The following is a 56,249-nucleotide window of genomic DNA, read 5'->3' on the forward strand; positions in this document are numbered from 1 at the left end:
TCGCCGACCTGGCGCGTCGAGCAGGGTGGCACGTGGCGGTGGTGGACGATTCTGCGTGGCGACGGGTGGACGGCGCAGTGGGCGGCACCGCGGCCCGTGGTCGGCTATGTGAGGGTGACCGGCAGTCTGCACCACGATCCTTACCGGATCGGTCTTCCCAACATATCTCCGACGAGGGGCCGGGTATGCCGTATCCAGCTGGCAGGTGACGACCTAGAGGTCGATGTCGGAGCTGTGCGACTGCCATTCCCGTCCGGGAGGGCCAAGGGCCGCTATGTCGGCGTTCGGTCAGTACGGTTCACACTGGATCTCGACGAGGCAACATCGCCGGAGCCGTGGAAGGCGACACCTACTTGGTTCGAAGGATTCGCTGTCAGCCTAGGCGGCTCCGCGAATCAGTCCGAGAAGTCGGGGAAGTCGGGGAAGTCGGGGATGTCAGCGACCCTCTGGCGTGTTGATGAGTCGCTTCCCCTGGTCTGGAAGACTGACCTGCACAGTGGAGAGTCGGAGACAGTGACTCTCCCGGTGAAGATCAGCGAATTCAAGCAGTATACGCGGGTGATTCTGGGTCCACAGGGAAACGGGTGTGTGGTGGCGCTCAAAGGTCACCGCAGACTTCTGCTCGAGGGCGGCGACGACGGTAGCGGTATTTCTGTGAGCGAGGTGCCGGTTCCGCCGGTCCTGATGGATGACATGGACCAGGTTGTCGATGCGCCGGAGGCATGGGGCGGTTGGATTGTCGGCAGATATGAGGAGGCTGATCTGCAGGCGTCGCGTACGGAAGACCGGACGTGGCACGGCCCAGAGCAACGGGGCGCCCTGCATCTCGGACACGTCAGCGATGAAGGGTATCTGAGCTGGCTGAACAAGGACGACGCCAACGGACCGACCACGTGTGCCCGGATACTTGCCACGGACGAGGTGGTCATGATCTGGAAGAACAACGAGCTGCAATACCTCGACTCTGGTCTGCAGGCCGTCGGCGAGTCGCGACTGCCCGACGACGTCTCGTCCGAGTACATGGAGGTCGACACCGCGGGTCCCTGGGTGACCGTGAGGTCGGTCGTCATCGGAGGGGCTGGCAGGGGGTCGGGGTCATCGGGGCTGAGGATCTCTCTGGTCGACCCCGGGACCCTGGACGTCGTGTTCAGTGAACCCTGTGGTCCGCGCGCCCAGGTGCAGGCGGACGGCCGGGACACCGTGTGGCTGGCCGACGGCGATCTCCAGCGCGCCACCCGCGCCGCTGACAACGACTGGACGACCCGCACGCTGTGGCGCGAGCAGGAGTCCACGGAATAACGAAACCCCCGCCGCCGTGAGGTCACGGCGGTGGGGGAGGAGGGGACGCCCGGGGCGTACAGCACGCCCGGGGTACCCGGTGCGTCCGGGGCGTCCTACTTGTGGCGCTCCACGGCCTCGGCGAGGATGCGCTCGGCCTCGGCTTTGTCGCCCCAGCCGGACCCGTTGACCTCCTTGCCGGGCTCCAGGTCCTTGTAGTGGACGAAGAAGTGCTCGATCTCGTCCTTGACGTCCTGCGCGACGTCGTCGATGTCCTGGAACTTCTCGAAGCGCACGTCGTCGACGACGCAGAGCAGCTTGTCGTCACCGCCGGCCTCGTCGGTCATCTTGAACACGCCGACCGGGCGGGCCTCGACGATGACGCCCGGGAAGACGGACTCCGGCAGGATCACCAGGGCGTCCAACGGGTCGCCGTCCTCACCGAGGGTCTCGTCGATGAAGCCGTAGTCGGCCGGGTAGGCCATCGGGGTGAAGAGGTAGCGGTCCAGGTAGACCTTGCCGGTCTTGTGGTCGACCTCGTACTTGTTGCGGGAACCCTTGGGGATTTCGATGGTGACTTCGATGCTCATGGGAGGTCAGTTTACCCTGCCCGCTCCGCGCTCGACGCGATTGCCGCCAGGGTCTGTTCGATCCCCTCCCGCAGCTCCCCCTCGAAGGTGTCGTTGCCGCCGAGCGCCGTGGCGACGAGAACCCGCGAGAGCAGGGACGTGTCACCGTCGACGATGCGCGACTCGGTCAGTTCGGTGGTGCCGTCACCGTTGTCGGTGAGTTCGAAACGCCAGTGCGAACCGTTGATCGGGATCCGCCACTCCAGGGTCTCGGTGGGACTCCACCGGGTGATCTTCGACCACGTCGGCCAGAACAGCACGCCCCGGCGGTTCAGATTCAGCGTGGTGGTGCCGACCCCGGGCGTGCCGCCGAGGATGAACATCTTGCGGCACTGGGGGCTGCGCTCACCGATGGCGTCGAGGTCGGTGACCGCGGCCCAGACGGCGTCGGGGGAGGCCTGGACGGTGCGGGAGGCGGTGATCAGTTCGGTGGTCATGGGGCAGACACTACGGTCCGGCACACCTCCGCCGCAGTGTTTCGGCGAGGAAACCGCCACTCTGCCGCGACTCTGTTGCGACTCTGGCGCCGCCGGGCGCGTGCCAGCCTGGGAGACCCCGGAGCCGTCCGATACTCTGGTGGGGATTCAGTACCGCTCCGATCCGCCCAGACCCGACCCGCCCACGCAGGAAGGCACCGATGCCCCGATGAGCAAGTCCGCCTCGCGCCGTTGGCTCTACGGCATCCTCGCCTTCGTCATCGTCGTGGCCGTCGTGGTGGCTGCCGCCCTGGTCATCCACCAGCGCAACGCCTACACCGTGGCGGACGCCCCGGAGCTCCCGGAGCCCACGCCGGTCCTCGCCGCGGCAGAGACCGAGGGCGCGGCACCGGACGTCAGCGACGAACTCGCCGCCCCGGCATCCGACCCGGCGTTGGGGACCCTGTCCGGCCACGTCACGGACATCGCCACCGGCGAGGAGCTCTGGTCGCAGAACCCGGACAACATGCTCGTCCCGGCGTCCGCCACGAAGCTGGCCACCGCCACGGCCGCGTTGCTGACCCTGGGCGACGACGACCGCGTCGCGACCCGCGTCTACCGCGGCACGAAGCCCGGGCAGATCGTGCTCAAGGGTGACGGCGACATCACCCTGGAGCGCTCCGAGGGGTCCGGCTTCTTCACCGACCCGGCCAACATCGACGACCTCGCCGCACAGGTCAGCGAGGCGCTCGGGGAGGACCAGGTCACCGAGGTGGTCGTGGACAATTCCGTGCGCGCCGGGTCGCTGTTCAACCAGACCTGGTCGCGCGACGACATCGGCATGGGCAACGTCGCCCCGCTGTCGGCGGTGATGATCGACGCCGGGCGCCTGGACCCGACCGACTCCTACTCGCCGCGCTCCACCACCCCGGGGGCGGACGTGGGCGACGCACTGGCCTCCGCGCTCGGGGCCGACGGTGCCACGGTCACCACCTCCGACAGCGAGGTCGCCGTCGGGGAGAACGCAGCAGACACGGCAGATGCAGCAGACGCGCCACTGGGCACGGTCAACTCCGCCCCGCTGACCACGCGGGTGCGCGACATGCTGCTGCACAGCGACAACCTGCTGGCCGAGGCCGTCGCCCGCGAGGTCGCCGTCGCCGGTGGCGAGGAACCCACGTTCGAGGGCGCGGCCAAGGCCACGCTCGCCGCGCTGACCGAGGAGGGCCTCGACGTGGACGACGCGGTGCTGCGCGACAACTCCGGGATGAGTGAGGCGAACCGTCTCAACGCCCGCATCCTCGACGGTCTGATCACCGCCGCCGGCACGGACGACGACCTGCGCGTCCTGCTGGACGCCCTGCCGGTCGCCGCGGGCGACGGCACGCTGGTCGACCGCTACGGTACGGACTCCGGTGCCTCGCAGGCGGCCGGCTGGCTACGTGCGAAGACGGGCACGTTGGACGGGGTGAACACGCTGGCCGGCACCGTGACCACCGAGTCCGGCCGGGCGCTGAGCTTCGCCTTCCTGTCCAACGGTTCGGACATGGACGCAGGACGCGCCGCCCTGGACCGGTTGGCGGCGTCGCTGCGCGCGGCGGCGTGACGGTCCCCCCCCGGGCTGCAGCCGTGATCGACACACCCCACACCCTCGCCGTGCGGCGCAGTCTGCGCCGGTTCCTCGACGAGTACGCCGGACGTCTCGGCGGACGCACCGGCGCCGAGGTCGTCTGCGGCGTCTCCGGCGGCGGCGACTCGGTGGCGCTCGCCGCCGCCTGCGTCCACGCCGGCCTGCAGGTCACCACCGTCACCGTGGACCACGGCCTGCAGGACGCCTCGGCGCAGGTCGCCGAGGACGCCGCCCGGGCCTGCGCCGGGGTGGGGGCGAGGGCGGCCACGGTGCGGGTGCAGGTCACCGGTACCGGCGAGGCCGGCGCGCGGGTGGCCCGTTACCGGGCGCTGGGCGAGTACGCGGACGGGCGTCCCGTGTTCGTCGCGCACACCGCCGACGACGACGCCGAGGGTCTGCTGCTGTCGCTGGCCCGCGGGTCGGGCACCGGTAGTCTCGCCGGGCTGCGCGAGCTCGCCGAGGAGCACCCGGTGGTGGACGCCGGTGCGGCGTGGCTGGGACGTCCGGTGCTCGGGGTCTCGCGTGCCGACACCCTCGGCAGCTGTGCCGAGCTGGGCCTGCCGGTGTGGCACGACCCGCACAACGAGAGTCCGGAGATCCTGCGTTCGCGGGTGCGCAACGAGCTGCTGCCGTTGGCGCGCGAGATCCTCGGTGACCGGGTGGGCGAGGCGCTGGCCCGCTCGGCGCGGATGCTGCGGCAGGACGCCGACCTGCTCGACGCCCTGGCCGCCGAGGTGCTGCAGGACGTACCGGGGGACGCCGGGGACTCGGCGCTGCCGGTGGACGCGGTGGCGGGGCGCGCCGCGCCGCTACGCCGGCGCGTCCTGCGGCGGTGGCTCGGCGGGGCTGCAGGTCCGCTGACGTCGCGGCACCTGGACGCGCTGGACGCGCTGGTCGCCGACTGGCACGGGCAGGGGGGCGTGGCGGTACCGTACCCGACCTCTACAATGGGGGACACCCGTCGTCTGGTGGTGCGTCGCCGCCGGACGGACACCGGCAGCAAGCTAGTACTAGAGCAAGAGGACAGGACCCCGTGATGATCGCCAAGAACGCCGACGTGCCGGACAACTGCTACCACGACGACGTCGAGGGGGTGCTCGTCGACGAGACCACGCTGCACGCCCGGATCGCCGAGATGGCCAAGGCCGCCAGCGACCGCTACCGCGGTGAGGACGAGGACACGATCCTGCTGTGCGTGCTCAAGGGGGCGACCTACTTTATCGCTGACTTCGCCCGGGCGATGGACATCCCCACGCAGATGGAGTTCATGGCGCTGTCGACCTACGGACAGTCGGCGGAGTCCTCGGGCACGGTGGAGATCCGCATGGACCTCACCCGTGACATCGAGGGGCGCAACGTGATCATCCTCGAGGACATCATCGAGTCCGGAATCACCCTGCACTGGCTCGTCGACCACCTCAGGGGTCGCGGGCCGAAGAGCCTGGAGGTGGTGACGCTGCTGCGTAAGCCGGAGGCGGTGCAGCGCCACGTGGAGACCACCGACATCGGCTTCGACATCCCCAGCGACTTCGTGGTCGGCTACGGGCTGGACTACGCCGAGCGTTACCGTGACCTGCCGTGGGTCGGCACGTTGCGGCCCAGCGTGTACAGCTAGGTGTACGGCTAGGAACGGCACGCCGCGTCCTGCGATACGCTAGTGGGACTATGAACAAGAAGAGGGTTCTGAGGATCGCCGCCATCGTCGCCGCGGTTCTCGTCGTCATCTACGCCTTCGGTGTGCTCACCGACTCCACGCGTGGTTACGACGACGTCGACACGTCCGTGGCAATGAAGCAGTTCGACGACAACAACGTCGCCGAGGTGCAGATCAACGACCGTGAGCAGCAGTTGCAGATGACGCTGCGCAACGAGATCAGCGTGGACGGCAAGGACGGCATCGACCAGGTCACCGCGCAGTACCCTGCGCGTGCGGCGGACACGGTCTTCGACCGCGTCGAGGCGTCGGACGCCGACAGCTACTCCACCAACGTCACCCAGGACAGTCTGCTGGGCTCGATGCTGGTGATGCTGCTGCCGATCCTTCTGATCGGTGGTCTGCTGCTGTTCTTCCTCACCCGGATGCAGGGTGGTCCCGGCGGTGCCTTCAACATCGGCAAGTCGAAGGCCAAGGAACTCAACGTCGACAACCCGGACACCACCTTCGACAACGTCGCCGGTGCGGACGAGGCGGTCGAGGAGCTCGACGAGATCCGTGACTTCCTGCAGAACCCGGAGCGCTACGAGCACCTGGGCGCGAAGATCCCGCGTGGTGTGCTGCTCTACGGTCCTCCCGGCACGGGTAAGACGTTGCTGGCCCGGGCGGTCGCCGGTGAGGCCGGTGTGCCGTTCTACACGATCTCCGGCTCGGACTTCGTGGAGATGTTCGTCGGCGTGGGTGCCTCGCGTGTGCGCGACCTGTTCAAGACCGCCAAGGAGAACAGCCCCTGCATCATCTTCGTCGACGAGATCGACGCGGTCGGCCGCCAGCGTGGTGCCGGCATGGGTGGTGGCCACGACGAGCGTGAGCAGACCCTCAACCAGCTGCTGGTGGAGATGGACGGCTTCAGCGACCGGGAGAACGTGATCCTGATGGCCGCGACGAACCGTCCGGACATCCTGGACCCGGCGCTGCTGCGTCCGGGCCGCTTCGACCGTCAGATCCCGGTGAGCAACCCGGACATCGCCGGGCGCGAGCAGATCCTGCGCGTGCACTCCGAGGGCAAGCCCCTGGCACCGGACGTGGACCTGAGGTCGCTGGCCAAGCGCACGGTCGGCATGTCCGGCGCGGACCTGGCCAACGTGCTCAACGAGGCGGCGCTGCTGACCGCCCGGGTGGACGGCAACGTGATCACCGGCGACGCGCTGGAGGAGGCGACCGACCGGGTGATCGGCGGTCCGCGCCGCAGCACGAAGATCATCTCGGAGCACGAGAAGAAGGTCACCGCCTACCACGAGGGCGGCCACACGCTGGCGGCGTGGGGCATCAAGGACATCGAGCGGGTGTACAAGGTCACGATCCTCGCGCGCGGGCGTACCGGCGGTCACGCCATGGCCGTGCCGGAGGACGACAAGGGCATGTACAACCGTTCGGAGCTCTTCGCCCGGCTGGTGTTCGCCATGGGCGGGCGCTCGGCGGAGGAGCTGGTCTTCGGCTCGCCGACGACCGGCGCCTCGTCCGACATCGAGCAGGCCACGAAGATCGCCCGTTCGATGGTCACCGAGTACGGCATGAGCCCGGAGCTCGGGGCCGTGAAGTACGGCGAGGAGCAGGGCGACCCGTTCGTGGGCCGTGGCGGTCAGGGTTCGCTGGAGTACTCCCCGGCGGTGGCCGCCACCATCGACGACCAGGTGCGCATGCTCATCGAGAAGGCGCACGGGGTGGCCTACGGCATCCTGCGCGACAACCGCGACTACCTCGACCGCCTGGCGGAGAAGCTGCTGGAGAAGGAGACCTTGCGTCGTCCCGACCTGGAGGCCATCTTCGACGACATGGAGCCGGTGGAGGTCAGCGACGTCTTCCCGAACCAGGACGCCGGCCACCCGAAGGATTTCCGCGAGCCGGTGAAGACCCCCACCGAGCTGGCCCGCGAGCGTGGCGAGGAGCTGCCCGCCCGCAACGACTTCTTCTCCGAGGCGCGTAAGGCGCGCATCGAGCGTCGGCGTCGTCAGCAGGCCGGCGAACTCGAGGAGCAACGCGACGGGAGCGAGCAGGACGGCCCCGCCGCACCGTCACAGTCGTCGCAGTCGGCTCCGGGCCGCTGGAGCGGTGCCTCGCACCCGGACCACCTGTGGGGTGGTCAGGACCGCGTCGACCCCGAGGCGGCCCCGGACGCGGGCGGACGTCACCCCGGTGAGAGCAGCTACGGTGCGGGACCGTCCGGCCCCGCCTCCGGCCCGGCGGAGCAGGAGCTCCGTGGTTTCCAGTTGCCGGAGAGCGAGCGACCGGACAACCCGTGGACGAGTGACGATGCGCCGACGCGTAACCTGAGGGCCCAGAATGGCGGGACCCAGGATGACGGCGGTCGCCATCACCGCCGCGACGACACTGACGAGAAAGACTGAACCGACACCGTGACTGACACTGAACACGACCCGGAGAACGGCGCAGCGAACGGCGCAGCGAACGCACCGGTCTCGCTGAGTACCGGACGTCCCTTCGACCAGGCCCGTGCCGAGGCGGCCGTGCGTGAACTACTGCTCGCCGTGGGTGAGGACCCCGACCGCGAGGGGCTTCAGGAGACCCCGGCGAGGGTGGCGCGTGCCTACCGCGAGTCTTTCGGTGGGCTGTACGACGATCCGCGGGAGGTGCTCGCCAAGACCTTCAACGAGGACCACCGCGAGCTCGTCCTGGTCAAGGACATCCCGGTGTACTCCACCTGCGAGCACCACCTCGTGCCGTTCTACGGGCACGCCCACATCGGCTACATCCCCGGCGACTCCGGCACCGTCACCGGGCTGTCCAAGCTGGCGCGCCTGGCCGACGGCTTCGCCAAACGACCCCAGGTGCAGGAGCGTCTGACCAGCCAGATCGCCGACGCCGTGTCGGAGAAGCTGGAGGCGCACGCGGTGATCGTGGTCATCGAGGCCGAGCACCTGTGCATGGCGATGCGCGGTATCCGCAAGCCCGGTGCGACCACGGTGACCTCCGCGGTGCGCGGTGGTTTCCGTGAGGACGCCCGCTCCCGTGCCGAGGCCCTCAGCCTCATCCGCGGGCACTGAGCACGGCAGGCACCATGAGCGGAACGCCAGCATTCCCGACCGCGGTGATGGGGATCCTCAACGTCACCGACGACTCCTTCTCCGACGGCGGCATGTGGTCGACGACCGACCGCGCCCTGGCGCACGCCCGGGAGATGGTCGCCGCGGGCGCGCACATCATCGACGTCGGCGGGGAGTCCACCCGCCCCGGTGCCACCCGTGTGCCGGCGGACGTCGAGGCGTCCCGGGTGGTGCCGGTGATCCGTGAACTCCACGCCGAAGGCATCATGACCAGTGTGGACACCATGCGCTCCAGTACGGCGGCCGCCGCGATGGAGGCCGGGGCGGAGATCGTCAACGATGTCTCCGGCGGGCTCGCCGACGCCGAGATGTACGCCACCGTCGGTGACTTCGGGGCCGACTACTGCCTGATGCACTGGCGCGCGCAGCGTTTCGAGTCCGCGGAAGGACGCGCCGACCACGGCGGGGACGTCGTCGCCGACGTCTGCCGGGTGCTGGCGGAACTCTCCGAGAAGGCACAGGACGGGGGAATCGACCACGACCGCATCATCGTCGACCCCGGCCTGGGGTTCGCCAAGGACGCCGACGACAACTGGGCGCTGCTCTCGGGCATGCGTTCCTACCTGGAGTTGGGCCACCGGGTGCTCATCGGCGCGAGCCGCAAGAGGTTCCTCACCGCCCTGCGTCCCGGCGACGACGGTGCGCCGGGGACCCCGGAGTCCGCCGACGACGCCACCGCCGCGGTCAGCGCCCTGGCCGCGGCGTCCGGCGCCTGGGCCGTGCGCGTCCACGACGTGGCACCCAACCGCGCGGCCGTCGACGTCGCACACGCCGTGGCCACCGGCCACGGACCCGCACTACCTGGAGGATGGAGGGCCCGTCGTGGCTGACCGCATCGAACTGGCCGGCCTGGAGGTCTACGGCTACCACGGGGTCTACGACTTCGAGAAGGAGCAGGGCCAGAAGTTCATCGTCGACCTGGTGGTCTGGACGGACTTCACCGACGCCGTCGCCGACGACGACATCACCCGTACCATCTCCTACGTCGACCTCGCCGACATCGCCGTGGACATCGTCTCGGGGCCGAGCATGGACCTCATCGAGACCGTCTCGGCGACCATCGCCGACCGCATCAACGAGGTGGCCGGCGTGGTCGCCGTGGAGGTGACCGTCCACAAGCCGGACGCGCCGATCCACCACCCGTTCTCCGACGTGCGGGTCGTGGCGCGCCGGTCGCGCAAGAGCCCCGGGACGCGCACATGAGCGCCGATGGAGCCGTGCCTGTGGAGCCTGCGGTGCCGGCCGTCCTCGCCTTCGGCTCGAACCTGCCCGGCACGCTGTCCGCCCCGGAGGACCAGATCCGCCGTGCCGCGCACGCCCTGGCGGGGACAGACGGTGTCGACGGGGTCAGGCCGCTGGCCGCCAGCGCGATGTACGCCACCGCGCCGTGGGGGGTGACCGACCAGGAGGAGTTCCGCAACTGCGTGCTCGTCGTGGAGACCACCCTGTCCCCGCTGACACTGCTGCACCACTGCCAGGATCTTGAGCAGGCCGCGCGCCGCGTGCGCTCGCGGCACTGGGGGCCGCGCACCCTCGACATCGACATCATCGACTACGCCGGTGTGCGCAGTGAGGGGCAATGGGGCGAGGAGCTCGTGCTGCCGCACCCGTGGGCGCACCAGCGCGCCTTCGTCCTGGCGCCGTGGCTGGACGCCGACCCGCAGGCCGTGCTCGACGGACGGCCCATGCGTCAGCTGCTCGCCGACCTCGACGGTGGGGACGCTGACGCGCTCGCCGGAATCCGGGCGTTGCCCGACGTACGATGGGCCCCATGAACCAGACCAGTGTGGGGCTGCTCGCCACCTCGGCGGTCGCCGCCGGGGTCGTGTCCTTCGCCGCGGTGTGGGTGTTCTACGGCAGCTACCCGCCGATCCGGGTCAGCGGTTCGCTGGCGTTGTGGGTCTTCGCCGCCGTCGCCGGTGTGCTGGCCGTGATGGTGCGCCGCCGCATCGCCGACGGTGAGGTCGGGCAGGACCGGTCGCAGATGTCGCCGGTGTTCATCTCCCGCTGCGCGCTGTTCGGCACTGCCGCAGGCTGGATCGGTGCCCTGGCGGTCGGTTTCTACGGTGGGGTGGCGGTGTACGTGCTGCTGCGTCACGGCCAGCTGCTCGCCGCGCAGCAGGACGCCCCGGGGGTGGTGGTGTCGTTGCTGGCGGCGGTGGCGATGACGGTGGCCGGTGTGCTGCTGGAACGAAGTTGTCTGGTCCCTCCCGGCGATGCCGACGGTGAGGACGGGCGCGGCGATGTATTCTTGACGCCATGAGTTCCGCGTATTCGCCCGACGATTCGCACCGGCTACCCGATCCGTCGAGCCGGAGCGGTTCCTCCACGCCGGGAAATGGTCTGAAGCTGCTGATGTACCTGGTGTTCGTCCTCGCCCTCGCGGCGACGATCATCATGTTCTTCGTCGACTCGGAGAGATGGCTGAACATCGCCGTGATCACCTCCCTGTGGGCGGCGTTCTTCGGCGCGATCCTCGTGTCGCGCTACTCCGGCATCATCGGTGAGGAGCGCAGCCGGCGTCAGGAGCAGGAGCGCCGCCACAAGGCGGAGCTGGACCGCGAACGCTCGGAGTCACAGCGCCGCGAGGTGCAGTTGGAGAACGACTACCGCAACCGTCTCGGCAGCGAGCACGACAAGACCCTCGACGCCATCCGCAAGGAGCTCGAGGCGATGCGCGAACAGCTCTCCGACCTGTCCGGTGGGGCGTGGGACGGCGAGCAGGTGTCGCTGAAGGCCCGTGCCGAGCGCATCATCGAACTGGAGCGCAACGTCTCGCGTGCCGGGGAGACGGGCGGTCACCCCGGGGCGCACGAGCGCGCCGAGTCGGCTGCACCGGCCCAGTCGGCCCAGGCTGGGGCTCCCGCCCAGAAGAATGCCGAGAAGGGTGCCCAGAAGAATGCCCCGCAGGGCGGGCAGAACCGCTCCGGTGGACGCCGCGGCGGTTTCTCCACGGGCACCTTCGCCGCCGTGCGCTGGTCGGGTGCGGACAGCGAGGACACCACCCAGATCCCGATGGTCGTCGACACCCGCTCGATGGAGCCCACCGGTGGCACGTCGGAGACCGAGGCGGAGCAGGGGCAGAAGTCTTCTGAGGCGACCCCGGCAGCCGAGTCCCGCCCCCGCTGGTCGGAGCAGCAGGACACGCCGGCCCCGTCCGCCGAGTCCGCCGCTGAGCCCGCCGCCGAGCCGGCACAGCCCGCACAGCCGGAGCAGCGCGCCGAGGCGACGCCGGTGGCGGAAGAGCCGGCCGCTGCCCCGTCCCAGGGCCAGTCACAGGGCCGCCGCCGTCGTGCCGAGGAGGCCGAGGTCCACGGCCGTCGTCGTGCCGACGAGTCCGACCAGGGCGTCACCGTCGCCGAGCTGATGGCACAGATGAAGAAGAACGCCCGGTAGACTCGTCCCCCGTGAACGACACCGCACCCACCGACCGACAGGAACCACGCCTGTCGGTCGGAGTCATTTCCGCCGGGGCCGTGGGCACCGCCGTCGCCGAGGCCCTGCTGCGCGCAGGCCACCACGTGCACGGTGTGGTCGCCCGCTCCGCAGCGTCGCGTGAGAACGCCCGTGCACGACTGCCCGGGGTGGCCGTCCACGGCGACTCCGCCTCCGACATCGCCGAGGTCGCCCAGGCCGCACTGGTGGTGCTGGCCGTACCGGACCCGCAGCTGCCCGGGGTGATCGACCAGGTGGCCCGCACCGTGCGGGCCGGCCAGATCGTGGTGCACACCGCCGGTGCCCTGGGCTGCGAGGTACTCCAACCGGTCACCGACACCGGTGCACTGCCTCTGGCGTTGCACCCGGCGATGACCTTCCGTGGACGCCCCGAGGACACCGACAACCTCGCCGGCTGCGCCTGGGGTGTGACCACCGACTCCGAGACCGGCACGGCCGTCGCCGAGCTGCTCGTGGCCTCGATGTGCGGGATCGCCGTGCCGGTGGCCGAGGAGCAGCGCACCGTGTACCACGCGGCGATGGCGCACGGCGCGAACCATCTGGTCACCCAGGTCGTCGAGGCGATGCGCATGCTCGACCACGCGCTGAGCAACGACGCGACTGTGGCGGCGGAGGACCCGCGGGCGGCGTTGCTGCTGCGCCGGATCCTGCCCGCCGCGCTCACCGGGGCGTTGGAGAGCCGGACGGCCGCGCTGACCGGGCCGACGGCCCGGGACGACGCGGCCACCGTCCTGCGCCACGTCGCCGCGCTCGAGGAAGTCGGCGGGGGACACGGTGGGCTCGCGGCGTCCTACCGGCAGGACGCGCTCCGCACCGCGCGGGCGGTCGGGTCGTTGAACGTGGAACGCGCGCTCGACCAGCCCTGACTGGGGTGGGCGGTGCCGGGGCGACTAGGGTGTTCTAGCGTTCCGCGAATTTTCGTACCGTCACCCCGCAAGGAGAGTCACCGGTGAGTTTCACCCCGGGTCAGGCCACCGTCTACACCGACATCGACAGCATCGGTGAGCTCACCCGTGCCATGCGCAAGGCCGGACGCCCCGTCGTCCTGGTGCCCACGATGGGTGCGCTGCACGAAGGCCACCTCGCGCTCGTGCGCGCCGCCCAGGCGCTGCCGCGCGCACTGGTGGTGGTGTCCGTGTTCGTCAACCCGCTGCAGTTCGGTGAAGGCGAGGACCTCGACGCCTACCCGCGCACCCTCGACTCCGACGTGGAGAAGCTCACCGCCGCCGGCGTCGACGCCGTCTTCGCACCCAGCCCGCGGGAGATGTACCCCAACGGCCCTCGCACCACCGTCCTGCCGGGCGACACCGGCGCGACCCTGGAGGGTGCGCAGCGTCCCACGCACTTCGCCGGGGTGCTGACCGTGGTCTCGAAGCTCTTCCGCATCACCCACTGCAGCGACGCCTTCTTCGGGGAGAAGGACTACCAGCAGCTCGTGCTGATCCAGCAGATGGTCACCGACCTCAACCTCGGGGTGAAGGTCCACGGCGTACCCGTGGTGCGTGAGGCAGACGGACTGGCGAAGTCCTCGCGCAACGTCTACCTCTCCGGGGAGGAGCGCAACGCGGCGATGTCACTGTCCGCCGCCCTGCTCGCCGGAGCACACGTCGCCGAGGACGGGGCGGACGCCGTGCTCGACACCGCCCGCCAGGTGCTCGCCACCTCGCCGGGGATCGAGGTCGACTACCTCGAGCTGCGTGGTCTCGACCTCGGCGAGGCCCCCGAGAAGGGTGACGCCCGGCTGCTCGTCGCCGCCCGGGTCGGCGCCACCCGCCTGATCGACAACGTGGGCGTGCCGCTGGGCATCGGGTTCCGCAACATCGGTGACGAGCCGTGCGATGAGCAGGGCGAAGAAGCCGAAGCGGTTACGTCCGGCACGTCGAGCGAGTAGGGTACTGCACGTGATCCGCACCATGATGAAGTCCAAGATCCATCGGGCGACCGTCACCCAGGCCGACCTGCACTACGTGGGCTCGTGCACCATCGACGCCGACCTGATGGAGGCCGCCGACCTGCTCGAGGGCGAGCAGATCGACATCGTCGACGTCGACAACGGCGCCCGGCTGACCACCTACGCCATCACCGGCGAGCGTGGTTCCGGCATGATCTCGATCAACGGTGCCGCCGCCCACCTGGTCCACCCCGGTGACCTGGTCATCATCATCGCCTACGGCCAGTACAACGCCGAGGAGCTCAAGGACTACAACCCGCGGGTCGTCTTCGTCGACGACGCCAACGAGCAGGTCACCCTGAGCGCGGACCCGGCGGACGTGCCCGTCGGTTCCGGACTGCTGAACCCGCGCCACCCTGCGTAGGGGTCTAGCCGACCCCGCGGGGGTCGTCGGGGGCCGGTCGGGGGCCGGGGAGCAGAGGGACGGGGAAAATGTGACGGAGATCAATCACTGCACGGGCGTCCGGGGTGAACCCGCCGGTGGGGGAGCGGTAAACGTACCCTGACCTGCTGGTGGGGCGATCTTTTACGGGGTATTTCAGATGTACCTTTTAGGTCGAGGGGGCCTAGCGTTGGGGTCATGCACCTCACGAAGTTCACCGACCTGGGGCTCCGCTCGCTGATGATCCTCGGTGACACCGGGGCGGCCGGGGCGGTCGATCCGGCGCAACGACGCACCATCGGCGAGCTCGCGGTCCAGACGGCGGCACCGGCCTCGCACGTGAAGAAGGTCGTGGCCCGGCTGACCGGAGCCGGGATCCTCGGCTCGGTCCGTGGCCGCGCCGGTGGGGTGTACCTGGCCGAAGGTGCGCGGGCCGTCGACGTCGGTGCGCTGCTGCGTGAGCTCGAGGGTCGCCACGAAGTCGTGGACTGCGACGGGGACACCCCGTGCCCGCTCGCCGGCCGGGGCTGCTCACTGCGCCACCTGCTCGCCGAGGCCCAGGAGAGCTTCTACTCCACCTTCGACGGCATCACCCTGGGCACACTCATCGACCGCAACGCCGCGGGAGGGCCCCGCGGGGCGGTCGGTGTGGGCATGCCCCAGATCCCCGCACCACGGACGCGCCCGTAGTGGCGTCCACCCCGGACACCCGTACTCAGCTGTACAAACCTCTAAGGAAGCTCCCCGATGTCAACCACCGCAACCACCCCGTCCGCCCCGTCCACTGCCTCGCCGGCAGCTGAGCCTTTCCGCGCCGGGCGCCTCACCCCGGACCACGAGTCCACGGTGAGGGACACCCTGCCGCTCGTCGGGGCGCACATCAACGAGATCACCCCGAACTTCTACGCCCGCATGTTCGAGGAACACCCCGAACTCCTCCGGGACACCTTCAACCGTGGCAACCAGCGTGCCGGCGACCAGCAGAAGGCCCTGGCGGCCTCGGTCGCCACCTTCGCCTCGATGCTCGTCGACCCCTCCGCCCCGGACCCGGTGGCGATGCTGTCGCGCATCGCGCACAAGCACGTCTCCCTGGGGATCACCGCCGACCAGTACCAGATCGTGCACGACCACCTGTTCGCCGCGATCGTCGAGGTCCTCGGCGACGCGGTCACCCCGCCGGTCGCCGAGGCGTGGGACGAGGTCTACTGGCTGATGGCGCAGGTGCTCATCGACGCCGAGACCGGGATGTACCGTTCGGCCGGGGTCGCACCCGGCGACGTCTTCCGCGACGCGGAGCTCACCGGACGCCGCGCCCTGTCGGCGACGGTCACGGAGCTCACTTTCGCCGCCGCCGATGCCGCCACCGACTTCGCCGAGGCCCGCCCGGGGCAGTACGTCTCCGTCGGCGTGGTCATGGCCGACGGCGCCCGCCAGCTGCGCCAGTACTCCCTGGTGGCGTGGGACGACGACGGGTTCAGCATCGCCGTCCAACGCGACGGGGAGGTGTCCACCGCCCTGGTGGACGACCTCGCCGTCGGCGACCGGGTGGACGCCACCCTGCCGGCCGGTGACCTGGTGCTCCACCGCGACGTCCTCGCCGGTGCGGCACCGGTCGTCCTGGTCAGCTCGGGGATCGGTTCGACACCGATGACCGGTATGCTGTCGGTGCTGGCAGCTGCCGACACACGTCCCACGGTGACCGTCCTGCACGCCGACGGGGACGCCGCCTCGCATGCGCAGCGCGAGGCCACCGAGGGCTACGTCGAGGCCCTGCGGGCGGCGGGGGCGACGGTGCACGTGCGGACCGCCTACCGTGCCGACGGTGCCCGGATCGACCTGCCCACCCTGGCCGGGGAGGGCGTCCTGCCTGGCGGGGCGCACTGGTACCTGTGCGGCGGCAACAGCTTCCTGCAGGACGTCCGTGCGCAGCTCGAGGACATGGCGGATGACATGGCCGGGAGCCTGGCACCCGCGGGCGTCAACGTGGAACTGTTCAGCCCGAACGACTGGCTGCTGGGCGGGTAGTCTCGACGGTCATGAATGACCCTCATGCCCCGTTGAGCTGGCCCCTGCCGTCCGCGGACATCGTGGGAGAGCTCGCCGACGGCTCCACGCTGCGGCTGCGCGCCCCGGTGAACACCGACATCGCCGGTCTGGTCACCTCCAGCAGGCACGAGGACTCGCGGAGATTCACCTCCCTCTCGGAGAACTACTCCTCCCTCTCGGAGAACTACTCCTCCCGCGACGCCGAGATGTTCCTGCTCACCATGGCACGCTCACCGGCGGCGATGCTGTGGATCGTCGACGACCCGACCTCGCCGGGCGACTTCGGCGGCACGTTGGAGGTCCGCCTCGTCGACCGGCAGGACCGGTGCGTGGAACTCGGCTACACCACCGCCCCGCACCTGCGCGGCCGTGGCCTGATGAGCGCGGTGGTGGGCGCGGTCGTCGACTTCCTCTTCGACTACCGGGTGCACCGTGTGCAGATCAAGGCGAACCCGCAGAACGTGGCGTCCTGCGCGGTGGCGCTCAAGGCGGGGTTCCGGCACGAGGGCACGGCGCGCGACGCCGAGATGCTGCGCGGGGCCTTCAACGACCTCGACACCTTCGCCCGGTTGGCTACCGACGACTGAGGGCCCGGGCGGTCCGGGCGACCCGTGGGTCGGCGTCGTCGGTGAAGGCGGCGAGGACGTCCGGGGAGTCCGGTGTGATCTCGGCGAGCGCCTGGACCACGCGCAGGCGCGCATCCGGTGACGCGCCGGACACCGCCGCCACCAGGGTCGCGGGGATGTCGTCGTAGGACGTCGATCTGCGCGTGCGCATCACCGCGAGTGCCTCGGCGGCCTCCACGTCGTGGTCGCCGGTGAGCACCATCTCGACGAGCGTTCCCACCAGGGCGGGTGAGTCGGTGCGGCGGGCGAGGGCGAGCGCACAGGCACCGCGGACCGGGGGAGGATCGTCCAGCAGGTCGGTGAGGATGGTCGTGGCCCGGGCGTCGTTGATCTCGCGCAGCACCTCCACGACACGCAGCCGCACCGCCGGGTCGGCATGGGGGAGATGCCCCGACAGCTCCGCGGTGACGTCCCCTGCTACGTCCCCTGCCGCGTCCCCTGCCGTGCGCACGAGCGACCAGCGCAGCGCGCCGGCCACGTTCGGGTCGTCCTCCTCCAGGTAGAGCTCCACCAGCGCCCCCGCCGTGGGACGGTCGGACGCGGTGAGCGCGGCGGACTGGCGACGCGCCGGGTCGTCGGAGCGCAGTGCGGTGAGAAGGGAGGTGAGTCCGAGGACGTCGTCCCACGTGCCCGGGGTCGTGCCGGGGCGTCCGCGCACGGTGTCGAGGTGGTCCAGGAGCGCCTGCTCGGCGCGGATGCGGTCCCGGGTCTCGGCGCGCAGCCGGTCGAGGACCGCACCGACGTCGAGACCGGGGTCGTCCAGCGCGGTGCGGACCTCCGCGACGCCCATGCCCAGGGCACGCAGCGCCTCGGCCTTCATCAGCCGGTGCACGTCGCCGCGGTCGTAGTCGCGGTAGCCGCCGGACGTGCGGTTCGACGGGCTGACCAGGCCGTGCTCGTCGTAGTGGCGCAGCATCCGCACGCTCACACCCGACAGCCGGGACACCTCACCGATCAGCATCATTCGAGTCTATCCCGGGCCGGGCCCGCTGTGCCTCGTACTCGGCGGCGTCGAATCCGAGGTCCGGGTCGTCGAGCAGCAGCAGGGTGGCCGCGGCGTGGCGGGACCCGTGCGTGCGCAGGACGCCCCGGGCGTCCTCCCCGAGCTCCCGGTCCCCGCGTCCGAGCTGTCCGCTCAGCCGGACGGCCAGGCGTGGTGCCTCGGGCTGAGGGACGAGCCCGACCGCCGCACGCCACGCGGTGCGCGCGACCTCGTCGTCGGCGTCCTGCAGCAGGTCGTCGGTGATGTGGGGGTAGGACGCCACCGCCGCCACCTCACCGATCTTCGACAGCGTGTGCAGTGCCTGCGAGCGCGCCTGCGCGGTGGGCGAGTGCAGTTGAGTGAGCAGGACGGGCACGACGTCGGCGTGGGGATGCCTGGTCAAGGCCCAGGTGAGCATGTCGCGCACGAAGAAGTCCGGTTCCACGGCGCACTGCGCGACGAGGTCGGCGACGTCCCCGGGGCGGGGGTCGCTGCCGGCGGCGAGTGCGGCGCGCATGCGGGAGCTTGCGTCCTGCGCGGTGAAGGCGGTGCTCAGGCGGGTGTTGGTGGTCATGTGGCCAGCAGACACCCTCACAGGGTGAGAGGGTCAAGCACATACGGAAATCGGCCGCTTGATCTGCACATGTTGGGGTGGCGGACACGATCAGGACGATCACCACGTGGTCGCTGGCCCGCGTCGTACGGCAGCGGCCACCCGGTCTCGACGGGTCGGCGTTCTGAACGGGGCGCCGTCGACCCTGATGTCAGCTGAGTCATGCCCCAGGTCAAGAATCGTCGATTTCTTGACCTGGGGCATGACTGAGATGACGGTGGTGGGGACTAGTGCGGCACCGGTGTCCGGGTGTCCCCGCTGTTGTCGGTTTCCCCGGAGGCCCCGGTACCGTCTTCGCCGTCTTCGCCGTCTTCGGCGTCCTCAGTGTCTTCAGTCTCCTCGGCCTCTTCGATGACCTCCTCGGTCACCGCCTCGGCGAGCTCCCCGGAGTCCATGTCGGACTCCTCGAGTTCCTCGGAGAGCTGGGACTCCTCCTCGGACCCGAAGTCCTGACCGTCGTCCTCGCGGCGTTCGGTGAGGTCCTGGATCTTCTCGCGGTGCCCGCTCTCCTCGGACAGGCGGGTCCGTGCGTAGAGCCACCAGCCGACGAGCATGACGACCATCGCCATGCCGAGGTAGCCGAGCACCGGGTAGACGTAGGTCATCAGGGTGTCGAAGCCGACGAAGCTCACCGCGTAGCCGACCGCGCACAGGGACAGGAACACCGGTGTGTACCAGCCCGGACGCGAGGAGGTGACGCGCTTGCCCAGGGCGTAGAACATGCCGATGGCGGTGTTGAAGATCATCGCGAAGATGATGAACACCATCACGTACGCCATCGCCGGGTGCATCGAGTCGAACAGCGTGAGCATCGGGACGTCGTCGCCGGAGACGGTCTCGATGTTCGCCAGCAGGGTGAACACCGCCAGGATCAGCAGGACGGTGTAGATGACGCCGCCGAGCAGACCGCCGCGTCCCGCGGCACGCATGTTCGCGTGGTTGCCGCCGATCACCAGGGACATCGACACGCCCAGCAACAGGGCCAGGCCGTTGTAGTTCAGTGCCGACAGCCACCACGGGCTCACCGGCGACTCCTCCTGGACGGCGATGTCGCTGACGGCGCTGAAGTCGTCCGGCAGGTTGAACAGGGTGTAGACGAACCCGACGAGTACGGCGATGATCAGCAGCGGGGTCAGCGCGCCGATGATGTCGCTGACCTTGTCCACGTTGAGGAGCCCGGTGACCATCACCAGCACCGTCATGACCAGTGAGCCGATCCAGGAGGGGAGACCGAACTGCTGCTCCAGGTTGGACCCGGCACCGGCGAGCATCACGAAGCCGATGCAGAACAGGGTCAGGGTGACCACGATGTCCAGTGCCCAGGAGGCCGCCGGGTGGGTGATGCTGCGGAACACCGCCTTGTGCTCGTCGGCGAGGAAGTAGCTGCCGAGCTGCAGGATCACCGCGCCGGCCACGGTCATCACCAGGCCGGCCAGGACCGCACCCCACAGGCCGCTGAGGCCGAAGGAGGCGAAGTACTGGATGACCTCGAGTCCGGTGGCGAATCCGGCGCCGACCAGCAGGCCGAGGAATGCCATGGATATCTTGAGTTGTTCCTTCACGGTTCCGGAGCCTCCTGAAGTCGTCCTCGTGCCTCACACGGGGTGGGGCGGGGGTAGGCTGCCGGACTGTACCGGAAAAGCTGCGCTAATGTTGCGGGCCATATGTGGATCGGAACTCTTGAACTCGACGTTCTCCTCGGTGACGTGCACTCCCTCAAGCAGAAACGCTCCGTGGTGAGACCGGTGATCGCCGAGGTCCACCGGAAGTTCGGGATCTCCGTCGCCGAGGTCGACCACCGTGACCTGCACCGTCGTACGGGGATCGGGGCGTCGGCGGTCAGCGCGGACCGGGAGCACGTCGTGGAGGTGCTGGAGTCCGTGGAACGCCTCGTGGCGTCGCGTCCGGAGATCCAGGTGCTGTCGGCGCGGCTGCGCTACCTGTCCTCCGAGGACCTTCCCGGGGACGTCTGACTCTCCTGCGGTGGTTCCTGCTCCTTGCGCGGCCGGCCGCGACGGGGGAGTTCACCGGTGGACGACGGCAGGCGTCCCGCCCGTCGCAGCTGGTCGCGCAACATCACCTCGATCTGGGCGTTCACGCTGCGCAGGTCGTCGTGCGCCCAGCGGGCGATGGCGTCGTACACCGCCGGGTCGATGCGCAGGGGCACGTTCTTACGCGCCATGACTACGCGCCATGGAGGCCGCCGGTGTTGATCACCGGCTGGGTGGAGGAGTCGGAGCACAGCACCACGAGCAGGTTGGAGACCATCGAGGCGCGGCGCTCAGGGTCGAGGTCCACGATGTCGCGGTCCTCCAGCTGGTCCAGGGCGGTCTGGACCATCGACACCGCACCGTCCACGATCTGCTCGCGGGCGTCCACCACGGCCTGGGCCTGCTGGCGCTGCAGCATGGCACCGGCGATCTCCGGGGCGTAGGACAGCGCGGAGATCCTGGCCTCAACGATCTCCAGTCCGGCGACCGCCACGCGGGCGGCGACCTCGTCGGCGAGCTCCTGGGAGACCACGTCGGTGGAGCCGGCGAGGCTGGTGGCGGCGTCGCCGGGGGTGCCGTCGGCGTTGGTGCGTCCGGGCACGGAGTCGTAGGGGTGGGTGGTGGCGACGTGGCGCAGCGCGGACTCGGACTGGGAGTGGATGAACTCCTCGACGTCCTCCACGGAGAAGGTGGCCTTGGCGGTGTCGGAGACCTGCCAGACGACGATGGCTCCGATCTTCACCGGGTTGCCGTTGAGGTCGTTGACCTTGATCTCGTTGGTCTCGAAGTTGCGGACGCGCACGCTGACCTTGCGCGTGGTCGCCAGCGGCGGCACGAGGGTGAGGCCGGTGGTGCGGTTGGTGCCGAGGTAGCGTCCGAAGAACTGCACGACCTGCGTGTGACCGGGGTTGATGACACGCAGCATGGTCAGCACGACCACGGAGAGCAGGATGAGGACGACGGCGAGGCCGATGAGCGTGCCGCCGAGGCCGCCTCCCAGGCTCCCGGACTCCAGGCCGACGGCGGCCCAGACGATCAGGGCGATCGGTGCGAGGAACAGGACGATGCCGCCGAGCAGTGCGGCGACGGCCAGGCCCGTGGAGCCGGACCATGCGCGGTGTTCGCTGATGCTGACGTTGGTGCCCTCGTGGCCGACGGGGGTTCCGGCGACGGCGTCGGGTGCTGGGGAGTGTGCTGGGGCGGGGTTCTCGGGCGGCATGCTGTCCTCTCTTCTCCCGGTGTCTCCGGGACGGTCGCCAGTCTACGCTAAAGTGATATCACTTTGATGTCACCGGGAGGACGCTCGGTGCGCCTCCGGCCATGCAGTAGGCTTGGTCACCGTGACTGACGCGAAGAACTCCTCCCAGAACGCACCCCAGAACGCCGCCCCCGCCGTCGACGGCGGGGACAACGACCTTCCCGAGCAGGTCAAGGTTCGTCGCGACAAGCGCGACCGCCTCATCGCCGAGGGCGTCGACCCCTACCCGGTGGAGGTCGCACGCACGCACGCGCTGAAGGACGTCGTGGCGTCCTACGCGGTTCTGCCGAAGGACGGGGAGGACGCACCGGACGCGGCGCGCGCCGAGGGCGTCACCTACCTCGCCGCCGGCGAGGAGACCGACGTGGAGGTCGGCATCGCCGGACGCGTGATCTTCGTGCGCAACACCGGCAAGCTCGCCTTCGCGCGCATCCAGGACGGCGACGGTACGCAGCTGCAGGCCATGTTGTCGCTGGCCGAGGTGGGGGAGGACGCCCTGGCGTCCTGGAAGGCCACCGTGGACCTCGGCGACATCGTCTTCATCCACGGTCGTGTCGTGGCCTCGAAGCGCGGCGAGCTCTCCGTGATGGCGGACGGCTGGTCGATGGCGTCGAAGTCGCTGCGCCCGCTGCCGGTCGCGCACAAGGAGCTCAGCGAGGACACCCGCATCCGCCACCGCTACACCGACCTGATCATGCGTGAGCAGGCCCGGACGAACGCGGTGACGCGCATCAAGGTGATGCGCGCGCTGCGTCACGCACTCGAGCGCCGCGACTTCCTCGAGGTCGAGACCCCGATGCTGCAGACCCTGCACGGCGGTGCCGCGGCGCGTCCCTTCGAGACCCACTCCAACGCCCTCGACATCGACCTCTACCTGCGCATCGCCCCGGAGCTCTACCTCAAGCGCTGCGTGGTCGGCGGCATCGACAAGGTCTTCGAGGTCAACCGCAACTTCCGCAACGAGGGTGTGGACTCCTCGCACTCCCCGGAGTTCGCCATGCTGGAGACCTACCAGGCCTACGGCACCTACGACACCGGTGCCACGCTGATCCGTGAGGTCATCCAGGAGATCGCCGAGGAGGTCTTCGGCACCACCACCGTGACCCTGGTCGACGGCACCGAGTACGACCTCGGCGGGCAGTGGCGCACCATGGAGATGTACCCCTCGCTCAACGAGGCGCTCGCCGAGAAGTTCCCCGACCAGGACGTGGTCGACGAGGTCACCGTGGACAGTTCCGTGGAGGATCTCAAGGCCTTGGCCGCCGTAGTCGGGCTGCCCGTCCCGGCGAAGGGTGGTTGGGGCCACGGCAAGCTCGTCGAGGAGATCTGGGAGCACCTGTGCGAGGACCAGCTCTACGGGCCGGTCTTCGTCCGCGACTTCCCGGTCGAGACCTCCCCGTTGACCCGTCAGCACCGCACGAAGCGGGGCGTCACCGAGAAGTGGGACCTCTACGTGCGCGGCTTCGAGCTGGCCACCGGCTACTCCGAGCTGGTGGACCCGGTCGTGCAGCGTGAGCGCTTCGAGGACCAGGCTCGCCTGGCCGCCGGTGGTGACGACGAGGCCATGGTGCTCGACGAGGACTTCCTCGCCGCGATGGAGCAGGGCATGCCCCCGACCTCGGGAAACGGCATGGGCATCGACCGTCTGCTGATGGCGCTCACCGGGCTGGGGATCCGTGAGACGGTGCTGTTCCCGATGGTGAAGCCGGAGCGCGACAGCTAGGCGCAGTGCCGGCGGAAACGCCGGCCGGTGGCGTCCCGGAGGGCCTTGTCTGGCCTGTAGGGGACGCTACGGGGGTGGTCCCGGGGGTGCGGGGTGGGGTGCCTCACCTGCTGTGATGGGTCAGTCAAGGAAAGTATCTGTGGGGCAGGCGGTATTCGAGCCTTTTTGTGACGGGGATCATGATTCGTCGTTATGATGTAATCATTATCTGTCCGACCCAATCCATGACTGTGTGTTCTCCCGTCGACACCGGGTGATACCCGAGTACAGCGAAAGGTAGCTGCCTCACCATGAGTGACCGAAGCAAGCGGAACGACTCCACACCGGGCCTCAACACCATCAAGCGGGACGCCATCGGTACCGCCATGCGTGTGCTGACCCGTTTCACCGGCTCCGACCTGGCCACCAAGTACGGCCTGAGCGAGAAGGTCGACCGTGTGGCCTACGAGTCCACCAAGGGCGGCATGCGCACCCTCGGTGCCATCAACCGCCAGTTCAAGAAGTCCAAGGGCTCCGGCAAGCCGGTGCGCCTGGAGAGCCAGGGCAGCGAGGGTGACGGCACCACCGAGCCCAAGAAGCCGGCGAAGGTCCTCTTCGACCTGACCCCCTCCGAGGACCAGGAGATGCTGACCTCCGCCGTGCGCGAGTTCGCCGAGGAGCAGCTGCGCCCCGGTGCCCACGACGCCGACGAGGCCGCCGAGACCTCCAAGGAAGTCCTCGACACCGCCGCTGAGCTGGGGATCTCCCTGGTCAGCCTGCCGGAGGAGTTCGAGGGCCTGGCCTCCGAGTCCGCCTCCACCACCTCCGCCCTCGTCGCCGAGGCCCTCGCCTTCGGTGACATGGGCCAGGCCGTCGCCATCCTGGCGCCCGCCGGTGTGGCGACCACGATCACCAACTACGGTGACGACGCCCAGCAGAAGACCTACCTGCCGGAGTTCGCCGGCGAGTCCGTCCCGCAGGCCGCCGTGATCGTCAACGAGTCCCGCGCCCTGTTCGACCCCTTCGTGCTGCAGACCACCGCGAAGCGTGAGGGCGACGACATCGTCATCAACGGTGTGAAGACCATGGTGCCCAGCGCCGGTTCCGCCGAGCTCTTCGTCGTCGCCGTGGACCTGGACGGGGTCAACACCTTCGCCATCGTCGAGTCCTCCACCGAGGGCGTCGTCGTCGAGGCCGACCCGTCCATGGGTATCCGTGCCGCCGGCCTGGGCCGCGTCCTGCTCAAGGACGTCAAGGTCCCCGCCTCCAACCTCCTCGGTGGTGCCGAGCTCGACTCCGAGACCCGCACCGACAACTACGCCGAGATCATCCGCCGTGCCCGCCTGGGCTGGGCCGCCCTCGCCGCCGGCACCTCCGAGGCCGTGCTCGAGTACGTCAAGCCCTACGTCAAGGAGCGCCAGGCCTTCGGTGAGCCCATCGCGCACCGTCAGTCCGTCGCCTTCATGGTCGCCAACATCCGCATCGAGCGCGACGGCCTGCGCATGATCCTGCTGCGCGGCGTCTCCCGCATCGACCAGGGTCTGTCCTACAACCGTGAGGCCGGCCTCGCCCGTCGCTTCGCCGCGGACCGCGGTATGCAGATCGGTCTCGACGGCGTCCAGCTGCTCGGCGGCCACGGCTACACCAAGGAGCACCCGGTGGAGAAGTGGTACCGCGACCTGCGAGCCGTCGGCGTCGCCGAGGGCGTCGTGGTCCTGTAAGTCCCCGTCAGTAACAACATCGAAGGAGCACTGAAATGATCAACCTGGAACTCCCGAAGAAGCTGCGCGGGACCATCAACCAGGCCCACCAGGCCGCAGCGGAGATCTTCCGCCCCATCGCCCGCAAGTACGACCTCGCCGAGCACGAGCGTCCCATCGAGCTCGACACCATGGCATCCCTCGTCGAGGGCATGACCGACGGTGGCGGCAACCTCGCCGGTGCGTCCGGCGGCCGTGGCGACAAGAAGAAGGACGACGGTTCCGTCCGCAACGGCGGCAACATGTCCTCCCTGGTCAACGTCATCGAGACCTGCTGGGGCGATGTCGGACTGACCCTGTCGATCCCCTACCAGGGCCTCGGTAACTCCGCGATCGCCGCCGTCGCCACCGACGAGCAGCTCGAGCGCTTCGGCAAGGTCTGGGCCTCGATGGCCATCACCGAGCCGCAGTTCGGTTCGGACTCCGCCGCCGTCGCCACCACCGCGAAGCTGGACGGCGACGAGTACGTCCTCAACGGCGAGAAGATCTTCGTCACCGCCGGTGACCGTTGCACCCACGTCGTCGTGTGGGCCTCGGTGGACAAGTCCGCCGGCCGCGCCGCCATCAAGTCCTTCGTCGTCCCGCGCGACACCCCGGGCTTCGAGCTCGCCCGCCTGGAGCACAAGCTGGGTATCCGTGCCTCGGACACGGCCCACTTCATCCTGGACAACGTGCGCGTCCCGAAGGAGAACCTGCTGGGTACCCCCGAGGTCGACACGAAGAAGGGCTTCGGCGGGGTCATGGCGACCTTCGACAACACCCGCCCGCTGGTGGCCGGCATGGCCGTCGGTGTCGCCCGCGCCTCCCTGGAGAAGCTGCGCAAGATCCTGACGAAGGCCGGCCTGGAGATCGACTACGACGCGCCGAGCTGGAACCAGCCCGCCGCCGTCGCCGAGTACATCCGCCTGGAGTCCGACTGGGAGGCCGCCTACCTGATGACGCTGCGCGCCGCCTGGATGGCCGACAACAAGCAGCCGAACAACAAGGAAGCCTCCGAGTGCAAGGCGAAGGCCGGCCGCATGGCCACCGACCTGACCCTGCGCGCCGTGGAGCTCGCCGGCACCTACGGCTACTCCGAGCGTTCCCTGCTCGAGAAGTGGTCCCGCGACTCGAAGATCCTCGACATCTTCGAGGGCACCCAGCAGATCCAGCAGCTGGTCGTCGCCCGTCGTGAGCTGGAGCTGTCCTCCGCACAGCTGAAGTAGCAGTTCACAGCCCTAGAAGCGGCTCCCGGTCACATCGACCGGGGGCCGCTTTCGGCATGTCCGGGACCCTCGTGCACCCCGCAGGCATCCCGCACAGGGCGTTCTCTTCGGATCCACGGTGAGTCACAGCAACCCGGGAGGCTGGTCGGACCAACCCCTGGGGTTGCTGGACCGGTCGCGGGGTGGTGCGGGAGCGGGTGCAGGTACGGCAACGGCGCCGCACACAAAAGAGACGGCCCCGGGGGAGAGAAGCTCTCCTCCGGGGCAGTCGTCAGGGCCGTCGTCGGGACCGGGTCAGGCGTCGGAGCCCTTCGGCTCGCCGATCTCGCCGGTGGCGGCGTCGACCTCCGGCAGTTCCCGGGGGACAACCTTGCCCACGGCGTTGCGGGGGAGGCGGTCTAGGAACACGTAGTTGCGCGGGACGTTGTGGCGGGCCAGGTGCTCCTTGACCTCGGCCTTGGCCTTGTCCTTGAAGCCGTCCTCGTCGTGACCGGCCTTCAGCACCACGTAGGCGCAGAGCGACTGGCCGAACTCGTCGTCGGCGATGCCGTGGACGTGCACCTCCTCGACCTCGGGGAGGCCGTAGAGCACGTCCTCGGTCTCCTGCGGGTACACGTTCTCGCCACCGGAGACGATCATGTCGTCGCTGCGCCCGGCGATGTAGAGCAGCCCGTCCTGGTAGTAGCCGAGATCGCCGGTGGCGACGAGACCCTGGATGGTCTCCTTGTCCACGCCGGGCCGGGTGTAGCCCTCGAAGAGCATGTCGTTGCCCACGAAGATGCGGCCGATCTCGCCCTCGGGGAGCTCCTTGCCGTCGTCGCCGAAGATCTTGAGGACGGTGGCCAGCGGCGGCTTACCGGCGGTCGTCGGGTGCTCGGCGAGCTCCTCGGGCCGGGCGATGGACGCCCAGCTGACCTCGGTGGAACCGTAGAGGTTGTAGAGGACCTTGCCGAACTTCTCGGTCGTCTCCTCGATCACGGCCGGCGGCAGGGCCTCGCCGCAGGCGGTGATGACCTGCGTTCCGGGGTTGAACTTCTCCGGCACGGCGGTGAGCAGGCGGCGCAGCATGGTCGGCACGATGGCGATGGCGTACGGACGGTTCGCCTCGATCAGCTTCACGGCACCACGCGGCGAGAACTTACGCTGCAGGATCAGCGTGCTGCGCAGCGCCAGGCCCAGCTGGATCTGGGCGAAACCCCAGGTGTGGAACATCGGTGCGGCCACGTAGTAGCCGCGGTGGTGCTTCAGCGGGATGCGCGACATGATCGACGATGCAGGCAGATAGGTGCGCGGCTCGGGACGACGGGCACCCTTCGGGGTACCGGTCGTGCCCGACGTGAGGATGATGGTGCGTCCACGACGGGGCCGGGTGGGGATCTTCTGCTCGTGCGGCGTGCTGCGCAGGACCTCGGTCAGCGTGGGCCAGTCCGGGTTGCGGGTGGCGTGGTCCTCGGACGCGGTCGCCTCGGCGACGTTGCTGGCGTACTCGACGGCGTCGTCCTCGTCGTCCTCCGGCGCGAGGGCGGCGGTGGTGTGGTTCTCCTCCCAGTTCACGATCACGGGGCACTGGTCGAAGCCCTTGGGCAGCAGCGGGATGAACTCTTCGTCGATGAACAGGAGGTCGAGCTTCTGCTCCTTGACGACGGCGCGGGTCTGCTTGGCGGACGCGCCGGTGTTGAGCAGCACGATGTCGGTGCCCAGGCGGCCGTGGGCGCACAGCGCCATGATGAAGCCGCGGTGGTTGCGCGACAGCACGCCCACGCGGTCACGCTCACGCACACCGGTGCGGTAGAGGGCCTTGGCCAGCAGGTTCGTCTGCTCGTGGAGCTCGGAGTAGGTGATCGAGCCGGCGTCGTCGATGATGGCGGTGTGGTACGGGTCGCGGGCGGCACCGAGGGCGAGGATGCCGGCGGGCAGGAACTCCCACTGGTAGATGTACTTCAGTGCCTTGCCCATGGCCACCGGGGACATGGCACCGAGGACTCCTGCCTTGAACAACGGCACCGTCCCCTTGGCGAGGATGGGCAACTGGTCGAGGGTAACTGCGGGCTGGGATCCGCTCATGGTGCTCCTTCGGGGTGCTCGTGCGAACAGCGACGATGGGTTTTCCGTCTCATTATTATGGTTAAGAGTACATAACAATGGGCGGTGCGTCCGGCGTTTCGGGAAGTTCGTCGCAGCCGCCTTTGCATAGCGTGATTAACCACTGCGCCGCAGGTCAGGGGTGGGGAATCGGGGTCGGCCGGATGTGACGGGGCTTTTCCCGGCGCCGGTGCGGCCGTCACGCAGGGACGGCGGTGGGGCCGACGGGCGCCCGGAGCGTCCTGCGCGGGCCCTGTTCGCTGTCGGCGTACACATCGGGAAATGGCCGTCAAAACACCCTCTGACATGCAGATTAGTGGGGTCAGAGGGGAGGGTCGGGCCATGGAACAAGCTGAGACGGCCGGTCGTTGTACAGAGTGACTGAACGTGGGAACGCCGAATCACTAAGGTGGTGCCCACATCCGGACCTTGAAGTGAGGGAGAGCAAATGTTCGAGAGGTTCACCGACCGTGCGCGACGAGTCGTCGTCCTGGCGCAGGAAGAAGCCCGCGCGCTCAACCACAACTACATCGGCACCGAGCACATCCTGCTCGGGCTGATCCACGAGGGGGAGGGAGTCGCCGCCAAGGCACTGGAGTCCATGGGTATCTCCCTGGAGGCCGTGCGTACCGAGGTCGAGGACATCATCGGCACCGGCGGCCACCCGCCGAGCGGCTACATCCCCTTCACCCCGCGGGCCAAGAAGGTCCTGGAGCTCGCCCTGCGCGAGGCTCTGCAGCTGGGGCACAAGTACATCGGCACCGAGCACATCCTGCTCGGCCTCATCCGCGAGGGTGAGGGCGTGGCCGCACAGGTGCTGGTCAAGCTCGGCGCCGACCTGTCCCGCGTCCGTCAGCAGGTCATCCAGCTGCTTTCAGGCTACGAGGGCACCGAGCCGGAGGCGGCTCCGGACGAGCCCGCCACGGCGGGCGTCGGCCAGCCGTCGGACTCCGGCGCCGGCGGCAAGCCCGGCCAGAAGTCCAACTCCCTGGTCCTCGACCAGTTCGGCCGCAACCTGACCCAGGCTGCCAAGGACGGCAAGCTGGATCCGGTCGTGGGACGGGAGAAGGAGGTCGAGCGCATCATGCAGGTGCTCTCGCGCCGCACCAAGAACAACCCGGTCCTCATCGGCGAGCCCGGTGTGGGTAAGACCGCCGTGGTCGAGGGCCTTGCCCTGGACATCGTCAACGGCAAGGTGCCGGAGACCCTGAAGGACAAGCAGCTCTACTCGCTGGACCTGGGTTCCCTGGTCGCCGGCTCCCGCTACCGCGGTGACTTCGAGGAGCGCCTGAAGAAGGTGCTCAAGGAGATCAACCAGCGCGGCGACATCATCCTGTTCATCGACGAGATCCACACCCTGGTGGGTGCGGGTGCCGCCGAGGGCGCGATCGACGCGGCCAGCATCCTCAAGCCGAAGCTGGCCCGTGGTGAGCTGCAGACCATCGGTGCCACCACACTGGACGAGTACCGCAAGCACATCGAGAAGGACGCCGCCCTGGAGCGTCGTTTCCAGCCGGTGCAGGTGCCCGAGCCGAGCGCCGAGATGACCATCGAGATCCTCAAGGGTCTGCGCGACCGCTACGAGGCGCACCACCGTGTGTCCATCACCGACGGTGCCCTGGCTGCCGCGGCCCGGCTGTCGGACCGCTACATCAACGACCGTTTCCTGCCGGACAAGGCCGTCGACCTCATCGACGAGGCCGGCGCCCGCATGCGCATCAAGCGCATGACCGCGCCGAAGGCGATCCAGGACGTCGACGACAAGATCGCCGAGGTCCGTCGCGCCAAGGAAGCCGCGATCGACGACCAGGACTTCGAGAAGGCCGCGTCCCTGCGCGACGACGAGCGCAAGCTCACCGACGAGCGCGCCGAGAAGGAGAAGCAGTGGCGCGCCGGTGAACTCGACGACGTCGCGGAGGTCGGCGAGGAGCAGATCGCCGAGGTGCTGGGCACCTGGACGGGCATCCCCGTGGTGCGGCTCACCGAGGAGGAGTCCACCCGGCTGCTCCACATGGAGGACGAGCTGCACAAGCGCATCATCGGGCAGGACGACGCGGTCAAGGCCGTCTCCCGGGCGATCCGCCGTACCCGTGCGGGTCTGAAGGACCCGAAGCGTCCCAGCGGTTCGTTCATCTTCGCTGGCCCGTCCGGCGTGGGTAAGACCGAGCTGTCGAAGGCGCTGGCGGAGTTCCTCTTCGGCGACGACGACTCGCTGATCCAGATCGACATGGGCGAGTTCCACGACAAGTTCACCGCCTCGCGCCTGTTCGGTGCACCTCCCGGATACGTCGGCTACGACGAGGGCGGCCAGCTGACCGAGAAGGTCCGCCGCAAGCCGTTCTCCGTGGTCCTGTTCGACGAGATCGAGAAGGCGCACTCGGAGATCTACAACACCCTGCTGCAGGTCCTCGAGGACGGTCGTCTCACCGACGGCCAGGGTCGCATGGTCGACTTCAAGAACACCGTGCTGATCTTCACCTCGAACCTGGGCACCAGGGACATCTCCAAGGCCGTGGGCATGGGCTTCACCGGCTCCGGTGAGACCGACGAGGACGCCCAGTACGACCGGATGAAGTCGAAGGTCAACGACGAGCTGAAGAAGCACTTCCGCCCGGAGTTCCTCAACCGTATCGACGACATCGTGGTCTTCCACCAGCTCACCCGCGAGCAGATCGTGCAGATGGTCGACCTGCTCACCGGCCGGGTGCGCAACGCCCTGTCGGAGAAGGACATGGGTCTGGAGATCTCCGAGGAGGCCAAGAGCCTGCTGGCCGTGCGTGGTTTCGACCCGGTGCTCGGTGCCCGTCCGCTGCGCAGGACGATCCAGCGCGAGATCGAGGACCACCTGTCGGAGAAGATCCTCTTCGGCGAGATCGGTGCCGGCGAGATCGTGACCGTGGACGTGGAGAACTGGGACGGCACCGGCAAGGGCGAGGGCGCGAAGTTCGTCTTCGGTTCCCGTCCGAAGCCGCTGCCCGAGATCGCCGCGGAACCGGCCGAGGAGGCGCAGGACGACGTCATCGACGCCGCGTCCGACGAGGACTCGCTGCCCGAGACGCAGGACGTCTCCGCCGGCGAACACCGCGAGTAACAGCAGACAGAACCGGCGCCGGGGTGCGGCGTCCGTCTACCGGGGTAACCGGTAGCGGGCGTCGGCCCCGGCGCCGGTCTGTGTCACGAGACCGTCGACGACGAGGGACGCCAGGGCGCGGGCACGCTGACCGGCGTCCTCGCTCGTGGCGTCGAAGTCGCCGGCGGGCACCTCCTCGGCGCCCTCGGCGCGCAGGATCGCCATGATGCGTCCGCGGACCTGCCGGTCGGTGCCCTCGAACTTCTGGACGCGTTTCTTCGCCGCGGCGGTGTCGGCGCTGCTGGGGGCGGGGCGTCCCAACGCGATCCAGCGGCAGCGGGCCGCGACGGGGCAGCGGTCGCACTGCGGGGAGCGGGCGGTGCACACCGTCGCCCCGAGTTCCATGAGCGAGGAGCACATGCCCAGCGCCTCCTGGTGCAGCTCCGGGGAGTGGTGGGGGTTGCCGTAGCCGCGTCGGCGCAGCCCCGGATCCTCGTCGACCCAGGGCATCAGGTCGGCGACGTCGGCGAGGTCACCGGCCTTCGCCGGGCCCTGCAGGAACTCCCCGCGCGCCAGGCGCCGGTGCACCCGCCGCACGTTCGTGTCGACGACGGGGACGGCGCGTCCGAAGGCGAAGGCGGCGACGGCGCGGGCGGTGTACTCGCCGATGCCCGGCAGGGCCAGCAGTTCGGCGACGGTGCCCGGCACCTCCCCGTCGTGGTCGTCGACGATGGCCCGGGCGCATTCGCGCAGGCGCAGTGCCCGTCGCGGGTAGCCCAGGTTCGCCCAGGCGCGCAGGATCTCGTCGGTCGGGGCCTCGGCCAGGTCCGCCGGGGTGGGCCAGCGCTCCAGCCACGCCTCCCACAGCGGGGCCACGCGGGCGACCGGGGTTTGCTGCGACATGATCTCGCTGAGCAGGACGGCCCACGGTGTGGTCCCGGGGTGTCGCCACGGCAGGTCGCGGGCGTTCTCGTGGAACCATCCGTTCAGCACGGATCCGAGGCTGGACTGCTCGGCCTCTGCGGCCTGCGCCGTTCCTGCCTTCTTCGTCGTGTCGTGCGTCTGTGCCGTGCCCACGGGATCCAACTGTGCCGCACCGGCGGGGCATCCGGCAAAAGGCGGTGGCACAATGGTTCGCATGACAAATGATGACTCGGCTCCGGCCCACCACACCAGCGACCCCTCCGGCCCCCTGACCCCGCAGGAGGCCGTCGAGATGCTGATGGCCGGAAACCGTCGCTTCATGGACGAATCCTCCGCGCACCCGAACCAGGACCGCGGCCGGCGTGAACTGCTCACCGGCGGTCAGCGTCCCAACGCGGTGGTGCTGGCCTGCTCGGACTCGCGCGTGCCGGTGGAGATCGTGTTCGACCAGGGGCTCGGCGACATCTTCGTGATCCGTACCGCCGGCGAGATCACCGACCTGTCGGTGCTGGCGTCGCTGGAGTTCGCGGTCGTCTCGCTCGGTGTGCCGTTGGTCGTGGTGCTCGGCCACGAGAGCTGTGGTGCGGTCGCCGCCGCCCAGACCGCACTGGCGACCGGCAGCATGCCCCCCGGTTTCCAGCGGGTCCTGGTGGAGAAGGTCACCCCCTCGCTGCTGGCGGCACGTTCGCAGGGTGCGGACACCGGCGAGGACTTCGAGAAGCACCACGTGGTCGAGATCGCGAACCACATCGTGGACCGCTCCCCGGGGATCCTGCAGCGTCTGCGCGAGGGAAACTGCGGCGTGGTCGGCATGCGCTACCGCCTGTCGGACGGCCTGGCGGAGCCCGTCGCCACCTACGGCCTCGAGGTCGAGGGTGTGGACCCCACCGAGGTTCCCTGAGTCGTTCCGGCAGGGGATGTATTCCAGGGGACGTACTTCACGGGATGTACTTCACCGAGGCTAGCGGGGTGTCATGACACCGTGGCATCGTCGCCGCTGGTTACACTGGGCCTGTGACCCAGCACAACGACCCCCGACCTCTGCCCCCGGAAATCTACCAGCGCCGTCGCGTCGGCGCGGTCGTGGTGCTTGTGCTGGTCGTGGCGTTGCTGTGGTGGGTGGTCAGTTCGCTGACCGGCGGTGACGAGGGGCAGGACCAGGTCGCCCAGACCTCGCAGTCCTCGCAGAGCTCCGCGGCGTCGGAGGCCACGTCGGAGCCCTCGGAGTCTGAGCCCGCGAGCTCCTCCGAGTCGGCGGAACCGTCCTCCTCGGCGTCCGCTGACCCGTCGGCGTCCGCCGAGCCGACGGAGAGTTCGGCCGCGGGCGTCCCCGACGAGGTGGCCAACAAGGACACCTGTGAACTCGACGACCTGCAGCTCACGGTGCGCCCCGGTGCACCGACGTTCCGGGACGGTCAGCAGCCGAACTTCTTCCTGGAGGTCAACAACCCCACCAAGGGCGACTGCGACATCGACCTGGGGGACAACGAGCTGAGGTTCGAGGTCTTCACCATGGACTCCGGTTACACGCGGGTGTGGGGCGACACCGACTGCAACGCGCCCACCTCGACCGGCCGGCTGCGCCTGGACCCGGGTCAGTCCCGCACCTACGAGATGACCGTCTGGTCGCGCACCAGCTCCTCACCGGACTCCTGCGAGAACCGCGAGGCCGTCGGCAACGGTGCCTACATGCTCTACGGCCACATCGGGGAGAAGACCTCGGAGTCGGAGACCTTCAACCTCGCATGACCCCGATCTTCGCCACGGCCTCCTGGACGGTGCCGACGGCGATGATCTTCAGCCCCTTCGGTGGCGTGGCACGGTCCGACCCGCGGGTGGAGTCCGGGACGACGGCGGTGGTGAACCCCAGCCGCCGGGCCTCGGCCAGGCGCTGACGCAGGTCGGGGACGCGCCGCACCTCGCCGCCGAGCCCGACCTCACCCACGGCGACGAGCCCGGTGGGCAGTGCCGTTCCGGAAGCGGTGGAGGCCATCGCCAGGGCGAGGGCGAGGTCGGCACCTGGTTCGTTGATCTTCATCCCGCCGACGGTGGCGGCGTAGACCTCGTGACCCATCAGGTCCACCCCGGCCCGTTTGGCGAGTACGGCCAGCACCACGGCCACGCGGCTGGCGTCGATACCGGTGACGACCCTGCGCGGGGTGTGCATCTGGGTCTCCAGGGCGAGGGTCTGGATCTCGCCGAGCATGGGGCGGCGGCCGTCCATCAGCACGGTCACCGCCGTCCCGGCGACAGGGTCGTCCCGGTGGTGCAGGAACAGTCCGGACGGGTCGGCGACCTCGCGGATGCCCTCGGCGGTCTGCTCGAAGCAGCCGACCTCGTCGGTGGCGCCGAAACGGTTCTTCTGGCCGCGCAGGAAGCGCAGGGAACTGTGGCGGTCGCCCTCGAAATTCAGCACCGCGTCCACAAGGTGCTCCACGGTGCGGGGCCCGGCGACGTTGCCGTCCTTGGTGACGTGGCCGACCAGCAGGACGGGGACACCGGTGGACTTCGCCAGGGTGGTCAGCGTGGCGGCGACCGCGCGGGTCTGGGCCACGCCGCCGGCGACACCCTCCACGCCCGAGGCGTTGAGGGTCTGCAGGGAGTCGACGATGACCAGTTCCGGCTGCACGGCGTCGATCTGGCCCAGTGCGGTCTCCAGGTCGTGCTCGGCGGCGAGGAACAGCGAGTCCGAGAGCGCGCCGGTGCGTTCGGCGCGGTGGCGTACCTGCCCCACGGACTCCTCGGCGGTGATGTAGAGGACGCTGCGGTCCTGGCGCGCCCAGCGGTTGGCGACCTCCAGCAGCAGCGTGGACTTGCCCACCCCGGGTTCGCCGGCGAGCAGGACCGCGCTGCCGGGGACCACGCCACCACCGAGCACCCGGTCGAGTTCGCCGATGCCGCTGGGACGGTGGTTGGCGATCGTCGGGTCGATGTCGGTGACCGCCTTCGCAGGGGAGGTCGGGGTCAGCCCCGTGGCGCGTGCCCCGCCGGTGCCACCGGCACCGCCGCCGGCGGGGAACACGGCGTCCATCGTCCCCCACTCCTGGCAGGAGGGGCACCGGCCCACCCACTTCGACACCTGGTGGCCGCAGGACGTGCAGGCGTAGGTGCTGCGGGACTTTTTCGGTGCGGTCTTCGTGGCCATGCTCCACACACTAGTACCGGGCACGGACATGAAAAACGCGCCTTCCCCCGTGGCAGGGGAAGACGCGTTCGGCTTGCGGCGAACTAGCCGGAAACTAGCCGATGTCGGCGCCCTCGTGGTCGCCGTCGATGGTGTCGGTGCCCTCGCGGGTCACGCCGTCCTGGTGGCGGTTGGTGTGGCCGGCCTCGGCGTACCAGGCGGTGATGGGGGCGTTGATCTCGAGGTCGCCGTTGCTGAACTCGAAGGTCACGACGCGGGCGGCGCCGGTGTAGAAGTTCTCGCCCTCGACCGTGGTCTCCAGGTACTCGACGCAGCCGGCGTCGGCGTCCTCCGGGTTCATGTCCGAGATCGCGGCCTCGGAGTCGGCCACCACGGAGCAGTCGGGGGAGACGGTGACGTTGCCGCCGATGTCCAGGGTGGCGTCCTGCACGGAGACGCGCTCCAGGGTGATGTCGTTGCCCTCGACGCCCTGGTTGGCGAGGTTGAACTTCAGTGCGACGGAGTTGTCCTCCTGGGTGATCAGGGTGACGTCCCGCACGGCGGCGTCCCCGAGGTCACCGTCCGTGCCGTTGACGGCGGCCACCTGGTTCGCGGTCTGGGAGATCTGGCCCGCGCCACAGGCGGTCAGGGCCAGGGCCGCGCAACCGGCGGTGACGGCGAGCAGCCGACGCGCGGCGGGCTTCCGGTTCTTCACTGTTGTTCTCCTCCATCTGAGGCCCGTTTCGGGGGGCCGTCAACTGCAGATGATATGTCCCGGCACGTGTCACGGTGACGGGTCTCGTCGAGTCCACATTAACCTGTGTGGGGGCTGGACACATAGTCGGAGGATTCACCTAGGGGTGGCGTGCAGGGTGGGGTGCAGGGCGGGGTGCCCGTGACGGGCGGGGTTGAGCAGCAGGGTGCTAAACTGGCTCGTCATGGAGTTCAACATCGGGGACGTCGTCGTTTACCCCCACCACGGTGCCGCAGTGATCGAGGGAATTGAGCAGCGCGTTTTCAAGGGGGAGCCGGTCGACTACCTCGTGCTCCGGGTGAACCAGGGGGACCTGCTCGTCCGGGTGCCCGCGGCGAACGCCGAGACCGTCGGTGTGCGCGACGTGGTGGGCGAGGAGGGGCTGCTGAAGGTCTTCTCCGTCCTGCGTGAGACGGACGTCGAGGAGGCGGGCAACTGGTCCCGCCGCTACAAGGCCAACCAGGAGCGTCTGGCCTCCGGCGACGTGAACCGGGTGGCCGAGGTCGTGCGCGACCTGTGGCGTCGCGACCAGGACCGTGGCCTGTCCGCCGGCGAGAAGCGCATGCTGGCCAAGGCCCGCCTGGTGCTCGTCGGAGAGCTCGCCCTCGCCGAGGGCGTCGACGACAAGAAGGCGGACGACACGGTGCGCCGGATGGAGGAGACCATCGTGCGCCACCGTGAGGAGTCCGCGGCCCGCCGTGCCGCAGGCGTCGGGGAGGACGAGGCACCGCAGTCCGTCGACCTCGACGATGAGCTCGGCGAAGACGAGGACTGACGCCGGTGGCGGGAGCAGCGGGAGCCCCCGGGGGACGCAGCGGTGACGGTGTCGACGGTGTCGGCAGCGTCGAGCGGGTCTTCGCCGTGGTTGCTGCCGCCGGCAGCGGCAACCGGTTGGGGGAGGTGCTGCCCAAGGCGTTCGTCGAGGTCGACGGGCGCACGATCCTGGAGCGTTGCCTGGACGGGCTGGCCGCCTCACAGGCCGTGGGCCACACCGTGGTGACGGTGTCCAGCGACATGCTCGAACACACCCGCGACCTGGTGGCCGCCCAGTCCGGGCTGTGGGGACCGATGGATGTCTCCGTGGTCCTCGGGGGAGCCGACCGCGCCGACTCCGTGCGCGCCGGACTCGAGTCCGTCCACGCCCTGGTAGGCGATGCGGGTCAGGATGCAGGGCTCGACGGCGGCTCCGCCTGTGCCGAGCTCGGTGAGGTTCCTACAGGGTTCCTCGTCGCCGTTCACGATGCCGCCCGGTGCCTGACCCCGCCGGACATGATCCGCGCCACCGTCGCCGTCGCCGCCGAGGGCGTGGAGGACGGCACCTGGGCCGGCGTGGTCCCCGTCCTGCCCGTGACCGACACGGTCAAGGTGGTGGAGACCGTCTCCGGTGGGGCCGTGGACGGTGCGGAGGTCATCCGCTCCACCCCGGAGCGCCGCGTGCTGCGCGCCGCACAGACCCCCCAGGTCTTCGCCCTCGACCGGCTGATCGCGGCCAACCGCATGCAGCAGGCGCGGGAGGAGCTGGACTCGGCGCACCCGACGGGCAACCCGCCGTCCGACCTCGCGCCGGCGGCGGTGACCGACGACTCCTCGCTGATGGAGATGGCCGGTGAGACCGTCGCCGCCGTGGCCGGGGATGAGCGCGCCTTCAAGATCACCCTGCCGGAGGACCTGGAACGCGCCCACCGCGCTGTGGGCAACGGGGGAGTGGCGTGATCGTCCCGCGTGTCGGTGTGGCCACCGACGCCCACCAGGTGGAGGCCGGCAAGCCGTGCTGGATGGCGGGCCTGCTGTTCGAGGGGGCCGACGGGTGCGAGGGGCACTCCGACGGCGACGTGGTCGCCCACGCCGTCGTCGACGCCCTGCTGTCGGCGTCCGGCCTCGGCGACCTCGGCTCCTTCGTGGGTGTGGGACGCCAGGAGTACGCCGGGGTCACCGGTGCCCGTCTTCTCACCGAGTGCCGGGAGTTGCTGGCGTCCCACGGGTTCACGATCGGCAACGCCGCGGTGCAGATGATCGGCAACCGCCCGAAGATGGGTCCGCGCCGGCTCGAGGCGCAGCGGGTGCTCTCCGACCTCCTCGGTGCGCCGGTGAGCGTGTCCGCCACCACCACCGACCACCTGGGGTTCACCGGTCGTGGCGAGGGCGTCGCGGCCGTGGCGACCGCCGTGGTGTGGCAGGACGCGGCGGCCGTGGGGGTCTGAACGGTCTTCTGACCGGGGGAAGTGCCGACCGCGGGGGCCGGCGCGCATCCGCTGACGGTAGGCGGGGATACCGCCGATGGGGTACGCGAGTGACTGCGTAGGAGGGATTCGGCACCGGCCTGCGTCGACGAGACTTGGGAGCACGTTGTTGAACGGCAGACGCCCCGGATGACCCCGGGGAGCAGGACCGCCGTGAACACCGCGACACCGCAACTGTTCCCAGTCCCCGGGAAGCACCCCGGGAAAGGAGACCATCATGGCCACCCGAGTTCCCGAACCCACCTCCACCCCCGACGGCCCCGCCTACGAGGGCCGCCTGCTCGACCGCCCCGACGAGGAGGTCGTCGACCAGGGCGTCGGATTCGACCTGCGCACCCTGATGAGCCGTCGGGTGTTCATCGGGGCCGGCGTCGCCGGCGCCGGTGCCGTCGCACTGGCCGCCTGCTCGGACGGCTCCGGTTCGTCCTCCAGCGGGGTCACCGCCACCGCGGGCAGTGTCGACACCGCCGACCTGCCGGACGCAGAGATCCCCGACGAGACCGCCGGGCCCTACCCGGCCGACGGGTCCAACGGACCGGACGTCCTGCAGGAGTCCGGCATCGTGCGCAGCGACATCCGCTCCAGCATCGGTGCCGACGACCCCGTGGACGGCGTCCCGTTGGAGTTCACCTTCACCATCACCGACATGGACAACGACGACGCACCGTTCGCCGACGTCGCCGTCTACGCCTGGCACTGCGACGCCCAGGGGCAGTACTCGATGTACTCCGAGGGCGTCGAGGACGAGACGTGGCTGCGCGGCGTGCAGGTCGCCGACGCCGACGGCACGGTCACCTTCACCTCCGTGATGCCCGGCTGCTACACCGGCCGCTGGACCCACATCCACTTCGAGGTCTACCCGGACGTCGACTCCATCGACGACTCCGCCAACGCGATCGCCACCTCCCAGATGGCCTTCCCGGAGGACGTCCTCACCGACGTCTACGAGCTGGACACCTACGACGGCTCGTCGAGCAACCTCTCGCAGATCACCCTGGACTCCGACAACGTCTTCGGGGAGGACAGCGCCGCCCTGCAGATGGCGACGATCTCCGGCGACGTGGACTCCGGCTACATCTCCTCGCTCACCGTGCGCGTGGACACCACCACCGAACCGACCGGCGGCGACGCACCCGGCGGTGGTGGCGGCGAGGGTGGCCCCGGCGGCGAGGGCGGCGAGCCGCCCAGCGGCGGCATGCCGGACGGCGAGATGCCGGACGGTGCCCCCGACGCCGCGTCCGACGCGACCGCGTCCTGACGCCCCAGAACACACCCCAGAACACGCCGCTAGAACCCACCTAAGGAGTACGTCATGCTACAGAACCTCACCGGAATGCACGCCCTGGTCATCCTGGCCGTCGTCCTGCTGCTCTTCGGGGCAGCGAAGCTCCCCGCCCTGGCCAAGAGCCTCGGCCAGTCCGTCCGGATCCTGAAGACCGAGGCGTCTGACCCTGCGCCCGCGGCGGCAACCGCTACCGCGCCCGCGGTACCTGCCGCAGCAGCCACCGAGGACGTCGCCGCAGCGCCCACCGCGCAGGCACCCACGATCCACACCGTGAACACCGTCGACGACCTGGACGGCGTGAACGGCCTGAACGGTGCAGAGAGGAAGCTCACGTCATGACGTCCGCGACCGCAGGACCGGCCGGCATGCCGCTGTCCGGCCACCTGCTCGAAGGACGCAGGAGGCTCACCCGCGTCGCGGCGGCCCTCGTGGTCGCGGCCGTCATCGCCTACCTGCTCTCCGACCAGGTGCTGGAGGTGCTGCGCGCGCCGGTGGTCGACATCGCGCAGACCCGCGCCGCAGCCATCAACTACGACAGCATCACCGGCGCCTTCGACCTGAAACTCCGCATCGCCCTGTTCGGCGGTATCGCCCTGTCGAGTCCGGTCTGGCTCTACCAGATCCTGGCCTACGTGGCCCCCGCGCTGACCCGCCGGGAGAAGCGCTACGCCTTCGGTTTCCTCGGCGCGGTGATCCCCCTGTTCGTCGCCGGGTGCGCCGCCGGTGTGGCGGTGTTCCCCCGCATCGTCGAACTGCTCGCCAGCTTCGCCTCCGCCGACGACAGCACCCTGCTGCAGGCGTCCTACTACTTCGACTTCGTTCTCAAACTCGTCCTGGCCGCCGGTGTGGCGTTCACGTTCCCCGCCTTCATCGTGGTCCTCAACTTCATGGGCGTGCTGTCGGCCCGCACCATCGCCCGCAGCTGGCGGGGGATCACCATCAGCATCGTGGTCTTCAGCGCCCTGGTCACCCCGGCGGCCGACCTGCTGTCGATGTTCCTGATCGCCGTCCCGATGGCGGTGCTGTTCGGGATCTCGCTGGCCATCGCCTGGATCCACGACCGACGGCACCGTACCGACGCTCCCGACTGGGCGGATCTCGCAGAGCAGGACGACCAGCAGGCAAGCACCCGGACAAGCACCCTGGAAGGAGTGTCCTGACATGTTCGGTCTCACCATCGAGAAGATCATCGTGATCGGCGTCGTGGCCGCGATCATCATCGGCCCGCAGCGGCTGCCGCTCTACGCGGAGAAACTCGCCACCTTCATCAGGAACTTCCGCAGCTTCACCGACTCGACGAGACGCCGCGCGGAGGAGGAGCTGGGCGTCCCCGTCGCCGCGATGGACCCCAAGACGTGGAACACCCAGTTCCGAGCCTACGATCCGCGCAGGATCGTGCGCGACGCCCTGAACGGTGACGGCACCGCGGGTCCTGCCACAGCACCGGACGCCGCCCCGGACGCAGTAGCGTCCTCCCCGGAGACGGGCCGCGAACCCGAACCGGAACCGGCGCAGCAACAGGAGCCGGTGCAGGAGTACCGGGAGCGCTGGGTCGTGGTCGGCGGATCCTCCGGACACCCGATCCGCCGCCGGATCGTCGAACCGGTCCCGCCCGTCACCGACGTGCAGGACGATGCGCAGGACGTGCAGGACGATGCGCAGGACGCTCCGGCCGCAGCGGCGGCCCCTGCGCCGGCCGCACCCTGAGCGTCGCGGATCGCCCCGATACTGCACAATGGCCTCATGACCCAGGCAGAACCCCACCCCCCGACCCCCACCGAGCGTCCGGCATGGATCCCGGTGTGGGTCGGGGATCTGGCGGTCATCGCACTGATCCTCGCCTCCGTCGCCGTACCCGGCCCGGGCCCCGGACCCGCCGGGCCGGGCGGGGGGATGCCCGACCACCGCCTCGACCTCGTCGTCACCGGGGCCGCGGTGCTGGCGGCGGCATTGATGCCGCTGCGTCGACGGTGGCCGCTGCCGGTGCTCGCCGTCTGCCTGGCGGTGTACGTGGGAACCGTCCTGCTCGGGGTGCCCGCACTGGGCCCCGGCATCGCCGCGATCGTCGCCGCCTTCGCCGCGGCCACCAGCGTCCCGCGTCCGGTGGCTCTGGGCTGCGGGGCGACGGGCGCGATCCTGGTGGCCGTGCTGAGCCTGTTCACCAACGACCGGCTGACCCTGGACCCGCAGGTCTTCCAGATCGCCGCGGGCATCGCCATCGCCACCGCGCTGGGGGACAGTGCGCGCTCCCGGCGTGAGTACGCCCGGGCGGCCACCGAGCGCGCCGAGCGGGCCGAGCAGACCCGCGAGGCCGAGGCACGGCGCAGGGTGGCCGAGGAGCGGCTGCGCATCGCCCAGGACCTGCACGACACGGTAGCGCACCGGATCTCGGTGATCAGCCTGAACGCCGGGGTGGCGTCCAGCTCGCTGGACACCCGGCCCGACAAGGCGCGCGAGTCACTCGGCACGATCCGTGAGGCCGCGCGTGAGGTGCTCGGCGACATCGGTGTGCTCCTGCGCTACCTGCGCGCCGGGGACGCCGGCGGTGCCGGTGCCGGGGCAGGGGACACCGGCGGCGGGTCCGTCCAGCTCCCGCAGCCGGGTGTGGCGGACCTGGACGACCTGGTCGCCTCCATCGCCGGGGCGGGGCTCACGGTGCACCGCTCCACCGACGGCGACCTGGCCGGACTCGACGACACCACCGGACGGGTGGTCTACCGCGTGGTGCAGGAGGGCCTGACCAACGCGCACAAGCACGGTTCGGGCAACACCGCCGAGCTTGCGACCAGCATCGCGAGCGTCCAGGACCGTCGCGTGGTGTCGGTGCGGGTCAGCAACCCGGTCTCCGAGGACGGACGCAACCAGCCGGACGCCCCGCACGGGTTCCTGGGCCTCACCGGGCTGCGCGAGCGTGTGGCCGCCGTGGGCGGGGCGGTCACCGCCGTAGAATCGGACGGGACATTCACGCTCACCGCCGAACTACCACTTCCCCGGGAGGAACATCCGTGACCACCGTGCTCGTCGTCGACGACCAGGTCCTGATCCGTCAGGCCGTCGTCGACATCCTGTCCAGCGCACCGGACACCGAGGTGGTCGGTGCCGCGTCCGACGGTCTGGAGGCGGTGTCCATGACCGCCGAACTGCACCCGGACGTGGTGCTGATGGACATCCGCATGCCCCGCCTCGACGGCATCGAGGCCACCGGGCGGATCTGCTCGGAGCCGGGCAACGCCGACAGCCGCGTGCTGATCCTCACGACCTTCGAGGAGGACGAGTACGTGGTCGCCGCCCTGCGCGCGGGGGCCAGCGGCTTCATCGGCAAGGGTGCCGAACCCGACGAGATCATCCGCGCGGTGCACTCGGTGGCGGACGGGGACGCGTTGTTGTCGCCCACGGCGACACGCAGCCTGATCGCCCGCTACGTCCAGTCCCCGGAACCGCGTCCCGCGGTCTCCGAGGAGGCCGCCGGACGCCTGGGGCTGCTGACCGAGCGCGAGCGTGAGGTGCTGCAGCTGGTGGGCAGGGGGTTGTCGAACCAGCAGATCGCCGAGGAGTTCTTCATCTCCCCGCACACGGCGAAGACCCACGTGAACCGGATCATGACCAAGATCCACGCCCACGACCGGGCCCAGCTGGTGATCCTCGCCTACGAGGGTGGGCTGCTGGTCCCCGGGGAGTAGTTCGCGGCTTAGTTCGCGGATTAGCTCGCGAAGGTCACCGGGACCGCGGCGACGTCCTCGAAGGGCGGCTGCGAGGAGTGGTCGGTGATCAGCTTCAGCGAGCAGGAGTCCGTGGTGCAGTCCACGGAGCCGTCCTCGTTGGTGGCCTGGACCGTGAGGTCGAACTCGGCGTTGCCTTCGGCGTCGTAGGTGGCGGTGCCGCCCTCCTCGCCCTCGGGGACCACCCGTGCCCACTCCTCCATGGAGCCCGCGTAGGTGCCCGGGTCGGCGCTGGCACCGTCGGTGGTGCCGACGGCCACGTAGTAGCTGTTGGCGGTGTCGAGACCCTCCAGGGTGACGGTGACCGTGTCGCCGTCGGAGAGATCGTCGGCCTTGTCCACGGTCAGCGGGCCGTCCGAGGCGCCTGAATCCTCCGCCTCATCTGCGCTGTCTGTGGCGCTGGCGTCGGAGCTGCTCGAGCTGTCAGAGCTGTCGGAGTCGTCGGAGCAGGCCGTGACGCCGAGGGCGAGGGAGGCTGCGGCGGCCAGGGCGGCCGCACCCCGCAGCGAACGGGTGGTGCGAAGGGACATGGGGGCTCTCCGAAACGTGTTGGGCGGCGTAAGTGTACTGAGCCGACCCTATCAAAGCGTCCGGACGCAGGGGGCCCGTCCGGGGACCCCCGGGCGCCAGATCACATCCGGATGGTGGACTCCACCGCGCCGAGCCCGTCGACCTCGATGCGCACCACGTCCCCGTCGGCCAGGAACCGTCCGGAACCTGCACCCACGCCCTCGGGTGTGCCCGTGACGATCACGTCGCCGGGCTCCAACGTGGCGAAGTTGGAGATGTAGCGCACCAGGTCCACCGGGGGGAACACCAGGTCGGCGGTGGAGTGTTCCTGGCGCAGGTCACCGTTGACCCAGGTGCGCAGCACCGCGCCCTCGGCCACCGGGTCGTAGTCGTCGGCGACGGTCAGCCACGGGCCGAAGGCGGAGGAGCGGTCCAGGTTCTTGCCCTGCAGCCACTGCTGGGTGCGGTACTGCCAGTCGCGCTGGGAGAAGTCGTTCATCACCGCGTAGCCGCCGATCGCGGCGCGGGCCTCCGCCGCGGTCGCCCCGCCCTGGGCACCGGGCAGCCGCGAGCCGATGACCACGGCGAGCTCACCCTCGTAGTCGGCCTTTTCCGTCATGCCTTCCGGCACGGTCACCTCGGCATACGGTGCGGTCAGCGCCGAGGGGTACTTCACGAACAGGGTCGGGTGGTCGGGGATGGGGTGGCCCATCTCCTCGATGTGCTCGCGGTAGTTCAGGCCCACGCAGAAGATCTTCGACGGAGAGGGGACCACCGGCAGCAGGTCGGCGAAGGGCACGGTGACCTCGTCGCCGTCGCGGCGCAGTCCGGCCTCCACCGCGCCGCGGATGCCGGAGGAACTGCCCGTGGCGCTGCCGGTGAGCAGTGCGCCGAGCCCGCGGCGGTCCACGATGCGTCCGGTCACCCCACCCCCGTTCGGTGCGTCGTCGACCCCGTCGACCTGGATGGTGCATCGCGAACCGTCGATCCGGACCGTCGCAAGTTTCATGGGGCCTCTCCCGTCTAGACTGTCTGTTGTGACTCTGCGATTCTTCGACACCGCGACCCGTGAACTCCACGACTTCGTTCCGCTGCAGGAGGGGCATGCCTCGGTGTACCTGTGTGGTGCGACCGTGCAGTCCGTCCCGCACATCGGTCATGTGCGCTCCGGCGTGGCATTCGACGTCCTGCGCAACTGGCTCGAGGCCAAGGGGCTGGACGTTGCGTTCGTGCGCAATGTTACAGACATCGACGACAAGATCCTCAGCAAGTCCGCCGAGAACGGTCGGCCCTGGTGGGAGTGGGCCGCCACCCACGAGCGCGAGTTCACCCGCGCCTACGACCTGCTCGGCGTGGCCGCCCCGTCCGTCGAACCCCGCGCGACCGGGCATGTCCCGGAGATGATCGCCTACATCCAGCGCATCATCGACGCCGGGATGGCCTACGCCAGTGAGGACGGCTCGGTGTACTGCCGCACCGCGCAGGTGCCCGGGTACGGCTTCCTGTCCCACCAGAAGCTCGACGAGCTCGACCAGGGGGAGGACGCCGCACCGGGCAAGGAGGACCCGCGCGATTTCGCCATGTGGAAGGCCGCGAAACCCGGCGAGCCCGGGTGGGACACCCCGTGGGGCTTCGGGCGCCCCGGCTGGCACATCGAGTGCTCGGCGATGTCGCGCAAGTACCTCGGCGCGCGGTTCGACATCCACGCCGGCGGCATGGACCTGCAGTTCCCGCACCACGAGAACGAGGCCGCCCAGGCGCATGCCGCGGGCGACGAGTTCGCCAACCTGTGGATGCACAACGGGTGGGTGACGATGTCGGGCGAGAAGATGTCGAAGTCGCTGGGCAACGTGCTCTCGGTGCCGAACATCCTCACCCTGGTGCGTCCGATCGAGCTGCGCTACTACCTCGGCTCGGCGCACTACCGCTCCATGCTGGAGTACTCCGAGTCCGCGTTGCAGGAGGCCGCCGCCGGTTTCCGACGTATCGAGAAGTTCCTGACCCGCGCGGTCGAGGTCCTCGGCACGGTGGAGACCGGCACCTGGCTGCCGGCGTTCGAGGAGGCGTTGGACGACGACCTGGCCGTCCCGCAGGCGCTCGCCGTCGTCCACGACGCGGTACGGGCGGGCAACAAGGCCCTGGAGTCCGGCGACCGTGCACAGCTCGCCGAGATTGCCGGCGCCGTGCGCGCGATGGTCGGTGTGCTGGGTGTGGACCCGCTGTCGGCGACGTGGTCCGGGCCCACCGCCCAGGGCCGTGGCCAGGGGATCGGCGCCGGTTCGTCGGACGCGGCGACGGTGGCGTTGGACGTCCTGGTGAAGGCGGAGCTGGAACGGCGTGCCTCGGCGAAGGCGGAGAAGGACTACGCGACCGCCGACGAGGTGCGCGACCGGCTGAAGGCCGCCGGCGTGGCCGTCACCGACACCGCCGACGGGGCGACCTGGTCGCTGGGGTAGTAAGCAGGGCACGGGCCCGCGCGGCGTCCGCTCCGTTGTCTCGCGTCAGTTCCCAATCCGATTCGGTTCTCCCAGGACACTCGCGGTGACCGAATCGGCTTGGGTTCGTACATTCGCTCCGGGGAAGAGGCGCGCCTACCGCTCCATCAGCCGTGTGCCCTTGAGTTCCGGCAGCGCGAGCGCGGCCACGGCCGCCACCGCGAAGGCCACCCCGAACAGGGCGAACAGTACCGGCATCCCACCGAAGACCAGCAGCGGCGGCACGATCAGCGGGGCGAGGATCGAGGCGAGCCGTCCGAAGCCGGTCGCCGCACCAGTGCCTCTCGCTCTCATGGTGGTGGGGTAGAGCTCCGGCCCGATGGCGTACAGCGCACCCCACGCACCCAGGTTGAAGAACGACAGCAGACAACCCGCGGCGATGATCTGCCACTCCACCCCGGCGAAACCGTAGAGCCCCGCGGCCACGGCCGAGCCGGCGAGGAACGCGGCCAGTGTCGTCCTGCGCCCCCAACGTTCGATGAGGAAGGCCGACACCGCGTACCCCGGCAGCTGCGCCAGCGTGATGACCAGGGTGAAGGTGAAGGACTTCACCAGCGTGTAGCCCTGGTCCACCAGGATCGACGGGATCCAGGTGAACGCGCCGTAGTAGCTCAGGTTGATGCAGAACCAGATCGTCCACAGCGCGGTGGTGCGTGAGCGCAGCGCCGGCGACCAGATGCCGGACGCTGCGGCGTCGGAGGCGTCGGAGGCGTCGGAGGCGTCGGACGCCCCGGCGCCAGCCGCGCCGCCTGCGGCGTCCGGTGCGTCCTGCGCCTGTTCGCCCTGCGTACGCAGGCTGAACTTGGCCGGCTCGGACTCCTCGAAGCCGACGACGATCCGCTCGGCCTCCTCGTGGCGGCCCTTCGACTCCAGGAAGCGCACGGACTCCGGCAGCGACATGCGCACGTACAGGGCGTAGAACGCCGGCACCATGCCGAGCGCCAGCGCCCACCGCCACCCGTTGTCGCTCAACGCGATGATGAACGCGCCGATCACCGCGGCGGCCAGCCAGCCCACGGCCCAGAACGCCTCCAGCACCACGACCATGCGTCCCCGGACCCTGCGCGGCGCGAACTCGGAGACCAGGGTGGACGCCACCGGCAGCTCCGCGCCCAGCCCCAGGCCCACCACCACGCGTAACGCGATGAGCACCGCCAGGCCACCGGCCAGGGCGGACGCCCCGGTCGCCAGCCCGTAGACCAGCAGGGTGGCGGCGAAGACGTTGCGTCGGCCGAAGCGGTCGGCGAGCAGCCCACCGAAGGTCGCGCCTAAGGCCATGCCGATGAAGCCGGCGGACGCCAGCCACGAGGTCTCCGTGTGGCTCAGCCCCCAGTGCGTGGTCAGGGCGGCCATGATGAAGCCGATCAGGCCCACGTCCATCGCGTCCAACGCCCACCCGATGCCGGACCCGCCCAGCAGTTTCACGTGCCTGCGGGTCACCGGCAGGGCGTCGAGACGTTCGGTACGGGACAGGCTCGTGCCCACGGGATCCGGAGGGGTCATAACCAGCAGAGGATACCGTGCGGACACGGCGTTGTGAACAGGGGGAACGCGCGGGGTAGTCTGGTCGCCATGGCAGGAAACGACAAGCGCCGCGGCGCGGTACGGAAGACGGCGCGCAAGGGCTCCGACAAGGGCTCGGGCGGCACCAGGCGACGGGGACTCGCCGGCAAGGGGCCCACCCCCAAGGCCGAGGACCGCGTCTACCACGCGAAGTACAAGGCGAAGAAGACCAAGGAACGGCACGACTCCGGGCGTCAGCGCCCCAGGGACGCCGACGACCAGCCGGAGCTCGTCGTCGGACGTAACCCGGTGATCGAGTGCCTGCGGGCGGACGCACCGGCGACCGCCCTGTACGTCGCCGTGGGCACCGGCAACGACGACCGCCTCTCCGAGGCGGTGCACACCTGTGCCGAGCGTGGCATCGCCGTGCTCGAGGTCAGCCGCGACGAACTGGACCGCATGACCGGAAACGGCATGCACCAGGGCATCGGGCTGCAGGTGCCGCCGTACAAGTACGCCGAGGTCGAGGACCTCATCGAGGCCGCGCAGACCTCCGGGCGTCCCGGCATGATCGTGGTGCTCGACAACATCACCGACCCGCGCAACCTGGGTGCGGTCATCCGCTCGGTCGCCGCCTTCGGTGGCCACGGTGTGGTCATCCCGGAGCGCCGGTCGGCGTCGGTGACCGCGGTGGCGTGGCGCACGTCCGCCGGTACCGCCGCACGTCTGCCCGTGGCCCGGGCGACGAACCTGGTGCGCTCGCTGAAGCAGCTCCAGCAGTCCGGCTACCAGGTCGTGGGCCTGGACGCCGGCGGCAAGCACACGCTCGACACCTACGACGGGACGACCCCGGTCGTGGTCGTGGTCGGTTCCGAGGGCAAGGGACTGTCGCGTCTGGTGGGGGAGACCTGCGACGACATCCTCTCGATCCCGATGGCCGGACGGGTGGAGTCGCTCAACGCCTCCGTCGCCGCCGGTGTGGTGCTCAGCGAGTTCGCCCGCCAGCGCCGGGTCGGGTAGCTCGGTTCATTCCGGTTAGCTCCGGGGCGTGAGGGGTCAAGGTGTTCCCACCTTGACCCCTCAGGTCGTCCAGGAGCCCCGAAAGCGACCTGAGGGCTCAGGGTGCCGCATGGTGGGGGTCGGCGACCTCCCCGGTGGAGCCCGGTACGGCACCCACGGCGGATCCCTTGCGCGCGGTCTCGTCGCGGACGGCCCGCCGGCCCCGGGCCCACCCGATGGTCCGGCACGCCAGGTAGATCACGAAGCTGATCGTGGTCACGAAGGGGCTCACCGGCAGCCCCGGCGCCAGCGACAGCACCAGCCCGCCGGCCGAGGCCGTGGTGGCGAAGATCGCGGACAGCACGACCGCCAGCAGGGGGTTCGAGGTCACCCGCACCGCCGCGGCACCCGGGGTGATCAGCAGAGCGAGCAGCAGCAGCGCGCCCACGATCTGCACGCCCTGGGAGGCGACGATGCCGATGAGCACGGCGAAGGCGGCGGCCAGCAGCTTCACCGGCACACCGGAGGCCGCGGCCATCACCGGGTCCACCGTGGCGAACAGCAGGGGACGCCACAGCACCGCGACGGCCGCGGCCACCAGCACCGACATCAACGCCAGGATACCCAGTGAGGCGCCGGAGACCCCCACGATCTGCCCGGTGAGCAGGGCGTAGGCCTCGGAGGTGCGCCCGGGGTACAGGTAGATGAACAGCACGGACAGGCCCATGCCGAAGGCGAGGACCACACCGACGGTGGCGTCCTGCTCCTTCAGCCCCAGCAACGCCAGGACCACGGCGGCCAGCACGGCACCGAGGACCGCGCCGGTGGTCACGCTCACGCCGAACAGCAGGGCCGCGGCGGCTCCCATCAGAGCGAGCTCGCCGGTGGCGTGGGCGGCGAAGCTCATGCGGCGCATCACGATCAGCGGTGCCAGTGCACCGGACACCAGTCCGAGCAGCAGCGAGGCGAGCAGGGCGTTCTGGACGAAGTCGACCTGCAGCAGGTCCCAGGTACTCACACGACCACCATCCGTCCGTTGACCTCGGCGACGTCGACGTGCGTGCCGTAGAGGCGGGAGAGCACCGGGCCGGTCATGACCTCGTCCACGGCACCCGTGACGTGTCCGTCGGGCCCGAGGTAGAGGATGCGGTCGGTCACGCCGAGCACCGGGTTGATGCTGTGGGTGACGAAGACGACGGCGGTGCCGTGTTCCCGTCGTCGCCGGTCGAGCAGGTCGACGGCGGAGCGTTGGGCCGAGAGGTCGAGGCTGAGCAGCGGTTCGTCGCACAGCAGCAGTTGCGGGTCGGTGGCCATGGCCTGGGCCTGGCGGACGAGCTGCTGCTGCCCGCCGGACAGCGTGCCCACCCGACGGTCCGCCAGGCCGGACGCACCGACCTCGGCGAGGGCGGCGTCGATGGTGGCGCGGTGGGGGCGTCGGCGCGACATCACCCCGTGCTCGATCGAGAGCCCGACGAGGTCGCGGACCCGGATCGGCAGGTCGGCGTCGAACATGCGCTGCTGCGGGATGAACCCGACCCGCTCCGGGGCGTTGACGCTGCCGGAGGTCAGGGCGCGGGTGCCGAGCACCGCGTTGAGCAGGGTGGACTTGCCCACCCCGTTGGGGCCGAGCACGGTGAGGAACTCCCCGGGCTCGACGGTCAGGTCCAGGTCGTGCCACAACGGGTCGACGCTGGCACCGGTGAAGGTCAGGGCGGACATCTAGCTGAGCGCATCCTCGAGGTCGGTGATGACGGCGTCGACGTAGTCGGCGTAGTCCTGCTGGCTGCCCCCGCTGGTGCCGGGGGTCTCGGTGACGTTGACGACCGGGACGTCGTTGTCCTCGGCGGCGTCGGTGAGCTGGCGGGACGCCTGGCTCTCCGACTGTGTGTTGGTGATCAGTGCGTCCGCCTCGCCGTCGGCGACGAGGTCACGTGTCGCGGCCAGGTCGGCGACGGAGGGCTCGCCCTCGTTCAGGACGGTCCGGGCGAAGCTCTCGGGGGTGACGTCGTGGATCTCGGACCCCTTGAGCAGCAGTCCGGCGACCGGTTCGGTGAGCACCACGTGGGCGTGCGGCAGCTCGGCGATGCGGGTGGTGAACTCGTCGGTCATCTCGCGCACGCCGGTGGCCTCGGCGGGGAAGCTCTCGTCGAGGTCATTCAGGTGGGCGGCCAGGTCGTCGGCGAAGTCGGCGACGAGGTCCATGTCGAACCAGACGTGCGGGTTGTCCTCGCCCTCGAGGATGCCGCTGCCATGGTCGTGACCGTCGTCGGACGCGTCGGACGCATCGGCGTCCGCGTCGTCGGACGCCGTAGCGTCCTGCGTGTGCTCGTCGTGGTCGTGGTCCTCGCCGAGGGGGGCGGCGGTGATGACCTCGGAGTCGTCGCCGGCGTTGTCGGTGAGCCAGTTGTCGTAGCCGGCGCCGTTGCCGACCACGATGTCGGCGTCGCGGATGGTGGCGATGTCGCGGGCGGTGGCCTCGTACTCGTGCGGGTCGTCGTCGGTGCCCGAGAGGATCGTGTCCACGGTGATGTCGGACGTGTCCCCGTCGGCAGGGTCGGCGGCAGCGTCGTCGACGACCTGCTGGGCGATGTCGCCCCACGTCGAGGTGGACGCGACGATGCGGATCCCGCCGTTGTCGGCGGACGCGCTGTCCGCACCCGAGCAGGCGGTGAGCCCCAGGGTGAGCGACGTGGCTGCGGCCAGTGTCAGGGCGGTGACGGTGCGGGGGGTGGGGCGGCGTCTGGGCATGGGGCCGACTCTAATCCTTGTTGGGAACGATTGCCAATTAGGGTAACCAGGGTCACAGCGGGGCAGGTCGGATACCATGGTCGACGTGAATCGCTCCAGCAACCAGGCCCGTCAGGGACGACGGGGGACACTCGCCTCCATCGCCGCGGAACTGGGTGTCTCCCGGACCACGGTGTCCAACGCCTACAACCGTCCCGAACAGCTCTCGGTCGACCTCCGCGAACGCATCATGCGCACCGCCGAGCGCATGGGCTACTCCGGGCCGGACCCCACGGCGCGCTCGCTGCGTACGCGCCGGGCCGGGGCGATCGGCGTGCTGCTCACCGACGACATGACCTACGCCTTCGAGGACCAGGCCTCCCTGGAGTTCATGTCCGGGGTGTCCGAGGCGTGTGTGGGCATGGACACCTCCATGCTGCTGATCCCCGCCGGGGCGGAGACCGCGGAGGAGGACCGGCCCGCCGCCCTGGTGAACCAGGCCGTGGTGGACGGCTTCATCGTCTACTCCGTCGCCGCGGACGACCCCTTCCTCGCCTCGGTGACCAACCGCAACGTGCCGACGGTGATCTGCGACCAGCCGGCCGACGACCACGGGGTGAACTTCGTGGGCATCGACGACCGGGAGTCGATCCGTCCGGCCGCCCGGGCGCTGGTGGACGCCGGGCACCGTCGCATCGGCGTGTTGTGCATCCGTCTGGACCGCCGGCCCAACAACGGCCCGGTCAGTGCCGGACGCCTGGCGGACGCGCAGATGCACGTGCAGAAGGGCCGTGTGCTCGGCGCACTGGCCGTGCTCGAGGAGGCCGGGGTGGACCGGTCGGACGTGCCGGTGATCGAACGCCACCTCAACAACCCCGACACCGCCCGCAGCGCCGCCGCGGAACTCCTGGAGAACCACCCGGACCTCACCGCGGTGATCTGCACGACCGACAGTCAGGCGCTCGGCGTGCTCGACTACGCCGAGGACAACGGCATCGACGTGCCCGGCGATCTCTCCGTGGTGGGTTTCGACGGCATCGCCCGCGCCCGTGACCGCGGCCTGGCCACCGTGGAGCAGCCCAACCGCGAGAAGGGTTTCACCAGCGGAAACGTCCTGGCCGCCCTGATCGGACGCAACTCCGAACCGACCCGCCGGCAGCCGACGATGGCCTGGGCGGAGCCCGAGCAGCGCATCATCCTGCCGACACGCTTCCTTCCGGGCAGGACTATCGGTCCTCCCGCAGCTCGCTGACCGCGGCCACCGATGCGGCGTCCACCACACCGCCGTCACGGTCTCCCTGGCGCAGCAGGCGCGCCTCGGCCAGCCGGGCGAGCACGTCGGCCACCGCGACGGGGTCGGCCAGGCGCCGGTGTGCCGCGGTGTCCCCGTCGCCGACACGGATACCGAGGTCAGGACGCGCCGGCACGCCGTCCCCGTCCGTCGCCAGCCCCTGCTGGTCGAGGACGCTCAGGGCGGTCTCGTCGGTGACGTCGTCGCCGGCGAACACCACGGCGTCGGGTTCGGTGCGGTCGATGAACGCCGAGAGGTAGCTGCCCTTCGTCACCGGGGAGACCGAGACCTCCACGATGCTCTTGCCCGGGGTCACGGTCACCCCCTCGAGTTTCTGGGCGGCCAGGCGGAACTCCTCGTAGGCGGTCAGCCCCGTGCGTTCGTCGGAGGCGCCACGGATGTGCAGACCCACGGCGAAGGGCTTGTGCTCGACCCACATCCCGGCGTCGCGGTCGGCGTACTCCTGGGCCATCGCCGACAGTGTGTCGAGCAGCTCGCGCTGGTCGTCGTCGAGACCGGAGCTGGTGGCGTCGGCGGGTTCGGCACCGTGACTGCCCACCAGAAGGATGTCCCCGGGACCGGGGTGCGCGATGGCGGTGGCCTCGGCGACGGGTTCGAGGACCTCGAGGTTGCGTCCGGACAGCAGCATCACGGTGGTGCCGGCGCACCCGGCGAGCCGGTCGATGGTGGCACGGGCGCCGGGGACCATGCGCACCGCCAGCGGGTCGGTGGAGAAGCCGGAGAGGGTGCCGTCGAAGTCCAGGGCGACGAGCAGGTGCGGTACTTCGGCGAGGTACTGGATGTCGTCGGTGGAGACGGCGGGGAGGGTGGTGGCGTCGGTCATGGCCCCCAGCGTAGCGGCACCGGAATCACGGTGTGGCGAGGAACTCCACGAAGCGTCCCGTCTGCCACGCCGACGGGGAGTCGTCCGCGCGGGTCAGCCGCAGCTCGTCCTCGCCGGGGGTCTCCCAGCGCAGCGTGGGCACCTCGTCGGTGTCGCCTGCCTCGTCGTCGGTGTCGGCGGTCTCGGAGGGCTCGGCAGACTCGGAGGGCTCCGTGGTTTCAGCGTCGGTGGACTCGGTGGACTCGGTGGACTCGGTGGCCCCGTCGCCTTCGCCGAGAACGGCGACGAGCCGTTCGGCGAGTTCACGGTCGTTCGGCAGGCACTGGGTGCCCTCGGATTCGCCGCTGATGTCGCGGGCGCTGAGCCCGGGGAACCGGACGCGGTCGTTGTCGAGCCATTCCACGTCGCCGCTGATCGCCATGCAGCCCGCTCCGCCGGTCACGGTGCTGCCGCCGAGGGCCAGCCAGGTGCGCGCCTGGTCGGTCTGCGACAGGCTGGACGACACGGCCGTACCGGAGTCGGCGAGGCCGGCGTCCTCGATGCGTCCGACCTGCCAGCGCACGTCGGCGAGTTCGCCGGGGATGTCGGAGCCGCACGCGGTGAGCAGGAGCCCACCGGCGAGAACGACCCCGCCGAAGGCGGTGCGTCGGCGGGTGCGTGCGGTCGGGTGCAGGACGCTGCGGGGGTGCTGCCGGGTCACTCGCCGTCCGCCCCTGCGTCGGCGGCGGTGTCGGCGGCGTCGGTGTCGAGCACCTCCGGATCCAGCACCGCGAGGAAGCGGCGCGCCCACCCGTGCACGTCGTGGGTGCGCACCTCCTCCCACATCTCCGCCATCCGGGCCTGCTTGTCCTCGTCGGGGGAGTCGATGGCCTTCATGATCGCCGCCGCAGTCGACTCCACGTCGTAGGGGTTGCACAGGTAGGCGTTCGGCAGCTGGGTGGCGGCACCGGTGAACTCACTGAGCACCAGGGCGCCGGAGCCGTCGGAGTGGCTGGCGACGTACTCCTTGGCGACCAGGTTCATGCCGTCCTTCAGGGCGGTCACCAGCATCACGTCCGCCGCGGCGTACAACGACACCAGCTGGGCGAAGGGCATGCTCGCGTGGGAGTAGTGCACCACCGTGTGGCCCAGGCTGCCGTAGGCGCCGTTGATCCGGGAGACCGTGCGTTCCACGTCCTCACGGGTGCGGGCGTAGGAGTCGAGGCGTTCGCGCGACGGGGTGGCGACCTGGATCAGGCAGACCTCGTCCGGGTTCAGCAGGCCCTGGCTGAGCAGCTGTTCCAGTGCCTTGAGTCGCTGGTGGATGCCCTTGGTGTAGTCCAGGCGGTCCACGCCGGCGAGCAGGATCTTCGGTGAGCCGACGCGGCGGCGCAGCGCCGTGGCCGCCGAGACCGTCTCCGGGGCGGTGGCCTTGGCCTGCACCCCCTCGGTGTCGATCGAGATGGGGAAGACCCCCACCTTCACCTCACGTCCGTCGGCGGTGCGCACGGTGCCGGCCACGGCGTCCCTGCGCGGCAGCCGGGCCCCGCGGATGTAGGAGACGCCGGACTCGTCGGTGCCCGCGGCACCGTCGTCGGTGAACGTGCCCTCGCCGTCGGCTCCGCAGGCGTCGCCCTCGCCGACCTTGCTGAACGTCACGTCGCCGCCGAGCGCGCGCAGCGTGTACAGGAAGTTCCAGGCCGAGTCCGGGGTGTGCAGGCCGATGAGGTCGGCGCCCAGGGTGCCCATCAGCACGTCCCAACGCCACGGGAGCTGACGGAACAGCTCCGGGGAGGGGAAGGGGATGTGCAGGAAGAAACCGATCTTCAGGTCCGGGCGCATCTCACGCAGCATGCCGGGCACGAGGTGGAGCTGGTAGTCCTGCACCCACACCGTGGCACCGGGGGCGGCGGCGTCCGCGGCGGCCCGGGCGAAACGCTCGTTGACCGTGCGGTAGGCGCGCCACCAGGAGCGGTGGAACTCCGGGTGCACGATCAGG

55 protein-coding genes and 1 pseudogene (1 of these 56 running past the window's edge) are annotated in these 56,249 nt (G+C 69.9%); 36 read left to right on the forward strand and 20 right to left on the reverse strand.

All coding sequences use genetic code 11. The annotated features are described in order from the left end of the window. Positions 1–1,299, forward strand: a pseudogene (locus tag ACT3S3_RS11910) (hypothetical protein); the annotation flags it as partial. A 95-nt stretch (positions 1,300–1,394) separates the two neighbouring features. Here the strand turns inward: ACT3S3_RS11910 and ACT3S3_RS11915 are convergent. Both ACT3S3_RS11915 and ACT3S3_RS11920 read right to left on the reverse strand, forming a co-directional pair. Next, positions 1,395–1,868 (reverse strand): inorganic diphosphatase, encoded by a 474-nt coding sequence (locus tag ACT3S3_RS11915; protein WP_301444161.1) that lies wholly within the window; start codon positions 1,866–1,868, stop codon positions 1,395–1,397. An 11-nt stretch (positions 1,869–1,879) separates the two neighbouring features. Then, positions 1,880–2,344, reverse strand: coding sequence for an SRPBCC family protein (locus ACT3S3_RS11920; protein WP_301444162.1), 465 nt, complete (start codon positions 2,342–2,344; stop codon positions 1,880–1,882). Positions 2,345–2,552: 208 nt separating this feature from the next. Here ACT3S3_RS11920 and dacB point away from each other — a divergent pair, with 208 nt between their 5' ends. The 16 genes from dacB (at position 2,553) to ACT3S3_RS12000 (ending at position 17,154) form a co-directional block, all read left to right on the forward strand. Beyond that, positions 2,553–3,929, forward strand: a complete 1,377-nt coding sequence (gene dacB, locus ACT3S3_RS11925; RefSeq protein ID WP_441579128.1) for a D-alanyl-D-alanine carboxypeptidase/D-alanyl-D-alanine endopeptidase — start codon at positions 2,553–2,555, stop codon at positions 3,927–3,929. Between the two features lie 23 nt (positions 3,930–3,952). Beyond that, a complete protein-coding gene (gene tilS / locus ACT3S3_RS11930) occupies positions 3,953–4,990 on the forward strand; it encodes a tRNA lysidine(34) synthetase TilS (RefSeq protein ID WP_441579129.1) in 1,038 nt (345 codons plus the stop codon). After that, a complete protein-coding gene (hpt, locus tag ACT3S3_RS11935; protein WP_441579130.1) occupies positions 4,990–5,568 on the forward strand; it encodes a hypoxanthine phosphoribosyltransferase in 579 nt (192 codons plus the stop codon). The genes tilS and hpt overlap by 1 nt, the downstream gene beginning before the upstream one ends. A 50-nt stretch (positions 5,569–5,618) precedes the next feature. Next, entirely contained in the window at positions 5,619–8,015 is a 2,397-nt protein-coding gene (ftsH, locus tag ACT3S3_RS11940) for an ATP-dependent zinc metalloprotease FtsH (RefSeq protein ID WP_444614981.1), read from the forward strand. A gap of 75 nt (positions 8,016–8,090) precedes the next feature. Then, complete coding sequence (gene folE / locus ACT3S3_RS11945; RefSeq protein WP_301443572.1) at positions 8,091–8,672, forward strand: GTP cyclohydrolase I FolE; 582 nt, start codon at positions 8,091–8,093, stop codon at positions 8,670–8,672. Between the two features lie 14 nt (positions 8,673–8,686). Continuing rightward, a complete protein-coding gene (gene folP, locus ACT3S3_RS11950; RefSeq protein WP_441579133.1) occupies positions 8,687–9,562 on the forward strand; it encodes a dihydropteroate synthase in 876 nt (291 codons plus the stop codon). Further along, positions 9,555–9,935: a dihydroneopterin aldolase gene (gene folB / locus ACT3S3_RS11955; RefSeq protein ID WP_301443570.1), complete on the forward strand. Its 381-nt coding sequence runs from the start codon at positions 9,555–9,557 to the stop codon at positions 9,933–9,935. The genes folP and folB overlap by 8 nt, the downstream gene beginning before the upstream one ends. After that, positions 9,932–10,507: a 2-amino-4-hydroxy-6-hydroxymethyldihydropteridine diphosphokinase gene (folK, locus tag ACT3S3_RS11960; protein WP_441579134.1), complete on the forward strand. Its 576-nt coding sequence runs from the start codon at positions 9,932–9,934 to the stop codon at positions 10,505–10,507. Before folB ends, folK begins: the two co-directional genes overlap by 4 nt. Continuing rightward, positions 10,504–10,995 (forward strand): DUF3180 domain-containing protein, encoded by a 492-nt coding sequence (locus ACT3S3_RS11965; protein WP_441579135.1) that lies wholly within the window; start codon positions 10,504–10,506, stop codon positions 10,993–10,995. The genes folK and ACT3S3_RS11965 overlap by 4 nt, the downstream gene beginning before the upstream one ends. Beyond that, entirely contained in the window at positions 10,992–12,128 is a 1,137-nt protein-coding gene (locus ACT3S3_RS11970) for a DUF6779 domain-containing protein (RefSeq protein WP_441588393.1), read from the forward strand. The genes ACT3S3_RS11965 and ACT3S3_RS11970 overlap by 4 nt, the downstream gene beginning before the upstream one ends. 11 nt (positions 12,129–12,139) lie before the next feature. Beyond that, positions 12,140–13,054: a Rossmann-like and DUF2520 domain-containing protein gene (locus ACT3S3_RS11975; protein ID WP_441579137.1), complete on the forward strand. Its 915-nt coding sequence runs from the start codon at positions 12,140–12,142 to the stop codon at positions 13,052–13,054. A gap of 83 nt (positions 13,055–13,137) precedes the next feature. After that, complete coding sequence (gene panC, locus ACT3S3_RS11980; protein ID WP_441579138.1) at positions 13,138–14,079, forward strand: pantoate--beta-alanine ligase; 942 nt, start codon at positions 13,138–13,140, stop codon at positions 14,077–14,079. A 10-nt stretch (positions 14,080–14,089) separates the two neighbouring features. Beyond that, positions 14,090–14,503, forward strand: a complete 414-nt coding sequence (panD, locus tag ACT3S3_RS11985) for an aspartate 1-decarboxylase (RefSeq protein WP_301443564.1) — start codon at positions 14,090–14,092, stop codon at positions 14,501–14,503. Positions 14,504–14,719: 216 nt separating this feature from the next. Beyond that, entirely contained in the window at positions 14,720–15,211 is a 492-nt protein-coding gene (locus ACT3S3_RS11990) for an RrF2 family transcriptional regulator (protein ID WP_441579139.1), read from the forward strand. Positions 15,212–15,268: 57 nt separating this feature from the next. After that, positions 15,269–16,546: a globin domain-containing protein gene (locus ACT3S3_RS11995; RefSeq protein ID WP_441579140.1), complete on the forward strand. Its 1,278-nt coding sequence runs from the start codon at positions 15,269–15,271 to the stop codon at positions 16,544–16,546. Between the two features lie 11 nt (positions 16,547–16,557). Continuing rightward, positions 16,558–17,154 (forward strand): GNAT family N-acetyltransferase, encoded by a 597-nt coding sequence (locus tag ACT3S3_RS12000; RefSeq protein WP_441579141.1) that lies wholly within the window; start codon positions 16,558–16,560, stop codon positions 17,152–17,154. Here the strand turns inward: ACT3S3_RS12000 and ACT3S3_RS12005 are convergent. The 3 genes from ACT3S3_RS12005 to ACT3S3_RS12015 form a co-directional block, all read right to left on the reverse strand. Next, positions 17,141–18,154, reverse strand: a complete 1,014-nt coding sequence (locus tag ACT3S3_RS12005; RefSeq protein WP_441579142.1) for a MerR family transcriptional regulator — start codon at positions 18,152–18,154, stop codon at positions 17,141–17,143. The two genes, ACT3S3_RS12000 and ACT3S3_RS12005, sit on opposite strands and share 14 nt — an antisense overlap. Continuing rightward, positions 18,141–18,749, reverse strand: coding sequence for a HEAT repeat domain-containing protein (locus tag ACT3S3_RS12010; protein ID WP_444626831.1), 609 nt, complete (start codon positions 18,747–18,749; stop codon positions 18,141–18,143). The genes ACT3S3_RS12005 and ACT3S3_RS12010 overlap by 14 nt, the downstream gene beginning before the upstream one ends. 266 nt (positions 18,750–19,015) lie before the next feature. Next, positions 19,016–20,350: a YkvI family membrane protein gene (locus ACT3S3_RS12015; RefSeq protein ID WP_441579144.1), complete on the reverse strand. Its 1,335-nt coding sequence runs from the start codon at positions 20,348–20,350 to the stop codon at positions 19,016–19,018. A 102-nt stretch (positions 20,351–20,452) separates the two neighbouring features. On the opposite strand from ACT3S3_RS12015, the gene ACT3S3_RS12020 reads away from it, so the two are divergent. After that, the gene (locus tag ACT3S3_RS12020; RefSeq protein ID WP_301443916.1) at positions 20,453–20,761 is read left to right on the forward strand and encodes a DUF503 domain-containing protein; all 309 of its coding nucleotides are present in this window, start codon (positions 20,453–20,455) and stop codon (positions 20,759–20,761) included. Here ACT3S3_RS12020 and ACT3S3_RS12025 read toward each other — a convergent pair. Beyond that, a complete protein-coding gene (locus ACT3S3_RS12025; RefSeq protein ID WP_301443915.1) occupies positions 20,725–20,970 on the reverse strand; it encodes a hypothetical protein in 246 nt (81 codons plus the stop codon). The genes ACT3S3_RS12020 and ACT3S3_RS12025 overlap by 37 nt on opposite strands. A gap of 2 nt (positions 20,971–20,972) precedes the next feature. Further along, entirely contained in the window at positions 20,973–21,998 is a 1,026-nt protein-coding gene (locus ACT3S3_RS12030) for an SPFH domain-containing protein (RefSeq protein WP_301443914.1), read from the reverse strand. A gap of 121 nt (positions 21,999–22,119) precedes the next feature. Between ACT3S3_RS12030 and lysS the strand changes: the two genes are divergently transcribed. The 3 genes from lysS to ACT3S3_RS12045 all read left to right on the forward strand — a co-directional run bounded on the left by lysS (position 22,120) and on the right by ACT3S3_RS12045 (position 26,704). Further along, positions 22,120–23,760, forward strand: a complete 1,641-nt coding sequence (gene lysS / locus ACT3S3_RS12035) for a lysine--tRNA ligase (protein ID WP_301443913.1) — start codon at positions 22,120–22,122, stop codon at positions 23,758–23,760. A gap of 290 nt (positions 23,761–24,050) precedes the next feature. Beyond that, positions 24,051–25,460 (forward strand): acyl-CoA dehydrogenase family protein, encoded by a 1,410-nt coding sequence (locus ACT3S3_RS12040; protein WP_441588219.1) that lies wholly within the window; start codon positions 24,051–24,053, stop codon positions 25,458–25,460. Positions 25,461–25,495: 35 nt separating this feature from the next. Further along, complete coding sequence (locus tag ACT3S3_RS12045; protein ID WP_441579147.1) at positions 25,496–26,704, forward strand: acyl-CoA dehydrogenase family protein; 1,209 nt, start codon at positions 25,496–25,498, stop codon at positions 26,702–26,704. A gap of 294 nt (positions 26,705–26,998) precedes the next feature. On the opposite strand, the gene ACT3S3_RS12050 is transcribed toward ACT3S3_RS12045, so the two are convergent. Beyond that, the gene (locus tag ACT3S3_RS12050; protein ID WP_301442742.1) at positions 26,999–28,768 is read right to left on the reverse strand and encodes an AMP-binding protein; all 1,770 of its coding nucleotides are present in this window, start codon (positions 28,766–28,768) and stop codon (positions 26,999–27,001) included. 466 nt (positions 28,769–29,234) lie between these two features. On the opposite strand from ACT3S3_RS12050, the gene ACT3S3_RS12055 reads away from it, so the two are divergent. Next, complete coding sequence (locus tag ACT3S3_RS12055; RefSeq protein WP_301442743.1) at positions 29,235–31,877, forward strand: ATP-dependent Clp protease ATP-binding subunit; 2,643 nt, start codon at positions 29,235–29,237, stop codon at positions 31,875–31,877. Positions 31,878–31,913: 36 nt separating this feature from the next. Here the strand turns inward: ACT3S3_RS12055 and ACT3S3_RS12060 are convergent, their stop codons facing one another. Continuing rightward, positions 31,914–32,849 (reverse strand): A/G-specific adenine glycosylase, encoded by a 936-nt coding sequence (locus tag ACT3S3_RS12060; RefSeq protein WP_301442748.1) that lies wholly within the window; start codon positions 32,847–32,849, stop codon positions 31,914–31,916. A gap of 145 nt (positions 32,850–32,994) precedes the next feature. On the opposite strand from ACT3S3_RS12060, the gene ACT3S3_RS12065 reads away from it, so the two are divergent. Both ACT3S3_RS12065 and ACT3S3_RS12070 read left to right on the forward strand, forming a co-directional pair. Beyond that, positions 32,995–33,681 carry a carbonic anhydrase gene (locus ACT3S3_RS12065; RefSeq protein ID WP_301442744.1) on the forward strand — a complete coding sequence of 229 codons (687 nt, stop codon included), beginning with the start codon at positions 32,995–32,997 and terminating at the stop codon, positions 33,679–33,681. Positions 33,682–33,794: 113 nt separating this feature from the next. After that, entirely contained in the window at positions 33,795–34,529 is a 735-nt protein-coding gene (locus ACT3S3_RS12070; protein WP_444626832.1) for a hypothetical protein, read from the forward strand. On the opposite strand, the gene radA is transcribed toward ACT3S3_RS12070, so the two are convergent. Both radA and ACT3S3_RS12080 read right to left on the reverse strand, forming a co-directional pair. Beyond that, complete coding sequence (gene radA / locus ACT3S3_RS12075) at positions 34,516–35,925, reverse strand: DNA repair protein RadA (protein ID WP_301442746.1); 1,410 nt, start codon at positions 35,923–35,925, stop codon at positions 34,516–34,518. The two genes, ACT3S3_RS12070 and radA, sit on opposite strands and share 14 nt — an antisense overlap. Before the next feature lie 94 nt (positions 35,926–36,019). Beyond that, complete coding sequence (locus tag ACT3S3_RS12080; protein WP_441579312.1) at positions 36,020–36,619, reverse strand: hypothetical protein; 600 nt, start codon at positions 36,617–36,619, stop codon at positions 36,020–36,022. Positions 36,620–36,842: 223 nt separating this feature from the next. Here ACT3S3_RS12080 and ACT3S3_RS12085 point away from each other — a divergent pair, with 223 nt between their 5' ends. The 9 genes from ACT3S3_RS12085 to ACT3S3_RS12125 all read left to right on the forward strand — a co-directional run bounded on the left by ACT3S3_RS12085 (position 36,843) and on the right by ACT3S3_RS12125 (position 43,863). Continuing rightward, positions 36,843–37,433: a CarD family transcriptional regulator gene (locus ACT3S3_RS12085; protein WP_301444228.1), complete on the forward strand. Its 591-nt coding sequence runs from the start codon at positions 36,843–36,845 to the stop codon at positions 37,431–37,433. A 5-nt stretch (positions 37,434–37,438) separates the two neighbouring features. After that, positions 37,439–38,371, forward strand: a complete 933-nt coding sequence (locus ACT3S3_RS12090; RefSeq protein ID WP_301444229.1) for an IspD/TarI family cytidylyltransferase — start codon at positions 37,439–37,441, stop codon at positions 38,369–38,371. Beyond that, positions 38,368–38,859, forward strand: a complete 492-nt coding sequence (gene ispF, locus ACT3S3_RS12095; RefSeq protein ID WP_301444230.1) for a 2-C-methyl-D-erythritol 2,4-cyclodiphosphate synthase — start codon at positions 38,368–38,370, stop codon at positions 38,857–38,859. Before ACT3S3_RS12090 ends, ispF begins: the two co-directional genes overlap by 4 nt. Before the next feature lie 256 nt (positions 38,860–39,115). Further along, entirely contained in the window at positions 39,116–40,156 is a 1,041-nt protein-coding gene (locus ACT3S3_RS12100) for an intradiol ring-cleavage dioxygenase (RefSeq protein ID WP_444626833.1), read from the forward strand. 54 nt (positions 40,157–40,210) lie between these two features. Further along, positions 40,211–40,522 (forward strand): twin-arginine translocase TatA/TatE family subunit, encoded by a 312-nt coding sequence (locus ACT3S3_RS12105; protein WP_301444299.1) that lies wholly within the window; start codon positions 40,211–40,213, stop codon positions 40,520–40,522. After that, positions 40,519–41,343, forward strand: a complete 825-nt coding sequence (gene tatC, locus ACT3S3_RS12110) for a twin-arginine translocase subunit TatC (protein WP_441579314.1) — start codon at positions 40,519–40,521, stop codon at positions 41,341–41,343. Before ACT3S3_RS12105 ends, tatC begins: the two co-directional genes overlap by 4 nt. 1 nt (position 41,344) lies before the next feature. Beyond that, positions 41,345–41,890, forward strand: coding sequence for a Sec-independent protein translocase subunit TatA/TatB (locus tag ACT3S3_RS12115; RefSeq protein WP_301442915.1), 546 nt, complete (start codon positions 41,345–41,347; stop codon positions 41,888–41,890). Positions 41,891–41,926: 36 nt separating this feature from the next. Next, positions 41,927–43,192, forward strand: a complete 1,266-nt coding sequence (locus ACT3S3_RS12120; protein ID WP_301442914.1) for a sensor histidine kinase — start codon at positions 41,927–41,929, stop codon at positions 43,190–43,192. Then, on the forward strand, positions 43,189–43,863 hold the full coding sequence (locus ACT3S3_RS12125; protein ID WP_301442913.1) for a response regulator: 675 nt from the start codon (positions 43,189–43,191) through the stop codon (positions 43,861–43,863). The genes ACT3S3_RS12120 and ACT3S3_RS12125 overlap by 4 nt, the downstream gene beginning before the upstream one ends. Positions 43,864–43,883: 20 nt before the next feature. Here ACT3S3_RS12125 and ACT3S3_RS12130 read toward each other — a convergent pair whose 3' ends face one another. Continuing rightward, a complete protein-coding gene (locus ACT3S3_RS12130) occupies positions 43,884–44,432 on the reverse strand; it encodes a neocarzinostatin apoprotein domain-containing protein (RefSeq protein WP_301442912.1) in 549 nt (182 codons plus the stop codon). Positions 44,433–44,533: 101 nt separating this feature from the next. Continuing rightward, a complete protein-coding gene (locus ACT3S3_RS12135) occupies positions 44,534–45,421 on the reverse strand; it encodes a fumarylacetoacetate hydrolase family protein (RefSeq protein WP_301442911.1) in 888 nt (295 codons plus the stop codon). A 28-nt stretch (positions 45,422–45,449) separates the two neighbouring features. Between ACT3S3_RS12135 and cysS the strand changes: the two genes are divergently transcribed. Continuing rightward, positions 45,450–46,868 carry a cysteine--tRNA ligase gene (gene cysS / locus ACT3S3_RS12140; protein ID WP_301442910.1) on the forward strand — a complete coding sequence of 473 codons (1,419 nt, stop codon included), beginning with the start codon at positions 45,450–45,452 and terminating at the stop codon, positions 46,866–46,868. Between the two features lie 135 nt (positions 46,869–47,003). Here the strand turns inward: cysS and ACT3S3_RS12145 are convergent, their stop codons facing one another. Next, positions 47,004–48,410 carry an MFS transporter gene (locus ACT3S3_RS12145; protein ID WP_444626834.1) on the reverse strand — a complete coding sequence of 469 codons (1,407 nt, stop codon included), beginning with the start codon at positions 48,408–48,410 and terminating at the stop codon, positions 47,004–47,006. 69 nt (positions 48,411–48,479) lie between these two features. Here ACT3S3_RS12145 and rlmB point away from each other — a divergent pair, with 69 nt between their 5' ends. Then, positions 48,480–49,430, forward strand: coding sequence for a 23S rRNA (guanosine(2251)-2'-O)-methyltransferase RlmB (gene rlmB, locus ACT3S3_RS12150; protein ID WP_301442908.1), 951 nt, complete (start codon positions 48,480–48,482; stop codon positions 49,428–49,430). 97 nt (positions 49,431–49,527) lie between these two features. Here rlmB and ACT3S3_RS12155 read toward each other — a convergent pair whose 3' ends face one another. From ACT3S3_RS12155 to ACT3S3_RS12165, 3 genes are read right to left on the reverse strand one after another with little or no spacing between them, the layout of a single operon-like run. Continuing rightward, positions 49,528–50,427: a metal ABC transporter permease gene (locus tag ACT3S3_RS12155; RefSeq protein WP_301442907.1), complete on the reverse strand. Its 900-nt coding sequence runs from the start codon at positions 50,425–50,427 to the stop codon at positions 49,528–49,530. Further along, entirely contained in the window at positions 50,424–51,128 is a 705-nt protein-coding gene (locus tag ACT3S3_RS12160; protein WP_301442906.1) for a metal ABC transporter ATP-binding protein, read from the reverse strand. Before ACT3S3_RS12160 ends, ACT3S3_RS12155 begins: the two co-directional genes overlap by 4 nt. Beyond that, a complete protein-coding gene (locus tag ACT3S3_RS12165) occupies positions 51,129–52,157 on the reverse strand; it encodes a metal ABC transporter solute-binding protein, Zn/Mn family (protein WP_444614982.1) in 1,029 nt (342 codons plus the stop codon). It abuts the gene before it with no gap. A gap of 76 nt (positions 52,158–52,233) precedes the next feature. Here ACT3S3_RS12165 and ACT3S3_RS12170 point away from each other — a divergent pair, with 76 nt between their 5' ends. After that, positions 52,234–53,388, forward strand: coding sequence for a LacI family DNA-binding transcriptional regulator (locus ACT3S3_RS12170; RefSeq protein ID WP_441588448.1), 1,155 nt, complete (start codon positions 52,234–52,236; stop codon positions 53,386–53,388). Here ACT3S3_RS12170 and otsB read toward each other — a convergent pair. The 3 genes in view from otsB to ACT3S3_RS12185 are tightly spaced (at most 25 nt apart) and all read right to left on the reverse strand, a layout consistent with a single transcriptional unit that may run on beyond the window. Next, positions 53,363–54,271: a trehalose-phosphatase gene (gene otsB / locus ACT3S3_RS12175; protein WP_301443899.1), complete on the reverse strand. Its 909-nt coding sequence runs from the start codon at positions 54,269–54,271 to the stop codon at positions 53,363–53,365. The genes ACT3S3_RS12170 and otsB overlap by 26 nt on opposite strands. Positions 54,272–54,296: 25 nt before the next feature. Beyond that, positions 54,297–54,971: a hypothetical protein gene (locus ACT3S3_RS12180; protein WP_301443900.1), complete on the reverse strand. Its 675-nt coding sequence runs from the start codon at positions 54,969–54,971 to the stop codon at positions 54,297–54,299. Beyond that, positions 54,968–56,249: the 3' portion of an alpha,alpha-trehalose-phosphate synthase (UDP-forming) gene (locus tag ACT3S3_RS12185; protein ID WP_441588450.1), read on the reverse strand. The gene runs 302 nt beyond the window's last position; only the last 1,282 of its 1,584 coding nucleotides appear in the window; the start codon falls outside the window, past its right edge — the gene reads right to left on this strand; it ends in the stop codon at positions 54,968–54,970. Before ACT3S3_RS12185 ends, ACT3S3_RS12180 begins: the two co-directional genes overlap by 4 nt.

The sequence above is a fragment of the Corynebacterium sp. AOP40-4SA-5 genome, from assembly GCF_052377355.1.
In the GTDB taxonomy this organism is placed as follows: Bacteria; Actinomycetota; Actinomycetes; order Mycobacteriales; family Mycobacteriaceae; genus Corynebacterium.

Coding starts and splice junctions, on each gene's coding strand:
- folP (WP_441579133.1), top strand. CDS start 8,687: ATGAGCGGAACGCCAGCATTCCCGACCGCGGTGATGGGGATCCTCAAC.
- ACT3S3_RS12120 (WP_301442914.1), top strand. CDS start 41,927: ATGACCCAGGCAGAACCCCACCCCCCGACCCCCACCGAGCGTCCGGCA.
- ACT3S3_RS12115 (WP_301442915.1), top strand. CDS start 41,345: ATGTTCGGTCTCACCATCGAGAAGATCATCGTGATCGGCGTCGTGGCC.
- ACT3S3_RS12020 (WP_301443916.1), top strand. CDS start 20,453: ATGTGGATCGGAACTCTTGAACTCGACGTTCTCCTCGGTGACGTGCAC.
- ACT3S3_RS12170 (WP_441588448.1), top strand. CDS start 52,234: ATGGTCGACGTGAATCGCTCCAGCAACCAGGCCCGTCAGGGACGACGG.
- ACT3S3_RS12105 (WP_301444299.1), top strand. CDS start 40,211: ATGCTACAGAACCTCACCGGAATGCACGCCCTGGTCATCCTGGCCGTC.
- ACT3S3_RS12030 (WP_301443914.1), bottom strand. CDS start 21,998: ATGCCGCCCGAGAACCCCGCCCCAGCACACTCCCCAGCACCCGACGCC.
- ACT3S3_RS12160 (WP_301442906.1), bottom strand. CDS start 51,128: ATGTCCGCCCTGACCTTCACCGGTGCCAGCGTCGACCCGTTGTGGCAC.
- ACT3S3_RS12010 (WP_444626831.1), bottom strand. CDS start 18,749: ATGACCACCAACACCCGCCTGAGCACCGCCTTCACCGCGCAGGACGCA.
- ACT3S3_RS11920 (WP_301444162.1), bottom strand. CDS start 2,344: ATGACCACCGAACTGATCACCGCCTCCCGCACCGTCCAGGCCTCCCCC.
- ACT3S3_RS12135 (WP_301442911.1), bottom strand. CDS start 45,421: ATGAAACTTGCGACGGTCCGGATCGACGGTTCGCGATGCACCATCCAG.
- folK (WP_441579134.1), top strand. CDS start 9,932: ATGAGCGCCGATGGAGCCGTGCCTGTGGAGCCTGCGGTGCCGGCCGTC.
- ACT3S3_RS12085 (WP_301444228.1), top strand. CDS start 36,843: ATGGAGTTCAACATCGGGGACGTCGTCGTTTACCCCCACCACGGTGCC.
- ACT3S3_RS12100 (WP_444626833.1), top strand. CDS start 39,116: ATGGCCACCCGAGTTCCCGAACCCACCTCCACCCCCGACGGCCCCGCC.
- ACT3S3_RS12040 (WP_441588219.1), top strand. CDS start 24,051: ATGAGTGACCGAAGCAAGCGGAACGACTCCACACCGGGCCTCAACACC.
- dacB (WP_441579128.1), top strand. CDS start 2,553: ATGAGCAAGTCCGCCTCGCGCCGTTGGCTCTACGGCATCCTCGCCTTC.
- radA (WP_301442746.1), bottom strand. CDS start 35,925: ATGGCCACGAAGACCGCACCGAAAAAGTCCCGCAGCACCTACGCCTGC.
- otsB (WP_301443899.1), bottom strand. CDS start 54,271: ATGACCGACGCCACCACCCTCCCCGCCGTCTCCACCGACGACATCCAG.
- tatC (WP_441579314.1), top strand. CDS start 40,519: ATGACGTCCGCGACCGCAGGACCGGCCGGCATGCCGCTGTCCGGCCAC.
- ACT3S3_RS11915 (WP_301444161.1), bottom strand. CDS start 1,868: ATGAGCATCGAAGTCACCATCGAAATCCCCAAGGGTTCCCGCAACAAG.
- ACT3S3_RS11995 (WP_441579140.1), top strand. CDS start 15,269: ATGTCAACCACCGCAACCACCCCGTCCGCCCCGTCCACTGCCTCGCCG.
- ACT3S3_RS12065 (WP_301442744.1), top strand. CDS start 32,995: ATGACAAATGATGACTCGGCTCCGGCCCACCACACCAGCGACCCCTCC.
- ftsH (WP_444614981.1), top strand. CDS start 5,619: ATGAACAAGAAGAGGGTTCTGAGGATCGCCGCCATCGTCGCCGCGGTT.
- ACT3S3_RS12000 (WP_441579141.1), top strand. CDS start 16,558: ATGAATGACCCTCATGCCCCGTTGAGCTGGCCCCTGCCGTCCGCGGAC.
- ACT3S3_RS12055 (WP_301442743.1), top strand. CDS start 29,235: ATGTTCGAGAGGTTCACCGACCGTGCGCGACGAGTCGTCGTCCTGGCG.
- rlmB (WP_301442908.1), top strand. CDS start 48,480: ATGGCAGGAAACGACAAGCGCCGCGGCGCGGTACGGAAGACGGCGCGC.
- ACT3S3_RS12045 (WP_441579147.1), top strand. CDS start 25,496: ATGATCAACCTGGAACTCCCGAAGAAGCTGCGCGGGACCATCAACCAG.
- ACT3S3_RS11970 (WP_441588393.1), top strand. CDS start 10,992: ATGAGTTCCGCGTATTCGCCCGACGATTCGCACCGGCTACCCGATCCG.
- ACT3S3_RS12130 (WP_301442912.1), bottom strand. CDS start 44,432: ATGTCCCTTCGCACCACCCGTTCGCTGCGGGGTGCGGCCGCCCTGGCC.
- ACT3S3_RS12025 (WP_301443915.1), bottom strand. CDS start 20,970: ATGGCGCGTAAGAACGTGCCCCTGCGCATCGACCCGGCGGTGTACGAC.
- ACT3S3_RS12145 (WP_444626834.1), bottom strand. CDS start 48,410: ATGACCCCTCCGGATCCCGTGGGCACGAGCCTGTCCCGTACCGAACGT.
- hpt (WP_441579130.1), top strand. CDS start 4,990: ATGATCGCCAAGAACGCCGACGTGCCGGACAACTGCTACCACGACGAC.
- ACT3S3_RS11990 (WP_441579139.1), top strand. CDS start 14,720: ATGCACCTCACGAAGTTCACCGACCTGGGGCTCCGCTCGCTGATGATC.
- ACT3S3_RS12050 (WP_301442742.1), bottom strand. CDS start 28,768: ATGAGCGGATCCCAGCCCGCAGTTACCCTCGACCAGTTGCCCATCCTC.
- ACT3S3_RS11965 (WP_441579135.1), top strand. CDS start 10,504: ATGAACCAGACCAGTGTGGGGCTGCTCGCCACCTCGGCGGTCGCCGCC.
- ACT3S3_RS12165 (WP_444614982.1), bottom strand. CDS start 52,157: ATGCCCAGACGCCGCCCCACCCCCCGCACCGTCACCGCCCTGACACTG.
- ACT3S3_RS12005 (WP_441579142.1), bottom strand. CDS start 18,154: ATGCTGATCGGTGAGGTGTCCCGGCTGTCGGGTGTGAGCGTGCGGATG.